Here is a 56,185-nt window from a genome sequence, read left to right on the forward strand (position 1 = left end):
CTGGGAAATCTGTGTCAGCTGCTCAATGGCGCGAAGCTGGTCCTGCAACGCCCGGCGCATGGACTCGGCGGTTTCGCGGGTGGAGTTCGGAAGGCGCGCGGCTTCTTCGCGGATGCGGGCCTGCTCGCGGGCGAGCGTCGCCGCGGCCTCGGCGGCGCGCATACGGGTTTCTTCCGAAGCCGTCGAAAGCCGGGTCGACAGGGTTTCGAATTCGCGCGAAAGCTCGCCTGAAACATTTTGGAAGCGGTTTCTCAGATCGGCCAACGCGCGGTCGCTCTGGGCTTCGGTCTCGTGCTTGACGCGATCAAGTTCGACCATCAGGGCGCGCGAGCGGCTTTCCGCCGTTTCGCGCAACTCATCGGCGATGGCGCGGGCTTTGAGTTCGATATTCGAAAGTGAGCCTTCGAGGTTCGAAGAGTAGCCGGCGAGTGTGCGACCGAACTCGTCGGCCTTGCCGGATAGGCGATCGAGCGTGCTGCTGAGTTCGGCGTGGCGCGACTGCAGCGTCGACTCGATGCGAAGATTTGCGGTGTCGAGAACGTTGGCGGCTTTGAGGATTTGCTCGCCCTGGTTCTCGAAGCGATTGGTGACGCCGTGGATCTGCTGGAACAGGTTGTCGGCGACGTTCTGCAGGACGCCCGATTGCTTCGCCAAGCCGTCGATAGCCTTCATCGTCTGGCGGGTGATGTTCTCGCTGGAGCGGCGCACGGCATTGATGCCGTTCATGACGGAATCGTCGAGGTCGGTTGCCTGCTGCGCGATGGTTTCGCGGAAGGTCTGCGAATGAAGTGCCAGCGCATTGGTGAGAAGCGATGCCTTTTCGCTCACCGCGTGGTCGATCGCTGACGTCGAGCGCATAATCTGGTCATCGAACAGCTCGAGCCGTTTCTGGAAGGCTTCGTCGAGCGAGCGTGTGCGTTCGACAAGCTGAATGTCGAGAGCCTGGGCGCGGTTCGATAACGTCGTATCGAGGGCGCGCGCGTATTCCTCGAAGACGGTTTGCAGGTTCTCGGTGCGATTGCCGAGAGTGGTGTCGAGCGTCTGCATGTAGCCGTCGAAGGTCAAGCGCATCTGCTCGGTGCGGGCGCCGAGCGCTGAAGAAAAAGCGGTCGTGTAGTCTTCGAGGACGGATTGAAGCTGGAGCGTGCGGGAACCAACTGCGTTTTCGAAGCGGCCGGTCGCGGTTGCGAGGGAGCCTTCGAGGTTGGCGAGGTTTTCTCCGGCGTTCGAGATGATGCCGCGCAGCGTCAGCTGCTGCTGCGAGAGCTTTTCGATCAAGGTCGGAATTTCAGTGCCGAGCGTCTTGAGCGTTTCGGTGACGTTCGTCGAGGTGTCGAGCAGAGCGTGGCGCTCACCGCCCAACTCGTTGATCAGTTCGCGGATGCGGCGCTCGTTGTGTTCATAGGACCGTTCGAGTTCGGCGACGTGATTGTGAACGAGAGCTTCGAGTTCGCCGGCGCGGCCGAGTGCGCGGGAGACGGCGTCGTTCATGAAGGACACTTGGCGCCGAACAGCCTGACCGAGGCTGGCAATAGATTGTTCGGCAGTGCGGTCGGGTTCAGCAAGCCGGATCGCGACTTCGCTCATGGTCGCTGATTTGAGCGCCAGCGAGGCGATGTGCCAACTGAGCAGAGCAAGCAGCCAGATGATCGCGATCGGGGCGACGATGGCGGTGATGGTGTAGAACGTCGTCGGATGCAGCAGCAGGGCCGATAGCGATTGGCCGGCCTGCCAATCCGGTGCCAGCGTCAGTGCGCCGACGATCAATCCGACGACGGCCCATACGGCACTCCCGATGGCGGCGTAGCGGAAGACCTTGTTGGAGGGCTTCTGCTCGAGGGCGTAGATCAGGCCGCCGATGCTTGGAACATCGTCGTTGGCTGCGATTTTGCCGCGAACCGGACCGGCGGGACGACGGCGGGCCACGCGACGAACGGGAGGCTCGGGAGCGTCCTCGGCTGCCGTTTCCTTTTCCGAAGGCGGGGAGGGAAGGGACGGCTGGCTTTTGTCAATTCCAAGGAGCGGCGGCGGAAGAGTGGGAGAGACGGTCAGAACCGGTTCTTTCAGTTCAGGGTCTTTGTCGGTTGCCTTGCGCAGGCCTTCGGGAGCGCTACCGAGAGTAGGCTCGACCGGCGGTGTCCTGCCCGCAATGGCCATGAGTTTCGCAATTTGGTCTTGCGACATTGCGCGATGTCCCCCACCCCAATCCGGTACGCTGCACAAGCCCGTGCGCTTCAGGCCACCGGAACTCCCATTCGCACCCTATAAGAGATTTAATTGCCCGCAAAATGGAAAGACACGAGAAAGCATAAGAAATGTCTATGCATCTTAGGGGGTTAGCGAGTTGGGATCGGTAATGCGGCCGGATTGCGGCGGCAGACGTCCTTTCGCCCGACTGCGGCCTCGCGCCATGGGTTAAGTAGCTGTTTAGGCAGTGTCGTGAAATAGTCGGACGCGGTTTACCCATAGTTATTGAGGATTTGGGATTATCTATCCCCCGGAAGCTGCTGTCGCGGCCGGGAAGTGCCTGCTGGGCAGGCGAAGGATTCAGGTGCACATCGATGGATGTTCCGCAGGTTCGGTCATTCGATCTCCATAGGCCGGATAAGCGACAGGACGCCGGAGATCTCCCCGTCGACCTGGCTCATCTGGACCGCTACACACTTGGCGATAAAGCGCTCGAAGCCGAGGTTTTGGGGCTTTATCTTGGGCAGCTTTCGGAAACGATCGCCGCGCTGCGATCGGCGGTGACCGCTCGGGATTGGAAGATCGCGGCGCATACGCTTAAGGGATCGAGCCGAGCCGTTGGCGCCTGGCGGATTGCCACGCTTGCCGAAAATGCGGAAGGGCTTGCCTCCGGGGGTGGCACCACCGCGCGCTCAGAGGCGATCTCGAAGCTCGAAGCTGCCGCCTCCGAAGCCAGCGCTTTTGTTGAGAAAACAGCCATCAGGGCGTAGCCGCCGCAGTTCACTTTTGGGCCTCCCTGACGCACCGCGGCCGTTCGGCTTGAAATACCGGCGGCCTGCCTCTAAGTGTGCGCGCTAACCTACGATCCCCAGCCGTCTGAGGCCGTTCGAAATCGGCCTTTCCAAGCCGCAAGGATACTCGCGCAACCATGACGAAAATCACGTTCATCCAGCCCGACGGCGAAAGTCAGACGGTGGAAGCGGAAAACGGGCTTACAGTCATGGAGGCAGCCAAGCTCAACGATATCGCCGGTATCGAGGCGGAATGCGGTGGCGCGTGTGCGTGTGCGACCTGCCATGTGTACGTCGACGAAGCCTGGCGCGATAAAGTCGGCAAGGCGAGCGACATGGAAGAAGACATGCTGGACTTCGCGTTCGACGTTCGCGACGGCAGCAGGCTTTCATGCCAGATCAAGATTTCCGACGCGATCGATGGCCTGGTCGTGCGAGTTCCGGCCAAGCAATTCTGAAACCGAAGCATCAGCGGGCGATCGCCATGACCGATACGAATTCCATCGCATCCGGCAGTCCGGAGGCCAGCGGTCCGATCGAGACAGACGCTGTGATCATCGGGGCGGGGCCGTGCGGGCTTTTCGCCGTGTTTGAATTGGGCCTTCTCGATATCAAGGCGCACGTCATCGACATTCTCGACCGGCCGGGCGGCCAGTGTGCGGAGCTCTATCCGGAGAAGCCGATCTATGACGTACCTGCCCTTCCTATCGTTACGGGGCAGGAACTGACAGAACGCTTGATGGAGCAGATCAAGCCGTTCAGCCCGGTGTTCCATTTCAGCGAGCGGATCGACAGCCTGACGAAGCGGGACGACGGGCGCTTTCATCTCGTGACCGACGCCGGGACGGAATTCATCGCCAAGGTTGTGGTCGTCGCGGCCGGTGGCGGATCCTTCACGCCGAAGCGGCCGCCGCTCAACGGCATCGAAGATTATGAAGGCAAGTCCGTCTTCTATTCCGTGCGAAAAATTGAATCGATGCGCGGCAAGGATATTGTCATCGTCGGCGGCGGCGACAGTGCGCTCGATTGGACGCTGAACCTCGCACCGGTCGCGAAGAGTTTGACACTCATTCATCGTCGCGACGAATTCCGCGCGGCGCCGCATTCTGTCGACAAGATGCGCAAGATGGTCGAGGAAGCGACTGTTCGTCTGCTGATCGGACAGGTGGCCGGTCTCGAAGGCGCGAACGGGCAATTGTCGGCGCTGGACGTCAAGACTGCCTCGGGAACGGAGAAGATCGCCTGCACGGCGATGCTGCCGTTCTTCGGCTTGACGATGAAGCTTGGTCCGGTCGCCGATTGGGGCCTCAATCTCCATGAGAACTTGATCGTGGTCGATACCGAGCGCTTCGAAACGAGCGAGCACGGGATTTTTGCGATTGGCGACATCAATACTTATCCCGGTAAGCTGAAGCTTATTCTTTCGGGCTTCCATGAAGCGGCGCTGATGGCCCAAGCGGCCCACAAAATCGTGTATCCCGATAAGAAGCTGATGTTCCAATACACGACGTCATCCTCGAGCCTGCAGAAGAAGCTCGGCGTCAAATAGGACGATGCTGCCCAGTCATATGTGGGCTATTTCGAGAAATCCGAGAGCAAGAAGAACCACGGCTCCGGCCGCGACGACGAGCTTGCCGCGCCGCGTCTCGGCTGCGGCTCCGAGCACCAAAGTCGTGAGCAACGTCGTGGCTGATATAAGGTTGATCGGTACGAGAGCCGCCGGGCCGATCGAACCGCGTGCGTCAGGAAAGTGAAGTCCGATCCAGATGCTGACCGCAACTGCGAGCGTCAATGCTCCGGTTAGCCTTGGCCAAAAGCCGGTGTTCGGTCTTTGAATGCCTGCCAGAGACGACGCGAGGAGGGGAGCCAACAAGAGAATGAGGCCAAGGGTGCTCTTGATCGCGATTTCCGCCCAGAGAATCCGCTCCACGCGATTGCTCCGAAAACGCCGTTAGGAAGCGAGCCGCAGAGAGATGATCGCTAATTAGCCATCATCTCTTTCATTTTGGCGCCGCCCTCACCATTTCCGGAATTATTGCTGCCCCAGCCGCTGAAAAGGCCGCCGCTGTCCTCAGGAGATTCGGAAGGCGGGGGTGTGTAATCGCCAGCGAGGTTGCGATTGAGCGCTTCCTTGATCCGCGCCGTCCTTTCGGGCAAGCAATATTGCTCTTCCTTTTCCTTCTCGGATATGGCGGTCGTCACGCCCGCGAACGCCGTGTCGTAGACCTGAGAAAGCTTATCGCCGAGCGCCGGAGCGTGGGCGGTCTCAGAGGCAAGGTATTGGCTCTTGAGCTTTGCGGGATCGAAATTGTAGCCGCACTTGACCGCGCGGGCCGACGTTGCCGCGACGCCCATTGCGCGTGCGACAGGATCATTTGGATCCCTGTTTTCCTTCGAGGTGTCGGAACCGCCGAGCAGCGATCCCGTGGTCGGGAGTTTCGGCAATGTGGCGCCGCAGCCGCCAACGATAAGGCTCGCAACCGCGATCAGGATGACTTTGACGTTTTTCATTGGGAATGCCCCCACCCCCGCTTTTCCATTTCAATGGCGCAGTCGCGGCCCCCGGTCAATGGTTCGGCGGCCATTTCCACGGGCTTGAGCAATTTGAGATGCAACCTTGCGCGCAATGGTAGCGATGAGTGGGGCCGAAGAAGGGCTTAGCGCATCAGCTCGCGCATGCCGGCATCGAGACCGTCCAGCGTCAACGGGTACATGCGGTCCTCGAGCAAATTGCGGACGATGCCGATCGACGGGGTCCAGTCCCAGTGTCGCTGATCGACCGGATTAAGCCAAATGGCGTGCTTATAGATTCCGGTCACGCGCTTGAGCCAAATGGCGCCCGGTTCTTCGTTCATGTGTTCGACCGAGCCGCCTGCTACGGTAAGTTCATAGGGGCTCATCGAAGCGTCGCCGATGAATATGACCTTGTAGTCCGCCGGATAGGTGTGAAGGACCTGCCAGGTGTCGATCTTGTCGGTGTAGCGGCGGGCGTTATCCTTCCAGACGCCTTCGTAAAGGCAGTTGTGGAAATAGTAATATTCGAGGTGCTTGAACTCGGAGCGCGCCGCCGAGAACAGCTCTTCGACTTCCTTGACGTGATCGTCCATAGAGCCGCCAATGTCGAAGAACATGAGCAGCTTTACGGTGTTGTGCCGTTCGGCGCGCATGCGAACATCGAGATAGCCCTTTTCGGCGGTGCCGCGGATCGTGCCGTCGAGGTCGAGTTCGGATGCGGCCCCGGTTCGTGCGAACTGGCGCAATCGGCGCAGGGCAACCTTGATCGTACGGGTGCCGATTTCTGCAGTGCCGGCGAGGTCCTTGAATTCGCGCTTGTCCCACACTTTGATCGCGCGGCGATGCCGGCTTTCCTGCTGTCCGATACGGATGCCCGCCGGATTATATCCGTAGGCGCCGAACGGTGAGGTTCCTCCCGTCCCGATCCATTTGTTGCCGCCCTGGTGGCGCTCTTTCTGCTCGGCAAGGCGCTTCTTCAGCTCTTCTATGATCTTGTCCCAGCCGCCGAGTTCTTCGATCCGTTTCTTGTCTTCGTCGGATAGATGCAAGGTGCTGATGCGACGGAGCCATTCTTCGGGAATCTCGGCTTCGACGGCATCGGAGAGGCTTTCGATCCCCTTGAAGACATGGGCGAAGATCTGATCGAAGCGATCGAGGTTGCGCTCGTCTTTCACCAGCGTTGAGCGTGCGAGGTAGTAGAAGTCTTCGACCCGGCCACCGGCGAGACCGGCGCGCACGGCATCAAGCAGCGTCAGGTACTCTTTCAGCGTGACAGGCAGCTTGGCCGACCGCAGCTCGGTGAAGAATGTCTCGAACATGTCGTGAAATTAGGAATTTCCGGTCGCCAGAGCAATGCGTCGGACTGCGTCGCAAACGCAAAGAAGCCGCCCAGAGGGCGGCTTCTCGCATTTCCAAACAGTCGGCCGGAGATCAGAAGTTGATCAGGGCGCCGAAGGTCAACTCCTGGAAGGAGTTGGTCGGGAGCTTGCCGAAGTCGATGTCCGTGGCGCTTGCATCGATGTGACGATACTTGAGCCAGAGAGACATTGCAGCTGCGTCGATTTCCTGGACAGCGCCGAGACCCCACATGTTGATCGCGGTCGTACCGATGAAGCTGCCGTCGAACGAGCCACCGCTATCCACGTCAACGAGCGCATTGTTTTCAGCGTGCTCATACTCGCCGTAGAGAATTGTGTGACCGAGCGGAACCCAACGCTGACGAATACCACCCTTGATGTAGTAGGTTTCGTTGGCGCCAGTGTTCGGCGTTAGATCATCATTCAGGTCCAGATGGCCGTAGGCGCCATAGATGAACAAGCCGGTCGGGACGTGCTCAGCGTACAAACCAACCTGGAGATATTCGCTGCCTGCCGGCTGCACCATGTTGACGGAGTTCGTATTGAAATCCGAGCTTTGGCTATAGGCAACTTCACCGGCGACTTTGAAATCACCCCAATCACCAGCGTAGCGAGCGGCGATATCCCAGAAGTCGTCTTCACCCCACGAAGCCGATACCGAGAAGCCACCGAAGGTCGGCGAGTTGTAGCGAACGCTGTTGGTCGGAAGACCGTTGCAGTCACCCCAGACGCATCCGCCGGCGCCGCCCCACGTCAGGCCAGTAAGCTCGCCTGTAGACCGGTTGCGAATGTTGAAGGCGTTGACGTCGAACGACACCCAGTTGGCGGGAACGAGCGAGCCCGAACCGTCAACCAAGATGGCCGCGTTATCCGAAGCCTGCGATTGCTTACCGATCGACACCTTGCCGAGCTGGTCGCTCTTGATGAACCAGAACGACTGCAGGACGCCTACGCCGTTTGCATGGCCCGTCAGGACCGAGGGACCATCCGGCGTGTCCTGATTTATCGTCAAGCTGTCGGAACCGACGGCTTCAAGATGAAGAACATAACCAGCGGTCCAACCCGGCAGGATCGTCGCCTGGCCCGTGAACTTCACGTGGCTGGCGAGCGTCGAACCAAGGTCGTTGACGTAGACGTTGGATTCGCCACCGTCGTCCCACCAGGTGACCTGTTGGCCAACCCAGCCCGACACGGTGAGAGAAACCTTGCGGTTGCCCTTGCGTGCCGTCGTTGCTTCCAATTCTGCGATGCGTTCCTCTAGGTCCGCGCAGCAGTTGCCTCCGAGGTCCGCTGCAGAGGCGCTCGTGGCGAACCCGCCAGCGAGGACGCCTGCAGCGACCAGAGCGCCTACCCTCAATTTCCTCATTCTACCTTCTCCCGTCTTCATCACTTCTAGTAGTGGACGCGGTACTTGGCGTTCGCCGTATTGTCGGCCGCATAAAAAGCGTTCCACGGCGGAACACCTTCCGAGTGACTTCGCCGCTTGGGGGGAAAGTCCGTGATTCGTGCGTTAGCAACAATTGCGGCGCCTAAATTTCCCGCGACGAATCCGGCGATGTGGCGCACGCGCAACTAGCTGCATAGTTGGGCAGGTGCCTAAAAACTTAGCCAACTATCTGGTTTTCAATGCTTTATTTGAATGCTGCCCAGTGATGCAGGGGACTTGAGTTTTCCACGCATCAGGGTGGGGATAGTCTGTGTACACAAACAAAAAGGCCGCCCGGATGGGGCGGCCTTCTCTTTTTGATCCACGAAAGTCGGATCAGAAGTTGATCAGAGCACCGAAGGTCAACTCTTGGAAGCGGTCTGCGTCGAAACCTGCAACAGCGGCGCTGGCGTCGAGATTGCGGTATTTGAGCCAGATTGACATCGCAGCCGTGTCGATTTCCTGGACAGCACCGACACCCCACATGTTGATCGACGTACCATCGGCAACTCCGAGAGTGCCCGCACCATCATCAACAATGGTGGTCGGCAGGTTGTTCTCGGCGTGCTCATACTCGCCGTAGAGAACCGTGTGACCGAGCGGAACCCAACGTTGACGAATACCGCCCTTGACGTAGTAGGTTTGGTTGGAGTCTACCCCAGCGACGTTATCATCAAGATGGCCGTAGGCGCCGTAGGCGAACAAGCCAGTCGGGACGTGCTCAACATACAAGCCGACTTGGAGATACTGGCTGCCCGCGGGCTGCACCATGTTGACGGAGTTCGTATTGAAATCCGAGCTTTCGCTATAGGCAACTGCGCCAGCGACTTTGAAGTCACCCCATTCACCAGCGTAGCGAGCGGCGATATCCCAGAAGTCGTCTTCACCCCACGAAGCCGATACCGAGAAGCCACCGAACGATGGCGAGTTGTAGCGAACGTTGTTGGTCGGAAGACCGTTGCAGTCACCCCAGACGCATCCGCCGGCGCCGCCCCACGTCAGGTCCGTGAGGTTTCCAGTCGTCTTGTTGCGAACGTTAAAGGCGTTGACGTCGAACGACACCCAGTTGGCGGGAACGAGCGAGCCCGAGCCGTCAACCAAGATGGCCGTGTTATCCGAAGCCTGCGATTGCTTGCCGACCGACACCTTGCCGAGCTGGTCGCTCTTGATGAACCAGAACGACTGCAGTGTGCCGACGCCGTTTGCCTTGCCCGTCAGGACCGAGGGACCATCCGGCGTGTCCTGATTCATCGTCAAGCTGTCGGAACCGACGGCTTCAAGATGAAGAACATAACCAGCGGTCCAACCCGGCATGATCGTCGCCTGACCCGTGAACTTCACGTGGCTGGCGAGCGTCGAACCAAGGTCGTTGACGTAGACGTTGGATTCGCCACCGTCGTCCCACCAGGTGACCTGTTGGCCAACCCAGCCCGACACGGTGAGAGAAACCTTGCGGTTGCCCTTGCGTGCCGTCGTTGCTTCCAATTCTGCGATGCGCTCCTCGAGGTCTGCGCAGCAGTTCCCCCCGAGGTCAGCTGCCGATGCACTGCCGGTTGACAGGCTGCCCGCAATCAGGCCTGCCGCCGCCAGGGCACTCAGACTGTACTTGTTCATAGAACTACTCCCGTCTGCTTCGACTTGAGGAATGACAGGCAGAACACAACCGTCCGGCCCAACACTCTTCTTTTCTTTGGTGCTATTTACCCGTCCTCAAACCCGTCTTTGCGGCCAACGGGCTTCCCCCCGAATCACCGCTCAGGATTATGTTTTAAGCAGATCTGATTCGGTCGGGGAATAGTGGACAGGTGTCCGGCTGTGGAATTGCCGGGATTTGTGACGTAAAAGTCACGAGCGTTGATGGTGCCACACGGCGAACACATCGCCACCCAAATTTGGTCGAAGTGGCCTTCAGGCTGGACGCCGCGGCGTCGAATTCCGTCGTGGCGATGTCTTCTTTGGGATGAGAGCCGTCCCGTCATCTGCATAAGGCTCGGCGCGCTAATATCAAAGAGGATAATGAAAATCGCCGTCGCAATTTTTGTCGGACTTTGGGCTCGAAGGCTGGATAAGCTGCGCGCAGCACGTTGGGAGTAGAGATCGCGCCGACGGCAATTTCAGCCACCAATTGTCGTTTGCGCGCGAGGTTTTTCGACTGATCAGAGTCGAAACCGATGAGGTCCCTGGACGCCGTCTTTGCCCGCGAACGTGGGGCTCCGGTTGCTCCGATCGGGTATTGACGCTCGAAGACTCAAGGCAGTCGTTGGCGTAAATTCATGGGGGAGGAGGCGGCGATCGGTATAGACCGTTGCAAAAAAGCCGACCGGGAGGAAACTGGATCGAGGATCTGCTTGCCGTCCCTCTGGAGGGGTGACCGACGCCTCGCTCTTTATAATTCGTTGACGAGAAAGTCACACGGTCCGGTCATGCGCGTGGAAAATCTGCCACAATCATTCGATAGCAGATTTGGGTTATTCGCGAACGCGCTGATGAAATAGCGCGCGGGTTGAGCATGCGTGCCGCAAGGGTTGGCTGAAATCGGAAATGACAGGAAAAATTGTCGATCGCCGGGAACTGCTTGAGAAGGCGGTCGGGGGAACTTTTGCCATCGGCCTCGCCAAATTGGCGTTGGCAGCAACAGCCGCGCGCGCTGACGGGGCGTCTCCGGCGCCACAGCAAGGCCAACAGGGAACGTCGTTTGCCGCGACCACAGTAAAAACCGAGGCCAAACGGCTTTCGGATCAGCCGTTCGTCAAGCCGACGATGGATCTGCCACCACCGTTCAATAAACTGTCGTACAGCCAGTACCGCGATATTCGGTTTCGTCCGGAGAAAGCGATCTGGAAGGGCGATCATCTCGATTTCCAGATTCAGCCGTTCGCGATGGGATGGCTCTATGACGTTCCCGTCGATTTGTGGATTGTCGAGAGCGGCAAGGCGACCAGGCTGGTCGCCGATAGCAAGCTCTTCTCGTTCGGGCCGTTGATCGGCCCAGGGCCGGAGGCGGCGCCGTTCGGATTTTCCGGTTTTCGAATCCACGGGCCGATCAATCGCGCCGACGCATTCGACGAATATACTGTCTTCCAAGGAGCGAGCTATTTCCGTGCGGTCGGTCGAACCGAGGCTTACGGCGCCTCGGCCCGGGGGCTTGCCCTCAACACCGCGCAGCCCGGAGGAGAAGAATTCCCGTTCTTTCGCAGCTTTTGGATCGAGCGGCCTAAGCCGATCGCAACCGAACTCGTCGTTCACGCGTTGCTCGACAGTCAATCGACGACCGGAGCCTACCGTTTTTCGATCTCGCCCGGCGAGACGACCATCATGGATGTTGAAGCAACCTTGTATCCCCGCGTCGCCCTCAGCCACGTCGGTATCGGACCGTTGACCAGCATGTTCCTGCACGGGCAATCGAGCCAGCGCCGTGTCGAGGACATCCGGCCCGCCGTCCACGATAGCGAAGGGCTCGCCATGATTACTGGCAACGGCGAGCGGCTGTGGCGTCCGCTGAATAATCCGAAGACGCTTCAGCTCAGTGCATTCATGGATCAGGACCCGAAGGGCTTTGGTCTTTGGCAGAGGGACCGCGACTTCCACAACTACGAAGATCTCGAAAGCCATTTCGAGCGGCGGCCGTCTGTCTGGATCGAGCCCGAAAGTCCGTGGGGGGAAGGTTTCGTCGAACTCGTGGAAATTCCCATCGAGGACGAGATTCACGATAATATCGCTGCCTATTGGAAGCCTTCGAAGGGGCTCGCTGCCGGTGGCCCGCACGTCTTTAACTACAAAATCTTTTGGGGCGACGACGTTCCGGTGTCCTGGTCCGGGGCCCGCGTCGTCAAGACGCGGGTGGGAAACGGCAAAAAGACAGGCATCATCGTGTTCGTCATCGATTTGGCGGGACCGTCCGTCAAGGATGCGAAGGATTTGCCGACGGTCGATTTGTCGGCGAGTGCTGGTCAGATTTCCAACATCAATGTCCAACGTAATAACGAAATCTCCGGAGTCCGAGTCTCCTTCAATTTGGCTACGGGTGACAATGAACTCATCGAACTTCGTTGCGTTCTGAAAGCAGGCGATCAACCCGTCTCTGAGACTTGGCTCTATCGATGGACAAAGCCGTAAACGAGAATTTCGTTGGCGAGATGCCGGAAGTCGCATCGTATTCAAAAGCGTCCCCCGATGCCGGTCCGTGGTGGCATCTGCCGCCGTCGGCGCCGCTCGATATGCCGACGCAGGATTTTGCGGCGCCAGTTCGTGCGGTTCGCGAAATAAAGCGGCGCGGCTATTGGGTTCCGCGGACCGCCATCTTTGCCGGTGCGGCGGTTCTGACTGGGGCGTTCGCGAACGAGCTTTTCAGCATCCTGTCGTTCGTGGTCATCACGCCAGTCCAGTTTCTCTTTCTTATCCTGTCGACGATTGCGTTCGGTTGGATCGCAATCGGCAGCTTGAGCGCTGCTCTTGGATTTTTGCCGCTGTTCGTCGGTGAGCAGCCCGATACGATCGAGCCGCCGCCTCCCACATCGCCCCTGGCGGAGCGGACGGCGCTTTTGTTTCCCGTCTACCACGAAGATCCGGCTCGCATTGCCGGTGCCATCGAAGCCATGGTTCGCGAGCTCTCGGCGCTCGATCGAAACACGTCCTTCGACGTGTTCGTGCTTTCCGATACGCGCGGAGACGAGGCCGGCATCAGCGAAGCTGCGGTCTATCGCGCGCTCGCGATGCAATTGGAATCTCAGACCCCGATCTATTATCGCCGGCGGCTGAAGAATACCGCGCGCAAGGCCGGCAATATCGCCGACTGGGTCCAGAGGTTCGGGGGGACATACCAGTCATTCATTATTCTCGACGGGGACAGCGTCATGTCGGGCGGGACGCTGGTCTCGCTGGCGGCAGCGATGGAGGACGATCCTAAAGCCGGCCTGATCCAGACGGTGCCGCGTCTGGTCGGCGGCGAAACGCTCCTTCAGCGCTTGCAGCAGTTCGCTTGCAATACCTATGGACCGGCTGTCGCCGCCGGCCTCGCGTTTTGGCATCGTGATCAGGGCAACTACTGGGGTCACAACGCCATCATTCGGACGGCGGCTTTTGCCTCGGCGGCGGGACTGCCGGACCTTCCCGGACGTAAGCCGTTCGGCGGCCATATCATGAGCCACGATTTTGTCGAGGCCGTCCTTTTGCAGCGGGCGGGCTATGGCGTGCACATGATGCCGTCGCTGGAAGGTTCCTATGAAGGCATGCCGCCTAACATCATCGACGTGGTGGCCCGCGACCGGCGCTGGGCGCAAGGCAATCTTCAGCACCTGGCGATCGTCTCACAGCCGGGACTGACGCCGATGGGGCGTCTGCACCTCGGCATGGGCGCTGCTTCGTATCTCATTTCCGGGGTCTGGGCACTGTCGCTGATCGTCGGTATCGTGCTGGCATTGCAGGGCCAGCAGATGATCCCGAGCTATTTCCGCGACGACAAGACGTTGTTTCCGATCTGGCCGACGATCGACCCCGGCGCTGCTTTGCGGCTGTTCATGGGTACGATGGTCGTGGTTCTGCTGCCGAAAGCGCTGGGTTTGCTGCTGGCGTGGAAGCAAATGCGCAAAGAGCATAATTTCTTTGGCGCCTTCCGGGTGACGATCGGCGTCCTGATCGAGACGGTCTACTCGATGTTGATCGCGCCGATCTTCATGGTGACGCAGACGATCGGGGCGGCTGAAATTCTTGCCGGACGGGACTCGGGCTGGAAGCCGCAGAAGCGCAACGACGGCGCCATCACGTTCGACGATGCGATGTGGTTCGCGCGCTGGCAGACGGCGATCGGCGGCATCGCGGGTGCCATCGCGTGGACGGTCTCGCCGGCGCTTCTGGCTTGGATGTCACCGGTGATCCTCGGGTTGGTGCTCGCCGGGCCCGTGAGCTGGCTGACGTCGCGACGGGCGGGGCCGATCGAGCGGTGGGCGTTGGCGACGAACGAGGATCGCAGGCCGCCTCCCGTGCTCGTCGATGCCGGCCATCGGGCGCGCGATTGGGAACGGAAAATCGCGACGCCGGGCGAAGTCACGCCCCTGCCGGATGCGCAGGCGGCTTGATCGCCGGCGCCGCTCAACGTCTTTCAGCCTTCGGCTTGTTTGTCGGCGCCGCGCAGCGAGCGGATCAGCTCGTTGAAGATTTCACGAACGCGGAGAGGTTCGGCATCAAGGTACGGCAGCGGGCGGATGACTTCGACCGCCACCACTCCCAATCGGGAGGTGAGTGCGCCGTTGAAAGCGCCTTCGCCCAGGCGGCGCGAAAGCCTGCGCAGAACGTCCTGACCGACAAACTGCCCCAAAAGATCGTCCGTCATTGCGATGCCCCCGGTCGCGACGATGTGGCCGACGACATTTCGCGCCAAACGCAGAGCGCCGAGAAGGCCCGGCCTTCCGCCATAGAGCGCAGCGATGGCGCGAAACATGCGGATGTTCTCGACCAGAACGAATCCCATCGCGATCCACATGATCGGAGACAGAGCCGTGACCGTCGCGACGCGCTTTGCGGATGCGAGGATGACCTTTCGGGCTTCGCGGTCGATGGGGTGAAGAAGCTCGCGATCCGAAAGCCTCAGAAGCTCGCCCTTTTCGAGGACGTCGCCGGAGTGGTCTTTGACGCGCGCCAAGCCCCAGGCGAGATCTGGGCGGCCGCGATAGTGCGCGAGCAAAGCGGAAACGGCTTTGCGTTCGGAGGCGGCATCGGGGTTGGCGATCGTTGCCCTGACGAGTGATCTCAGCCGGGCGAGGCGGGCGAGGCGTCGGAAACCGAGGAGTTCGCGCAGGACGATCCCGAGAAGCGCCAAGCCGATGACGACCATCAGGCCGAACGCGACCCAACCGACCCAGTCCTGTCGTTCGAGGGCGACCGAAACGAAGCGCGTGAACCACAGACCGGCCGCGATTGAAGCGAGCGCCGCCATTGCCGAAAATAGAATTCCGCCGAACCGGAAACCGCGATTGATGTCTGCGACAGTCAATCTTCGCGCGGCAGCCTCTTGGCGCCGAGTGGTCACGGCGCCGCCGGCCGGAATGTCATCGGTCGTGAAGTCGACGTCTTCGGTAATGTCGTCCGCCTTGAAGACGCGGGGCTTTCGCGGCGGAACTGCGTCGTCCTCGATGCTCATGTGAGATAGTCCGAGATCAGGAAATCAAGGGCGCGATCCAATCTGATATGCGGAAATGCGGCCGGTTTGCCATCGGGAAGAGTATCCGCCAGCTTCGGCGGCGCGAAACGGACGAGTTCCAGGGAGGCGGATTTGGCGTGACGGGCCGCATTCAATGCGGCGGTGGGGTCGACGGGAAGGTCGCCCGGAAAGATCGCTGCTTCGGTCGCGCCGTCGAAGGTCACGTCGCCGATCCGTTCACCCTTGATGGGCGTGCCACGCAAGCACGGGAGGCTTTCTCGGCCCTGCCGTGCCGTTGCCTCTCGCGTCGCTCGCAACGCTGACAGCGCCAGGGCGTGGACACCAGCGCCTTCAGTCTGAGCACGCTTGACAGCCTCCTGTAGGATTTCCCGCAGGATCGCTTCGAGACGGTCGTGGCTCGACGCCGGAAGGTGATCGGCCTTGGTCGCCGCGAACAATACGCGGTCGATGCGGCGACCAAGAAACATCGAGAGCCAGGAGTTGGCGCCGGGACGAAAGGCGCGCAGAATTTCCGTCATGGCGCGTTCGAGATCGCCGACGGCTTCGGCGCCGCGGTGCAGGGCCGTCAACACATCGACGAGAACGATCTGGCGGTCGAGACGGGCAAAATGATCGTTGAAGAACGGTTTGACGACGAGGGTCTTATAGCTCTCGAAGCGGCGCGCCATCATGGCAGCCAGTGAACCGCGAGGCAGACGTTCATCCGATGTCAGCGGCATCGGGAAAAACGTCAGCAGCGGCGAACCATCGAGTTCACCCGGGAGGAGGAAGCGGCCGGGGGCAAGCGTCGATTGGGCGCCGCTATCGCGCATCGCGCGCAAATAGGCGGTAAAGAGCCTGGCGCCGGTAATGGCGATCTGCTCATCCTCGGCTGCGGCTGGATCGGTGCCGGCGAGAAAATCAAGAAACGGCTTGGCGAATTCGGCGCGGGATTGGGAGTTCGCGAGCGCAAGGGCGGTCGCCGAGAAAGTGCGATAGTCCTGCTCGAGCATCGGCAGATCGATAAGCCATTCGCCGGGATAATCGACGATATCGACGTGCAACTTGGAATATCCCGCCAAACGCTTCAATGCATAGGCCGAGCGATATTCAATCGTGACGCGCAGTTCCGAGATCCGTTTCGTACTCTCGGGCCAGATCGGCGGCGTCGAGAGCAGATCGGCGAGGTGAGCCTCGTAGTCGAAACGCGGGACGCTGTCGTCGGGCTGCGGTTCGAGATAGGCACGCACGATCCGATGTTCGGCATCGGCGGCAAAAAACGGCAGGCGGCCGCCGCTGACGAGGTTTCTGACGAGCGCGGTGATGAAGACCGTTTTACCCGCGCGGGAGAGGCCGGTCACACCGAGCCGGATCGAAGGCGTCAGGTAATCGGAGAGACGCGCCTGGGCATCTTTCAGAAGATGAGAATAGGATGTGTCAGCCAAGTGAGCTCGTGCGAGACGCCAAGAAAAAGGGGCCGAAGCCCCCTTTAAGTGGCGTAACTTATCGACCGCGACAAGACGTTTCGCACGTCTCGATTGCGCCAGGTCAATTTCCGCGGCTCAGCCGTAGAAAATGACGGCGACGCCCGCGGTCAGGACAGCGACAGCCATCAACAGGATGGCGCCTGATCGAAAAAATTCGGACACCGGCCTCTTCTCCTTTGCCAGTCCATAGTGAGCGTCGGCAGGAGAATAGGCTCAATGGGTTGAATAACCCCTGACGCGCGAGTTCACGCGACGTTCATGGTCCGACCGCGGATGGCGCGACGTCTCAGGCGTCGTGGGCTTTGCGGACCTCGAAGACTTCCATGATCCGGCAGCCGCGATGGGGGCCATCGACGACGAAAGTCCATTTACCTTCGGTGAAGGTGTCGCACATTTTGACGCCCTTCACGAGAATCCAGTGGCCTTCCTTGCCCTTATGGATCGCCAGAATGTAGTAGGCCCAGGCGCTGCGCGGCTTCTGCATCCACGTCCAGAGCGTCGGCCGCTCTTTCCTGGCGCGGTGCATGTGGCTTTCCTTCAGCTCCATGCGATAGCCGAAATAGGCGAGTGCGGCTTCGACCTCGTCGGCGTATGTGCCGCGGACAACGGGTTTTCGATGCGCCGGCAACTCACGGCCTTCGCGGATCACATCCTCGATTTTTGAAATACCGTAGCCGGTAATTGCCGAGAGCACGTAGGGTCCGCAAAAGGCCACGCGACCGGTATCATTCTTTGCGGCGGCGAGGCTCGAGGCCGGCCGTCCGGTCGAAAAGGGATCGGTCATGGGGAAAATGCCCTATACAATCAACGACGGGATGCTCGACCCATACGGTTAAGCAAAGATTAACGGCAGGAGCCTGAGGCCAGTCATGGCAGATCGCGTCAACGTTTCGTTCTTTCAGGAACTGATGGCTGCCGTCGCCGAGCAGGGACGTGCCCTGCTTCCAAAAGCACTATTCCGGGACGAGGGCGGGGAGTCGATCGAGGTCCTGTCGCGGGCGCTGATGTCGGGGCGGGGCGAAGCTTCCGGCGTCGCGATCGCGCGACAGCTTCTCAATCAGTTCAAAAAGGCGGGGAGCGACGAACGGCTAGCGTTCTATCGTTTTCTAGCGGACGATCTGCAACCTGATGCGGGAGCCGTGGCCGAGGCAGCGCGGAATTATCTCGATCAGCCGTCGGACAAGACGCTCGCACGCCTCCAGAAAGCTTCCTACAGCCCGCGCCTTGAATTTTTCAGGCGGCTCAATCTTGCCGCCGGAGCTACGGCCGAGATCGTCGCGCTGCGCGCCGATCTGCTGCGGCATATCAAGTCGGACGAGGCGCTGGCGGCGGTCGACCGCGATCTCGAGCGGCTGCTGTCATCGTGGTTCAACCGCGGCTTCCTCGTTCTGCGGCGGATCGATTGGCAGACGCCGGCCGCGATCTTGGAAAAGATCATCCAATACGAAGCGGTGCATGAAATTCGCGGCTGGGATGATCTGCGCCGCCGGCTTGACCCGAAGGATCGGCGCTGTTTCGCGTTTTTCCATCCGGCGCTTGTCGATGAGCCGCTGATTTTCGTCGAGGTCGCGCTGATGCGCGAGATGCCGGATGCGATCTCGACGGTGCTCGACAGCCGGAGCGCAGATGAGCAGGCGCCGCCGACGACCGCGGTTTTCTATTCGATCTCGAACTGTCAGGAAGGGCTGAAAGGCGTCTCGTTCGGTAACTTCCTTCTGAAACAGGTGGTCGAGGATCTGGCTCGGGATGTCGCGTCGCTGAGAACCTTCGTGACGCTGTCGCCAGCGCCGAGTTTCGCGCGCTGGGTTGATCGCGCGCTGGCGAGCGGCAGCGAAGTGCCGGTGAGTGCGGACGACCGCAAGGCGCTTGCCCGTCTCAGGGACCCGCGTTGGGTCGAGGATGCTCAGAAGGATGCGCCCGGCACCGACGAGCTTCAATCGGCGTTGATGGGTCTTGCGGCCTACTATTATCTGATGGCGCGTTCCAGTGACGAGCGGCCCGTCGATCAGGTGGCGCGGTTTCATCTCGGCAATGGAGCGCGGCTCGAACGCCTCAACTGGCTCGGCGACACATCGGAAAAGGGGCTCAGGGAAGCACACGGACTGATGGTCAATTACCGCTATGATCTCGGCGAGATCGAGCGCAATCATGAAGCTTACGCCGACGAAGGGACGGTCGCTGCCTCGCGCGCCGTGCGCGGGCTTTTGCGGCCGCTTCCGAAAGCGAAAGGCCTAGCGGTGGTGCCGGATCTTCTTGCGCTGCCGGGCGCTTCGAAGACGAAGCGCACACGCAATGGCGAACCGCAGTCGTAGTCCAGCGCCATATCGGCGCCGAGGGCCCGAAAGATGCCCTTGTAAAGGCCATTTGCCCGTGCAGTATGTGCCGCAGATGGAACCCGGCTGCGCTGGAATTCAGGCGCCGGGCCACAATATTCATTCGCCACGTTGAACGATGATGAAGGTCCGCGATGCGCTACGATCAAAATGACCGCGAAAGCAGCAATGTCGAGGACCGTCGCGGGCAGGACGGCGGCGGAGGCGGTTTCCAATTCCCCGGCGGCAACGGAATTCAGATTCCTATCGGGCGCGGCGGGTTCAGCATTACGACTTTGCTGATCATCGGCGCGGTGATGCTGTTCTTCGGGATCAATCCGCTGGATGTCCTGTTGGGACCGAACAGCCAAATTCAAATGCCGCAGCTGCCGCAGGCGGATCGGCCCGATCGCTCGCCCTCGAATGAAATTCCAGGGTTGCCGGGATCGCCGCAAACGCAGGCGGCAGGTAACGACGATGCCGAGAAGGCATTCATCGGCAAGGTGCTTGCGGATACCGAAGACGTGTGGACCAGCGTGTTCAAGAGCTTTGGCAAAAGCTATCCCGATCCGACGCTCGTCATCTATTCGGGCGCAACGCGAACACAGTGCGGTGTCGGCCAGACAGCGATGGGGCCGTTCTATTGCCCGCTCGATCAGAAGGTCTACATCGACCTTGGTTTCTATGATGAGCTGAAGCGACGGTTCAACGTCGCCGGTGATTTCGCGCAAGCGTATGTCGTTGCGCACGAAGTCGGCCATCACGTGCAGAACCAGCTCGGTATCCTCGAGAAGGTGCAGCAGCTGAAAGAGCGCGCGGGCGATGAGGCGACGGCCAACCAAATTCAAGTCAGAACCGAACTGCAGGCCGATTGCCTTGCCGGTGTTTGGGCAAACCTCAACGATCAGATGAAAAAGCGGTTGCAGCCGGGCGACGTCGAGGAGGCCCTGAATGCGGCGTCTCAAATCGGTGACGACATGATCCAGAAGAAGATGACGGGCCGCATCGTGCCCGACGCCTTCACGCACGGCACCGCGGCACAACGTGTCCACTGGTTCAAGGCGGGGCTGGAGTCAGGCCGCATGGATGCTTGCGATACGTTCAACACGGCCAATCCCTGAGATTGAAAACAAAAGCGGACGGGAAGTGCTGTCCCGTCCGCAAGGTTCTCGAACATTCGGCGCGATTGCCGGGGTGTTCTAAAGATCGGCGCCGCGATATTCGCTGACTTTGCAGGTGATGGATTGCGCGGCCAGTTCCTTGCACAGCTTCCGGGCTTCGGCCTTTGATTTCACGGGACCTGCGATCAGCCCGAAACTTGGACTAGTCGCTGTTCCGAGATCGGCATAACGCGCCTTCAAGTGGCTCAGCTGCTGGGAGTGGATTTGAGACAGCGCACCCCAGGTAACGCGCAGGCCGTCGATCGAGGGATCGGTGGCGAGTTGGAGACCGAAAATCTTCGGCGCGGGTTTGACGACGGCTGGGCCGAACGAGATCGGCTTATCGACGCTACCGGTCTCGATCGGGGCACCGGGAGCGGGCGATGCGTTGATAATCTTGGCGGGAGCCGGGCCTGCGTCCGTCCCGTCCATAGGAGCGCCGTCAGAGCCGGCGGGCGCCGCTTGCGGCTCGGCGGAGGCTGTCGTCGTGGTCGTCGGCCCCTGCGCCAGACGGACTTTATCGTCAAGAGCGGTGAGCTGAGAGCTCAGCTGTTGGGTCTGCGTGGCCTGATCCGTCACCTGGCCATGAATGGACGACACTTCGGACTGAAGTTGCGTCAGTGACATCTTCAAGGTCTCGACGTTGGCCGCAACCTCGAGAACCTTCGCGTCGCTGGCGTGCTGGTGCCCGCCAGACAGGTCCGGAAGCATTGCCGGGGCGAAGAAGGCGACCCCGAGGTAGCCGAGGCCCACGGCGCCCAGGACCGCCCAGATCGCTGTTTGGGAGGAGGCGTTGGTTTTCCTGCGCATCGGCCGATCGGCTGCGGGCTTGCTCATGATGTCGGTCGTCCTAATGACTTTCGGGCTTTCCGGAGGCCGGATCAGTCCCGAATCGTTTTTCCTGTGTGGCTGAGGTTGGGTCGGACGTGCGTTTGCCGCAATGGTGAGGACGGCAGGCGCGACGCGAAGCTGTGGACGGAGGCCGAGATGCAGCAAATGCGCTATCTGCCGGTAACTCCTGAGCAAAGGCGCGGGAACATATGACGGTGCGACTTTGTGTTTCCGAATGGGAAATTCAACGCCCGATGCAGGACTTGCGGCGGGTAGAGCGCTGGCGCTATGGCAAGGCGAGGCCGCCGGCTTGACGCTTCGTCCGCGCACAAGCACACGGCTTTCCGTCGCAATGGTAACGCAAGGTCATTCATGAGTTCCCGGCCCTGTCTTTTTGTGGTGCTTGCCGCAGGCAAGGGCACGCGAATGAAATCGTCGCTGCCGAAGGTTCTGCATAAGATCGCCGGACAGTCGATGATCGCACACCTGCTGACCACGGCGTCGGAGGTCGGCGGCGACATCGCGGTGGTGGTCGCGCCCGACGGCGACGCGGTCGCCGCGGAAGCAACGCGGATCGTTCCGGATGCGAAAATCTTTGTGCAGGCGAGCCAGCGAGGAACAGCGGATGCGGTTCTAGCCGCAAAACCGGCGCTCGAGCAGCATGGCGGCGCTGACGTCGTCGTACTTTTCGCCGATACACCGCTTGTCAGGCCGGAAGTGTTGGCCAGGCTCAGGGCGGCGCTGGACGCCGGGTCTCGCATTGCCGTTCTCGGTTTTAATCCGAAAGACCCTACCGGCTACGGACGTCTTCTTCGCAGCGGCGATGGTGCCCTCATCGGTATTCGCGAGGAAAAGGACGCGACCGCAGCCGAGAAAAAAATCGGTTTATGCAACTCAGGAGTCATGGCGTTCCGGGTGCCGGACTTGACGGGTCTGCTGTCGCGCATCGGCGATGCTAATGCGAAGGGCGAATACTATCTCACCGATTCAGTAGCGGTCGGCGGGGAGATGGGCGTTCGCGCAACCGTCGTCGAATGCCGGGCAGACGACGTTCTTGGCATCAATACCCGAGAGCAGCTCGCCGAAGCGGAAGCGATCTGGCAGGCGCGAGCGCGATCCGAAATGATGCGCAACGGCGTGACGATGATCGCGCCCGAGACGGTTTGGCTCAGCTTCGATACGCAGATCGCGTCCGACGTCACGATCGAGCCGAACGTTATTTTCGGACCGGGTGTGACGGTCGAGGAAGGGGCGCAGATTCTCGGGTTCTGCCACGTCGAACGCTCGATAATCGGCAAGGGCGTGCGTCTTGGTCCGTTCGCGCGACTGCGGCCGGGCGCGCGGCTTGGCGAAAACGCCCACATCGGAAATTTCGTCGAGGTCAAAAACACGACGGTCGGTGTCGGCGCCAAAGCCAATCACTTGTCGTATCTGGGCGATGGGGATGTGGGAGCCGGCGCCAACATCGGCGCGGGGACGATCTTCTGCAATTATGACGGATTCAACAAAGAGAAGACGGAAATCGGCGAGGGAGCCTTCGTCGGTTCGAACACGTCGCTGGTCGCGCCTGTCAAAGTCGGCAAGGATGCCTACATCGGATCCGGCAGTGTCATCACCAAGGACGTCAGTCCCGGTGCCCTGGCCCTCTCGCGAAGCGCTCAGGAGGAACGGCCGGGTTGGGCGGACAAGTTCCGGATCATGATGACCAGGCGCAAAGCGGCGCAGAAAAACAAAAGTTAACCAATCGCCCGATTGGTGTGCGAATTGCATGCGTTCTTCTGAAATATTCTTTGATTTGAGAAGATCCTTAACCACCGCCATCGTCGGATGGGGGAAGCGCATTAGGGGGAGCCGGTCCAATGTGTGGGATCGTCGGAATTCTCGGAAAAACGGCGGTTTCGACCAATCTGGTCGACGCGCTGCGACGGCTCGAATATCGCGGCTATGATTCGGCCGGGGTGGCGACGGTCGAGGGCGCGGGCATCGAGCGCCGACGGGCCGAGGGCAAACTTCGCAATCTTGAAAAGCGGCTCAACGTAGAACCGCTCGCGGGCCGGACCGGCATCGGCCATACGCGCTGGGCGACGCACGGTCGTCCGACGGAGCGGAACGCGCATCCGCACATGACGGCGAAGGTTTCTGTCGTCCACAACGGCATCATCGAGAATTTCCGTGAGCTTCGCACCAGTCTCGAAGCCAAGGGACATAAATTCGAGACCGATACCGACACCGAGGCGGTCGTCCATCTCATTACCGATGAACTCGATCACGGGGCGAAGCCGGTCGAAGCGGTCCGCGATGCGCTGCAGCATCTGCAGGGGGCCTTCGCGCTCGGCATCATTTTCGCGGGCGAAGACGACCTGATGATCGCAGCACGCAAGGGTTCCCCGCTTGCGATCGGGCACGGGTCCGGCGAAATGTATCTGGGATCGGATGCCATCGCGCTTGCGCCTTTCACGGACGCCATCACTTATCTCGAGGAAGGCGACTGGGCGGTGCTGCATCGCTCGGGCGCCGAGATCTTCAATCTCGACGGTGTCCGGGTTGAAAGACCGCTCGTCAAAGCCGTTGCGAGTTCGCTGTTGATCGACAAGGGCAATTATCGCCACTTCATGGCGAAGGAAATTCATGAGCAGCCGGAGGTGATTTCGCACACGCTCGCGAATTACCTCGACATGGCGCAGGCGCGCGTGCGTTTCCCGGATCTCGGTGTCGATCTGACCAAAATCAGCCGCGTGACGATCTCGGCCTGCGGAACGGCCTATTATGCGGGGCTTGTCGCGAAATACTGGATCGAGAGGTTCGCGCGCGTGCCGGTCGATATCGATGTCGCCTCGGAGATGCGCTATCGCGAAGCGCCTCTGCCGGAAAACGGGCTCGCCGTCTTCGTTTCGCAATCGGGCGAAACGGCCGATACGCTCGCGACGCTGCGCTACGCCAAGGCCAACGGGCAGCGCATCGCTTCTATCGTCAACGTCCGGACGTCCACGATTGCCCGTGAATCGCACACCGTGCTGCCGACACTCGCGGGGCCCGAGATCGGCGTGGCATCGACCAAGGCATTCACCTGCCAGCTTTCGGTGCTCGCGTGCCTTGCCATTGCGATCGCCCGGGCCCGCGGTACGATCAGCGTCGAAGAGGAGACGGCGCTCGTCAAATCGCTGATGGAGGTGCCGCGCCACATCGCCACCATCCTGCGCAGCGAAGAGCCCTTCATCGCAGTCGCGCACGAGTTGGCGAAAGCACGCGATGTGCTGTACCTCGGCCGGGGCTCAAGCTTCCCCATCGCGCTCGAGGGAGCGCTGAAACTCAAGGAAATTTCCTACATCCATGCCGAGGGTTATGCTGCCGGCGAGCTAAAGCATGGTCCGATCGCTCTCATCGACGAGACCGTGCCCGTCGTCGTGGTGGCACCGGAAGACGAGCTGTTCGAGAAGACCGTTTCGAACCTTCAGGAAGTGGCGGCGCGGGGCGGCCAAGTGCTCCTCATCTCTGACGGCGATGGGGAAAAAGCCGGTTGTAAGCTCGCTGCCCACATCCAAATGCCGAAGGTCGATCGCTTTGTGGCACCAATGATCTATGCTGTGCCAACTCAACTCATCGCCTACCAGACGGCGGTGTTGATGGGCACAGATGTCGATCAGCCGAGAAATCTGGCGAAATCGGTGACTGTAGAGTAAGCAAAGCAAGCAGAGCCGGGATCAACCGGTGTTGGGGGTCCTCAATTCGCCTCGTTTGGCTGTTGCTTTGAGGGGGCAAGCCAGTCGAGAAGGGACCAGTGGGGAAGGTACGGGGAGACATGACGTCATTCCATGTGCTCGCGCGCCGGATGGCGCTTGCCGCAACCGTGGTGTGCGTTTTTGCTGGCGCGCTTTCAACTTGGCCGTCGGTGAGTGAAGCTCGAAAGGCGAAAGCTGCCGCTCAGCCGGCCGGCCCATCGGCACAGGGGCCGCAGGCTGGGAATCCCGATGCCAAGGCCGCCGAAAAAGAGGCGGCGCAAAAAGCCTATGATGCCGGTCTCAAGGCTTTTGCCGCTGGCAAATATCAATCCTCGATCGAACAATTGTCGACTGCGGTGAAGTCGGGCACGCTCGCCCCGCCCGCAATGGCAAAAGCGCTTTTGACGCGCGGCCTTGCATACAAAAAAACCAACCAGCCGGGGCAAGCGATTTCCGATCTCACCAGTGCGATCTGGTTGAAAAACGGTCTCTCGCCCAGCGATCAGAAATCGGCGATCGCGGAACGGTCCGAGGCTTATCGGATGGCCGGTCTATCGGATACCGGCAGTACGCCGGACCAGCGGGCGATCGGCGCGAAAGCACCGGCGGCAACGGCTGAAGCCGGTGCTTCGACGAAAACGGCTTCAGGTCCTGACGCGGGTTCGGCCGGGCTTTCGGCGGCTGCGATTGCAGAGGCGGCTGGCGCTCAGAAAGCGGCCGCAGGAGCGGATAAAACAGCGACAATTACGCAGACAGCCGTCAACGGTGAAACGACGCTGCAGTCGGCGGCTTCGCCGGCAGTCGCCAGCCAAGAGACGAAACCCGCCGCGTCATCATCCGGAATCGGAAGCATTTTCGGCTGGGGCCAATCATCTACCCCGGAACCGGCGCCTGCCGCACCGAGCTCGGGTTCGTCATTCAGCCAAACTGTAACGGCCATTCCCGGCAATGTTTCCGGCTTCTTCTCAAACATGTTCAGCGGCGGATCGTCGACGCCGGCTCCGGATGCCGGTGCACCGGCTGCTACTGTAACGACGGCTTCGACGGCCGCTGCGCCGGAAACGTCGAGCTGGAGCAGTGCCACGACCGTTGCAAGCCGCTCCGAGCGGGAATCGTTCAAGGCGCAGAAGGCTTCTTATGCTCCGGAAGTGCAACAGAAGTCCGCGGTCCTGACGAAGGGCAAGTTCAAGATTTACATTGCCGCACTTCGGTCGAAAGCCGAGGCCGAGGCTCTGGCGCAAAAGCTCGTCGCAGAGCACGGTGCGGAGCTTGGAAATCATGCTCCCGTGGTCGATTCCGCCGTTATCGGCAGCATGGGCACGTTCTATCGTGTTCGGATCGGCGGATATGCTTCCGATGCCGAGCCGCGTAGTCTCTGCAACAAACTTAGAAGCAGTGGCCTTGACTGTCTGGTCGTGACAAACTGAGGCCAGCCCGTCTCCGTCGGGCGTGTGCTCGAGTAGGAGAGTATGGTTCCTCCACCGGTTGATCCAGAATTCGATCCCCGGCGCGGCCCGAACGTTGGCCCGTCCAATGCGCAATTAACCGCGGGTCTGAAGCGACTAGCGAGCGACAGCGGAAAGACCGGCTGGCGTCTCGGTTCGCGTTTCCGCAATGCCTTTCTGACAGGCTTGGTGATCGTCGGTCCGGTGACGATCACGCTCTGGATCATGTGGGGTGTCATCCATTGGATCGACGCCTGGATCAAGCCGCTGCTTCCGATCACGTTCAACCCCGATACGTATCTGCCGTTCCCGGTTCCGGGCCTCGGGCTCGTAATTGCGGTGTTGGGGCTGACGCTGATCGGGGCGCTGGCCGCCAACCTGCTCGGACGGACGCTCGTTTCGTCGGGCGAACTGATGATGTCGCGAACCCCGATCGTGCGGAACGTCTATGGGGCGCTGAAGCAGATTTTTGAAAGCGTGATCTCGACGACAGGATCGAACCAGAGCTTTCAGAAAGTCGGGATGATCGAATTCCCCTCGAAGGAGATCTGGAGCCTGGTGTTCGTGACCGGCGAGACGACGGGCGAGATCAAGGATGTGAAGCCCGGCGGCGAGGGTGATCTGCTGACGGTTTTCATGCCGACCGGCATCGTGCCGCCGACCGGATTCATCTGCTTCGTGCCGCGCAGCAACGTGGTGTTTCTCAATATGACCGTCGAAGAGGCGGCAAAGATCATTCTTTCGGGCGGCATCGTGATGCCGGATACAGAGCAGGAAAAGCTGAAGCGGCTGGCGGAAGCGGCGCAGAAAAAGTCCCGCCTTCGGCTCGGCGACAAACCTCCGGCTTAAAAGTTCAGATTCTAAGCCGCACGGAAAAGCCGCACGGCTTCGTCGCACTCGAAAAGATAAAGCAGCGTGCGCAGCGCCTGCCCGCGCGGTGAGACGAGATTGGGGTCTTTCTCCAGCATCAGCACGGCGTCGTCGCGTGCGGCTTCGAGCAGAACATCCAAACCGGGAACCTCGGCGATGCGAAAGCCAGGGGCTCCACTCTGACGGGCGCCGAGAATTTCTCCGCCGCCGCGCAATTCCAGATCCTTTTCTGCGATTTTGAAGCCGTCCTCGGTCTCTTCCATCATTTTTAGGCGTTGTTCGGCGGTTTCGCCCAACGGCGCTTTGTAGAGCAGCATGCAGAAGGATTCACGCGAGCCGCGACCGACGCGGCCGCGAAGCTGGTGCAGCTGCGCGAGGCCGAAGCGCTCGGTGTGCTCGATCACCATGATGTTGGCATTCGGCACGTTGACGCCGACCTCGATGACGGTCGTCGCGACCAGGATCTTGAGCTTGTTGGCAGCGAACGCGGCCATCGTCTCGTCTTTCTCCTTGCCGGCCATGCCGCCATGGAGCAAGCCGACAACGTCGCCAAAGAGCTGACGCAGGTAGGCGAAGCGTTCCTCGGCGGCGGCGAGGTCGGTGACTTCCGAGCTTTCGATCAGCGGACAGACCCAATAGACCTGCGCACCTTCGGCGAGTTGGACGCGGAGCCGGTCAATCAAGCGTTCGAGCATTTCGAGCGGCAGCATCTTGGTCACGATGGGCTTTCGGCCCGCGGGTTTCTCCGTGAGCTTCGAAACATCGAGATCGCCGTAGTGGGTCATCAGCAGCGTGCGCGGGATGGGCGTCGCGGTCATGACCAAAACGTTCGTATCGCCGTTCGAGCCCTTGGCCTGCAGCGCCATGCGCTGATGCACGCCGAAGCGGTGCTGCTCGTCGATGACGGCGACGGCCAGGTCCTTGAACACGACATCGGATTGGAACAGCGCGTGAGTGCCCACAAGGATGTCGATTTCGCCCGATGCGAGGCGGGAAATGACGGCGTCGCGCGTTTTGCCTTTCTCGCGGCCGGTGAGGAGGGCGAGGCGCAATCCCGCCGCCTCTGCCAGCGGCGCGATCGTATCGATATGCTGGCGCGCGAGCACTTCGGTCGGCGCCATCAAGGCGGCCTGAGCACCCTCTTCGGCGGCGATCGCCATGGTCATCAGCGCGACCACCGTTTTGCCGGAGCCGACGTCGCCCTGCAGCAGACGTAGCATCCGGTGCGGCGCGGCGAGGTCGGCGGAGATTTCTTCAAGCGCGTTCTTTTGCGATCCGGTCAGCGAGAACGGCAGCGCCGCTGCGATCTTGGCGCGGATCTCTCCGTTTCCTGAGAGACGACGGCCGCGTTCGGTCTTGAGATTGCGGCGGACGAGCGCGAACGCAAGCTGGCCGGCGAGAAGCTCGTCGAATGCGAGGCGCTGCCAAGGTGCGGCTCCCATCGAAACGTCCTGCGCATCGACGGGTTGATGGATGCGGTTCGCGGCCTCCTTGAATGGCGGCCACGAACGCGCTTTCAGCCACTGTGGCTCCTGCCATTCCGGGAATTCGGGGATGCGGTCGAGGGCCTGCCGCGCGGCCTTCAATGCGACCTTGCCCGAGAGCCCGGCGGTCAACGGATAGACGGGTTCGAGCAGCGGCATCTCGCTTCGCGCTTCCGGCGACACGATATAATCTGGATGCGCCATCTGCAGATTGTCGCCGTAGCGCTCGATGCGGCCCGAGACGAAACGGATCTCGCCGACGGGCAATTGCTTTTCGATGAACTTGTGCTCGGCATGGAAAAACACCAGGTCGATGCGCGCGGTGTCGTCTTCGCACGTCACCTTATAGGGGACCTTGGTGTTTCCGCGCGGTGACGGCTTGTGCTTCAGGACCCTCAGTTCCAGCGTGACGATGGTTCCGGGTATGGCTTCGGCCAGCCGGGGCTGGCTGCGGCGGTCGATGACACCCGTCGGCATGTGCCAGAGCACGTCGATAACGCGCGGTTCGGAGATGCCGGGTGGCAGCGACAGGCATTTCTTCAGCAGCTGGATCAGCCGCGGACCGATGCCGGTAAGAGTTTGCGCCGATGCAAAAAGTGGGTTCAAAAGGGCGGGGCGCATCGTCGGAACGGCTCGCGGTTGCTCAGTTTCGCGGCCGCTACCCAAGGTCGCGGCAATAAGCATCGCCGGTCGCGCTAGGCGGGGCGAGCGGCGGGCGCTATAGGAGCCCTTCGCGAATGGCGCACCGTGGCGGCCCACCGGCACACAGTCAAGCGGCCAGGGCGGCTTATACCATTGCCATGCAATCCGGACTTCAAATGACCGAGGATCTCGAAACGCGCAGGCGGCGTGCGTCCTACCGCGCTCACCACCGGGGCACGAAGGAAATGGACGTGCTGGTCGGGCGTTATGCAGATGCCCGTCTGGCGGGGTATTCGGATGACGAAATGGGCCGCTTCGAGCGCTTTCTGACCGTTCCCGATCCGGCGCTGCAACAGTGGATCTTCTCGGGCGAAGGTTTCGCCGGCATCGAGTTCGAAGATCTTGTGAATGACATTCGCGCCTTTCATGGCCTTGAGCCCAAGGCGAGCTAAGACGATTTGATGACGACGCAAGTTCGAAATTCACGCTCCATCTTCTCAGGCGTTCCGGAAGGCTTCGACGGCCGTGTGATCGCCGACATCACCAAGGCGGCGCGGGCGGCCGATCAGCCGGGCCTTCATCTGCATGTCGTGCGCGACGACCGGCGGCTTGATGAGCTTCAAGCGGCTGTCGAATTCTTCGCGCCCGACGTTTCGATCGTGCCGTTTCCGTCGTGGGATACGGTGCCGTACGACCGGACGAGCCCGAACCCGGAGATCGTCGCGAAGCGGATCACGGCGCTCGGCAAGCTGGCGGTTGGTGGGCGGAAAAAGCCGACGCTGGTGCTGACGACGGTCAATGCCATTTTGCAGCGCTTGCCGCCGCGGAGCTTCATTCGCGGTGCGGTCAAGACGATAGCGCCCGGTCAGCGGCTCGATCCGGCCGATCTCATCAAGAGGCTCGAGTCTTACGGCTACGACCGTTCGAGCACGGTGATGGAGCCCGGCGAATACGCGCAGCGCGGTGGTATCCTCGATCTCTATCCGCCGGGGCGCAGCGTGCCGCTTCGACTCGACTTCTTCGGAGACCAGCTGGAGACGATCAAGGCATTCGATGCCGAGACGCAGCGTTCGCTGAAGGCGGTGCCGAAGTTCTCGCTGATGCCGGTGAGCGAGGTGGCGTTCGGGGACGCGGCGACGGCGTTGTTCCGCACGCGTTACGTGGCGCTGTTCGGGGGCAATACCGGCGACGATCCGCTTTACGAAGCAGTGAGCAGCGGTCGCCGCTATGTCGGCCAGGAACATTGGTTGCCGCTGTTCCATCCGAGCCTCGAGACGTTGTTCGATTACCTGCCGGGTGTCGGCATCAGCTTCGATCATCTGTCGGACGAAGCGATCCAGCGGCGGTTCGAGCAGATTCGCGAGCATTACGAAGCGCGCGTGGATTCTCTCGAAGGGCAGCGCTTCGGCGCGCCGCCGTACAAGCCGGTGCCGCCGGATCAGATGTTCCTCGACGGCAAGGACTGGAAGGCGGCGTTGGAGGCGCGGGCCGTTTCGCGTCTGACGCCGTTCGACGATCCTGGCACGACGAACGTCTATCAGATGCACGGCCGCCGCGGGCGGACGTTCGCGGCCGAGCGCGCCAATCCGGATGCGAATGTCTTCGATGCGGCCGTCGGCCATATCCGGCGCATTCAGGGCGACAATCGCCGCGTGATCCTGGCGTGCTGGACGCCGGGTGCGCGCGAGCGGCTGATCACTTTGCTCGAAGATCACGGACTGAAAGATACCGTGAAGGTCGAGAGTTTCGCCGATGTGCAGGCGATGCGTCCGAACGAGACGGCATTCGCCGTGTTCGGTATCGAGGAAGGTTTTGAGACGCCGGATTTCGCCGTCATCGCCGAACAAGACATTCTCGGCGATCGGCTCGTGCGCCAGCGCCGCCGCGCGAAAAAGGCGGCTGACGTTCTGACCGAAGCGACGAGCTTGTCGGTCGGCGATCTCGTCGTGCATAGCGATCACGGCATCGGCCGCTTTGCGGGCCTGCAGACGATCACGGCGCTCGGCGCGCCGCATGACTGCCTGGAGCTGCACTACGCGGGCGGCGACAAGCTGTTTCTGCCGGTCGAGAACATCGAGCTTCTGTCACGCTACGGTTCCTCAGACGAGGGCGACACACAACTCGACCGCCTCGGCGGTGTCGGCTGGCAGACGCGCAAGGCCAAGCTCAAAAAGCGGCTGCGCGAGATCGCCAATGAGTTGATCAAGATCGCAGCGCTGCGGGCAATGCGCGAGGCGCCGGTGCTCATTCCGCCCACCGGCGCGTATGACGAATTCGTCGCGCGCTTTCCTTATGAAGAGACGGAGGATCAGGCGGCGAGCATCGAAGCAGTGCTCGGCGATCTGGCTTCGGGCAAGCCGATGGACCGGCTCGTTTGCGGAGACGTGGGCTTCGGCAAGACGGAAGTCGCCATTCGCGCCGCCTTCGTCGCGGCGATGAACGGTCTGCAGGTTGCGGTGGTGGTGCCGACGACGCTGCTCGCGCGGCAGCATTTCCGGACGTTCAGTCAGCGCTTCCAGGGGTTGCCGGTTACGATCGCGCAGGCATCACGCATGGTCGGCACGAAGGAGCTTGCCGAAGTAAAGGCCGGATTGAAATCCGGCAATGTCGATATCGTCGTCGGTACGCATGCGCTGCTGGGGAAATCGATCGAGTTCGCGCGGCTCGGGCTGCTCATCATCGACGAAGAGCAGCACTTCGGCGTCAATCACAAAGAGCGCCTGAAAAAAATGCGCGAGGATGTGCATGTGCTGACGCTGTCGGCGACGCCGATCCCGCGCACGCTGCAACTGGCGCTGACGGGCGTGCGCGAGCTTTCGCTGATCACGACGCCACCGGTCGATCGTCTGGCGGTCAGGACGTTCATATCGCCGTTCGACCCAGTGATTTTGAAGGAGGCACTGCGGCGCGAACGCTTCCGTGGCGGCCAGACCTATTACGTCGCGCCGCGCATTTCCGATCTCGACGACATTGCGGAGTTCCTGCGCGAAGCGGTGCCGGATCTCGCGTTCGCGCGCGCCACCGGGCAAATGTCGCCGACCGACCTCGAAGACGTGATGACGGCGTTCTACGAGGGCAAGTACGACATTCTGCTGTCGACTGCGATCGTCGAATCCGGGCTCGATGTGCCGAATGCGAACACGCTGATCGTGCATCGCGCCGATATGTTCGGACTGGCGCAACTTTATCAGCTTCGCGGTCGTGTCGGACGATCGAAGACGCGTGCTTACGCCTACATCACGACGCCGCCGGGGCAGAAACTGACCGAGGGCGCCGAAAAGCGGCTGAAAGTTCTGCAGTCGCTCGATACGCTCGGCGCCGGTTTCTCGCTGGCGTCGCACGATCTCGATATTCGCGGCGCCGGCAATCTGCTTGGCGAAGAGCAGTCGGGTCATATTCGCGAGGTCGGCTTCGAGCTTTATCAGTCGATGCTTGAAGAGGCTGTCGCGGCGATGAAGGGCGGCGATCTGGAAGCAGACGACAAGTGGAGTCCGGAGATCCAGCTTGGCACGTCGATCATGATTCCGGAGACGTACGTTTCAGACTTGCAATTGCGGCTTGGGCTTTACCGGCGATTGTCGAGCCTGGAAAAACGCTCAGAGATCGATGCGTTCGCGGCGGAGCTGGTCGATCGCTTCGGTCCGCTGCCACCGGAGGTCGAGCATCTGCTCGATGTGATGGAGATCAAGGGGCTTTGCCGCGCGGCCGGTATCGCCAAGGTCGATGCCGGTCCGAAGGGAGCGGTCATCACACTCTACAAGGGCAAGTTCGCGAATCCCGAGGGGCTCATCGCGTTCGTACAGAATTCGCGCGGGCTTTTGAAAGTGCAGCCTGATCAGCGGCTGGTCTATCGCTCCGACTGGGATCTGCCGGAGCTGCGTCTCAAGGGCGTGCGCGCGCTGGTGCAGCAGTTCGCCGACCTTGCCGCAAAAACGAAAAAGGCTGCTTAGCCTGTGCGGATTTTTCCTCCTCGTCATGCCGGCGTAGGCCGGCACCCAGACGACGATCCGCATCCGTTATTCAGAGGCCGACTGGATCCCGGCCTTCGCCGGGATGACGGTTATTTGGAATGGACGAGCGCCGTCAAAGCCTTCCTTTGCACCTTACCGTTGGGGGTGCGCGGGAGTTTGTCGATGAAGACGATCTCTTTCGGCACCTTGTAAGCGGCGAGGCGTTCTGCGGCGAAGGCTCTGATCGCGGCGGCGTCGCGCGGCATCTGATCGTTGCCGACGATAAATGCGCCGATGATCGACACATCGCTGCGGATGCGAATTTCTGAGCAGGCGACTTCCGCAACGCCGGGAAAGGCCGCGAGCGCGGCTTCGATTTCGAGGGGCGAGACGCGGTAGCCGCCGGCGTTCATCAACTCGTTGGCGCGGCCAAGATGCGTGACGTAGCCGTCGCTATCGATCGCGCCGAGGTCGCCACCGACGAACCAATCGCCGCGCAGCACTTCGGTTTCTTCATCGGGCCGGTTCCAGTAGCCGAGCATCAAGCCGGGATCGGAGCGGTGGACGGCGATCAGGCCTTCTTCGCCGCTGGGCAACGGAGCGTCGCTGCCTTCGGCGGGTAGGATTGCGACGCGGCGTCCGGCCTGCGGTTTTCCGACGGTGCCGGGCCGGTACGGTACGGACGGACCAGTCGAAATGTAGGTCGAGATTTCGCTCATGCCGAGGGCTTCATAGAGCGGGAGGCCGGTGGCGGCCATCCATTCCTCGATCAATCCGGGCGGCGGGGTTTCTCCCGCCATCAAGCCGTGACGGAGATTTCCAAGCGAGCCCGGTTCGGGGCGGGCGTATTTCATGATCTGGCGATAGACGCCAGGCACCGCTGCGAAGAGCGTTGCGCCGGTGTGTGCGATAAGTGCGGGCCAAAGTTCCGGCGACTTGTCGCCGGTGCAGACGATGGCGGTCGCGCCGTTCGCCCACGGGTCGGTCAGGCCGACGCCGAGCGTGAAGGTCCAGTTGAAAGCGCCGGCGTGCAGCATGCGATCGTCGGGCGTGATGCCGTACCAGCCTTGATACATCGGTTTGCGTCCGAGCGCGGAGCGATGCGCGTGGAGGACGCCTTTGGGTTTCGACGTCGTGCCGGATGTGTAGATGAGAAATGCCGGGTCGTTTTCTATTGTTGGTGCGTAGCTCGCACGGGCGGGTCCGCGCATGAAGGACGCAATGTCATCGGATGTCAGCACGAGCGTGCCAGCTGAGACGATGTCCGGCGCGAGTTGTGCCGAAGTCGCGATGGCCGCGGCGCCGCTGTCGGCAAGCAGCATTTTCAGTTCGGTCGCCGTCAATTGGTCGGAGAGTGGAAGGGCGATGAAGCCGGCCGCCATCGCGGCGAAAAACAGTAACGCCGACTGGCTGGAGTTTCCAAGCCTGATGGCAATGCGATCACCGCGTTTCAGACCGCGCGCCGACAATCCGGCGGCCAGCCGCAATATGGCGTCTTCGATTTCGGCGAAGGTCCAGCTTTCGGTCGGACGGTCGGGCGAATGCGTATCGTGGACGAGCAGTGCGATCTTGCCGGGCGTGCGGCGCGCGACGCGGCCGATGGCGTAATCCGCGATGTTGAAGGACGTCTCTTCGGCCGCCGTCATTTCGTTTCCGTCCACCAGGTATCGACGGAATAGCCGAACAGCGGCGTCTTCTCCGGGTGCTTCAGGCGAGCCCAATACGGCACCCATTGGCGCGGCGTGTAGAACAGCGGCACGACGTAGTCGCCAGAAAGAAGAACCCGATCGAGCGCATGCACTGACGAAATGAAATCGACCTCGGTGTTGGCGGCGAGCATCGCCTCGATCATCGCGTCTGCGGCGGGATTTTTTACGCCGGCGTAGTTGAACGAGCCTTTGGCGTCGGCGGTCTTCTCGGACCAGCGGAACAGCTGCTCGTTGCCGGGCGACAGCGACGAGGCCCACGTGTTCTGGATCATATCGAAATCGAATTCGGTCAGCCGCGCCTGATACTGCGCGCTGTCGACGAGACGGACGCGCGCAACGATGCCGAGGGGAGCCAAGCTTCGGGCGTAGCTCAGCAGCAGCGCTTCCTGGGCATTGCTGTTGGCGAGAATTTCAAAAGAAAGAGGCTGGCCGGTCGCGCCGTTGACCATGCGGCCGTTCTTCAGAACCATGCCCGCCTCCTTGAGAAGCGCGAAGGCCGCTTTCTGGTTCGGGCGATCCTGGCCGCTGCCGTCGGAGGTCGGGAAGCGATAGGTGCCGGCCATGATTTCGGGCCGGACCGCATCAGGGAACGGCGCAAGAAGGTTCTTTTCGTAGGCGTCGGCGGGATGACCGGTCGACGCCAGATACGAACGTTCGAAATAGCTTTCGGTGCGTTTGAAAAGACCATTGTAGAGCGTTCGGTTGCACCATTCGAAGTCAAACAGGGTCATCAGGGCCCGGCGCACGCGTGGATCGGAAAAGATCGGGCGGCGGGTGTTGAATACGAGTGCCGTCATGCCTGCGGGCAAGCCGATGTCGAATTCGGCCTTGATGATACGCCCGTCGTGAACGGCGGGGATATCATATCCGCTGGCCCAGCGCCCGGGATCCTCTTCAAGGCGCAGATCGATGTTGCCGGCCTTGAATGCCTCGAACATGGTCGAGGCGTCGCGATAGTAGTCGAAGCGGATGTCGTCGAAGTTGAAGCGCCCGCGATTGACGGGCAAGTCTTTGCCCCAATAGTCGGGATCGCGCCGGTAGCTGATGGCGCGGCCGGCGTCGATTTTCGAGACCGTATAGGGACCGGAGCCGACGAGAGGCGTCATCGATGCAGAGGCGAATTCGTCCGCTGTCGTTGCGTGAGCTGCAAAGACCGGCATGACGCCGAGGATCAGCGGCAGCTCGCGGTCGTTCGCATCCTCGAAGGTGAAGCGGATGCCGCGGTCGCCGACCTTTTCGGCTTTCGTCACCTTGGCGAAATAGGTTCGGTGGTTCGGCCGGCCTTTGTCTTTCAGCAATTGAAACGAGTTGATGACGTCTTCGGGCGTCACCGGCGTGCGGTCGGAAAAGCGGGCGGCCGGATTGAGATTGAATGTTACCGATTTGCGGTCGTCGGCAATGTCGATCGTCTCGGCGAGCAGACCGTAAAGGGTGAACGGTTCATCGAGGCTGCGGGCCATCAGCCCTTCGATGACGAATTCACGGATGCCGGACGCGGGCGTGCCGCCGACGATCAGCGGATTGACGTTTTCATAGGATCCGAGCACGCCGAGCGTCAGCTTTCCGCCTTTGGGGGCGTCGGGATTGACGTAGGGAAATGCCGTGAAATCGTCATTGAAGAGAGGTTTGCCGTGAAGCGCCACGGCGCGCACGGGTGCTGCCTCAGCGGCGGCGCCGAAAGCGATCAACAGCGCGGCGACGAGCGAAAACTTCCCGAATGACAGCACCGGCATCTAAAATTTTGTCCATCTTCTTGGTATCGCGGGCAAATCTCGGTGGTTGAGACGCTCGCTCGATAACCGCCGGGTTTGTTCTAATGGCGGCTTCCCACGCCTGTCCAGCTTGTCGCAGTTGCTGCGCGGCCACGTTGGCTTAGGGTGCGGCGAAGCCCCCAATTGGTGCTTCAACCGGCCACGGGATTGCCGCATTCGGAGCCTTAGTCGGCTCCTGAACGGCAGAGGAGAATGCCGTGTCTGCGCGGGCTTGGTTTCAAGCACTTGGCGCGGCGATTTTGAGGGGACGAGCTGGTCAGGCCGGCTCAAAACAAGCGAGGATTTTTACGTTGATGGCAAACGCAGTATTGCGCGCGGGCGGCAGGGTGCTCGCATCAGCCGTTTCGATTGCGGTGGTTCTGGGCGGCGCTTCCGCAGTGGCACAGGCCGCAGACGCCAAAAAAGCTCCGGCTGCTGCCGCACCCGCTGCCAAGACCGCTGCGGCCACCAAGCCCCAGAGCGCCTGGGTCAAGCTTTGCGAAAAAGCGCCGGTCGTGACCAAAGGACCGGACGGCAAGGATGTGAAATCGGAGAAGTCGCTCTGCCTTACGCATCATGAGCGTCTCGACGGCAACACCGGCATGGTTCTGGTTTCGGCGGCGATCCGCACGGTCGAGGGTTCGCCGAAGAAATCGCTGATGGTCATGGTGCCGCTCGGCATGGCGATCCCGCCGGGCGTTCGCGCCGCCGTCTACTCGAAAGAGCAGTGGGCAGCCGCCGCGAAGGGCGAGAAAATCGACGAGACGAAGCTGAAGCCGATCGAACTGAAGTACGCGCTCTGCCATCCGGCCGGATGTACGGCCGAGACGGAAGCGACGCCTGAAATCCTCGATCAGATGTCGAAGGGTGGAGGCATCATGGTTCTCGCCATGAACGCAGCGGCGCAGCCGATCGGGTTCCCGGTGCCTCTCGATGGCTACAACGAAGCTGCCGCCGGTCCTCCGGTCGACAACAAAAAGTATGCCGAGGCACGCAGCCAGCTGATGGCGCAGATCCGTCAGCGTCAGCAGCAGATGGCCGAAAAGTGGAAAGAGAACGAGATGAAGAATCTGCCGCTCGATGGCCCTGGCGCGCCGCCCGTTCAGCAGGCTCCGACCACCACGAGCTCGACCAAGAAAAACTGATCGGCGCGGGTTTCCGCCGCCTGATATTGGACCGTCCCGACATCCGTCGGGGCGGTCTTTTATTATCCGGCTTTTCGTTGCGGTCGGGCCGGCCGGGTACGTAGAGGCTAGTTGGTGGACTCGGGGCGCAGCCGATAACCGCCGTTGCCGTCGGCGATGAAGTGATCTTCGATATCGGGATGGCGGAGCGGCAGATTGGTGTCGTCGAGAAGCAGGTTCTGCTCGGACACATAGGCGAGATAGGTCGTCTCGGCGTTCTCGGCGAAGAGGTGATAGTAGGGCTGGTTTTTCCCGGGGCGCACTTCCTCCGGAATGGACAGCCACCATTCCTCGGTGTTGGCGAATTCGGGATCGATATCGAAGATCAGGCCGCGGAACGGATAGAGCCGATGGCGGACGACCTGACCGATCGAGAATTTTGCGTGTTTGATGTCACTCATGGCGTGAATGTGTGACGGCTGGGGTCAGCGCGCAAGTGCGCCAACGCGCTAGAGGTCGCCATAAAGTGCGGCGCGTTCGGCGTCCTTCGAGGCCACGATCTTGGCCAGGTCGACGATGACTTTCGCCTGCTTCCATGTGGCGTCGTCCTGCATCTTGCCATCGAGCATGACGGCGCCGGTGCCGTCCGGCATGGCGTCGAGGATGCGCTTGGCGAATTTCACTTCCGCCGGATCGGGAGAGAAAACGCGTTTTGCAATCTCGATCTGGGTCGGGTGCAGCGACCAGGCGCCGAGGCAGCCCTGGAGGAACGCATTCCTGAACTGGGCTTCGCAGGCGGCGAGGTCGGAGAAATCGCCGAAGGGGCCGTAGAAGGGCTTCAAGCCGTAAGCGAGGCAGGCATCGACCATCTTGCCGACGGTATAGTGCCAGAGGTCCTGCTGGTAGAAAGGCCGGGACGCGGAGGGGTTGTCCTTCTGCGCATCGGCCAGGACGCCGTAATCGGGGTGGCCGCCGCCGACGCGGGTGGTCTTCATGCCGCGCGAGGCAGCGAGATCGGCGGGGCCGAGGCTCATGCCGTGCATGCGCGGAGACGCCGCCGCGATGGCTTCGACGTTATTGACGCCTTCAGCCGTTTCGAGAATGGCGTGGATCAGGATCGGCTTCTTGACGCCGTGCTTGGCTTCGAGCTGCGCCAGCAATTGGTCGAGGTAGTGGATGTCCCACGGGCCTTCGACCTTCGGCAGCATGATGACGTCGAGCTTGTTGCCGACGCTGGAGACGATTTCGGTCACGTCGTCGAGCACCCAGGGTGAGTTCAGGCAGTTGATGCGGGTCCAGACACCGGTCGCGCCGAGATCGTTGTCGCGCACCATCTGGATGAAGCCCTTGCGGGCGTTTTCCTTCTGGTCGAGGGGCACGGCGTCCTCGAGGTTGCCAAGCACGACGTCGACCTGCGCGGCCAGCTCTTTGATCTTCGAGCGGATTTTTTCGTTATGCGGCGGCACGAAATGGATCATGCGCTCAAGCTTGACGGGCAGCGCGCGGTAAGGTTCGGGGGCACCGATGGCGAGGGGCGAGAAAAACTTGGCGGGCGTACGCGTCGAAGCCATCGGCAGCTATCCTGTTCAGGAATAAAGGGGAACTGCCGTATTCTTCATAGGAGACAAGCGGCTCTGTCAACCGGCGCCTTGAGCGCGTATTGGCGCTCTCGGCGTGGCCCCAGCTGAATTCAATCCCTGTCGGGGGCGCCGAGGGGAAAAAACGATCGAAATTGTCGAGCCTCGTCGACCGCGCGGGCGAATGACGGACGGGCAAGCAGGCGCGCGCGGTATTCGCGCAGCAGCGGGTAGGAAGGAGAGATCGGATGGGTCCAATCCGAATAGAACAGTGACGGGGCGGCGGCGCAGTCGGCCAGACTGAAATCTGATCCGGCGGCCCAGTCGCGGCCGGGGAGCGTTCGTTCCATCCACGCGTATGCCCGTTCCAGCCGCTCGCCGGCCAATCGCCTGCCTTCTTCGGGGTTCACGGGTAGGCGGTTCAGCGCACAGTTCACGGCAAACTGCACCGGGTCCATGATGTAAAGATCGAAAAAACGATCGAGAAATCGGATATCCAGCGCCGTCATCGGGTTCTCGGGCATCAAGCGCGTGGGGCCGGGATGCGCGAGTTGCAGATATTCGATGATGATGGTGGCTTCGACGAAACTGCGCTCGCCATCCATCAGCAGGGGAAACCTGGCCAGAGGCCAAAGCCGCAGCCACGCGCTGGTGTGCTCTGGCGTATCGGGTCCGATGTTGCGGAATTCGAACGGCGTCCTGTTCTCATAGAGCGCGATCAAAACCTTCTGCGTGTAAGACGAGAAGGGATGGCCGTAGAGTGCGAGCGACACTGGACTCTCCGAACAACAGAGTGGCTTGGCGAACGAAGCCGCTTATAGCATTCGTGACGCGGTGTCTGCTCCAGGTTCTGCACATGGGCTTGCGCCCGTGCGTTCATCGCCGCGTGCGGTGGCACCGGCGGATGAAAAGCGGAGACGGAGCGCGCCGGCACCTGGTGCCGTTCTCGTTCCGAAGAATGAAACAGCGCCTTAGCGCGCTCCGTCGCTGGGGTTCTGATCGACCGGTCCGGCATGGGAGGTGCCTTAACCCTCCGGCGGTTGGTGCCGCATGCACTATGATCACCGGACGGTTCGCTCCGCTCGTGCCTCGGGCCGTTACCCCCTTGAGCACAAAGCGTCGACCAGCCGCTCACCCCCAATCTCCGAACGGTCTCGAGATTGTCCGTTGTTCGTCGAGGCGAGGTGAGACGAGTATGCGGGAGGTTTTGCGAGCGGGGATAAGTTCTCAAGCAGATGTGATGACCCTGACGACATCAGCACCGGATTTGAAACACCGACGTCTTCGCCGGCGTAGTGCGATGTTGGAACAGGGAGCCAGCACATGCACATTGAGATCTATGAGGGCGACAGAGATGCATTGCTGCCGCTGTTTCGTCTCGCAGATGAATTTGAAAGCCAGATCGAAAGCTATTATGGGCTCGGAACAGTGCTCGTCGCGTACGACGGCGCGCTGATCGCCGGTTTAGCGCTTGTCTTCGATGACGACGGAGTTGTGGAACTCGTGAGCCTCGCAGTTCTCGCCGAGCGGCAGCGGCAAGGGTTCGGCAGCCGCCTGATCGAAGCGGCAGTCGGCCATTGCCGCGCGATCAAGATCGATCGGCTGATTGTCGGCACGGGCGCATGGGAAGCCGACAACATCATCTTCTACCTCAATCGAGGCTTCCGGATCTTCAACGTCAACCAGGATTTCTTCTCGCCCGAAAAAGGCTATGCCGAGGGACGCCGCGATCAGGTGCAGTTGGAAATCACCGGAATCGGGTCAAGGCCGCACGAGCTACAACTTGAAATCGCCGGAGATTGAGCCGACAAAGACCGCGAACATGAGGTTTAGGCTCGCGCGGAATGATCGACGTTACCAACCAGCCGCCGCCGCTTGAGAATTACGATCTGTTCGAGAGTGACGCGATCCTGAGAGAGGCGGTCGGACGCGAAGGTGCGGGATGGGCGGCGCCTGAGCTCAAGCGTCTCGGGAGGCAGCTCGGGTCGGCGGAGATGATCGCGGCGGGAGCGGACGCCAATCGCCACACGCCGGTGCTCAAAGCCTTCGATCGCTACGGACGGCGGATCGACGAGGTCGAGTTTCACCCGAGCTGGCACAAACTTTTGGGACTGGCTCTGCAATCGGGGTTGCACTCGGCGCCGTGGGCCGAGCCGAAGCAAGGCGCGCACGTCGCACGCGCCGCCGGTGGCTACATGCTGGCGCAGATCGAGAGCGGCGTCTATTGCCCGGTTTCGATGACATATGCGTCGGTCGCCACGCTGAAGCACGCACCCGCGATTGCCGCCGAATGGCTGCCGCGGATTTACTCGCGGAACTACGATCCGAGTTTCCGCCCCGCCGAGCAGAAATCGGCGGCGCTGATCGGCATGGCCATGACGGAAAATCAAGGCGGGTCGGACTTACGTGCCAACGTCACGCGCGCCGAGCCTTATCGAAATGCGGGCGGGCGGCACTTCTATAAGCTCAACGGCCACAAGTGGTTCATGTCGGCGCCGATGTGCGACGCGTTTCTTGTCCTGGCGCAAACGTCGGCGGGGCCGACGTGCTTTCTCGTTCCGCGCTGGACGCCGGAGGGCGAGCGCAACGCCATTCATATCCGGCGTTTGAAGGACAAGCTCGGCAATCGCTCGAATGCGTCGAGTGAAGTCGAGTTCGAGGGGACGCACGGCGAGCTTCTGGGCGAAGAAGGGCGCGGCATTCCGACGATCATCGAGATGGGCAACTATACACGGCTCGACTGCGCGATCGGGTCGTCGGGTCTGATGCGGCAAGGGCTGGCGCAGGCGATCCATCATGCCCAACATCGCCGGGCGTTTCAGCGGTTCCTGGTCGATCAAGCGCTGATGGCGAACGTGCTTGCCGATCTCGCAATCGAAAGCGAGGCGGCGACCGTGCTTACGATGCGGCTCGCTCGCGCTTATGACGAAGACGACGAAGTTGCGCTGGCGTTCCGGCGGATCGTGACGCCGGCGGCGAAATTCTGGATCTGCAAGCGGGCGCCTGCTTTCGCGGCCGAAGCGATGGAGGTGCTGGGCGGCAACGGCTATGTCGAGGAGTTCAATCTCGCGCGCATCTATCGCGAGGTTCCGGTCAATTCGATCTGGGAAGGTTCGGGCAACATCATGTGCCTCGACGTGCTGCGGGCGCTGGCTCGGTCGCCGTCGGCGATGGACATGCTGGCGGCGGAATGGCGCGAGGCGGCGAAAGAGAACCGGCGGCTCGGCGCGTTCGTCGCGAAACTTCAAGATGGCGCGGCGCGGCCCGACGAGGCGCAAGCGCGGATTTTCGTTCGCAATCTCGTGCTGGCATTGCAGGCGGCGCTTTTGATCCGCAACGCGCCGAACGATGTTTCAGATGCGTTCTGCGCGGCACGGCTCGGCGACGACATCGGCGGTGCGTTCGGGCTGCTGCCGCCCGGCACGGCGACGCGAAGCATTATCGAACGCGCCGCGCCGTCAGAGAATTGAGCGCCGTGTTTTAGCTCGCTTTGGGATCGGGTGTGGTGGCCGTGTTGGCGGGCGTCGACGGATTTGCCGCCGGACCTGCCGTGTTCGCGAGTTCGGGGAGCACCTTGGCCAAAGCCGCGAGAATGTCATCGACGGGAATGCCGAGCGAACGCGCGATCTGCTGGACATGCTCGTCGCCCAAGGCCGTCTTGATCTGGTCGGGTGTGATCGGAAGGTTGTTCTTGTTTTTATCGAACCACGATTGCACCTGATCGCCGAAACCCGCGCCTTGAAGCTTTGCAAGAATGGTCTGCAATCCCTCGGTGCCGAGCACGCCCTTGATGAGATCGGGCAAAGCGCCTTGTTCGGCCTGGCCGACGATGTTGCCGACAACTCCCTTCAGTGCGTCGCTCCAGGTCATGGTCTGCCCTTTCTGTTTCGAAAATCGGTTGCAGTATGAGAGGTGATCGTCAGCCATTCCGGTGCGCGCGATGTGATCTTCTCCGCGCGCCGTTCCAACGGCAGCTCCAGCCATACTAGGCTTATGAGACAGACGGGTAAACAGCGTTTAGGCTGAACAGCTTATCGATAAAAAGCATAGGAGCTTTTCGCGGCCGCCCGATTCACGCTATCGCCACATGATGATCAAAGTTCGTGGTTACCTCGCAATGATGATCTCGAAATCTCAATATGTTGCGGCGTTTTCCCGAGGGCTGCGACTTGCGCTTCTCAGCACCGCTGCGCTGTGGTCCATACCCTCCGCCGTTCGGGCCGAGGACTGCGTCGACGTGCAATCGACGTCGCCGGTCCCCGATTTTCAGCCGTGCGAAATGCTCGAACCGGACCTCGATCCGGCCGACTTGAATTCGATCATTCTGGAGAGTTCGGCCTCAAAGCCGAAGAAGGCGGCGACCGCATCGGACGCGATACCGTGGATTGCGACCAATCCGCAGGATGTCCCGGCGGCGTTCTCGACCAGCGATACCGGCGTTTCCGTCAAGACCAGTCTCGGGACGCTGCGCGACTACAATGCCCGCAGCGCTTCGCCCGTCGTCGAGCAGCCGGCGTTCGGACCGGCGCCGAAGACCGACTTTACGATGCCGCAGGCGCCGGTTGCGCCGAAGACGCCGCTCGATGTGTGGACCAGCATCGACGTCAACGGTTATGACGGCTCGCGCGATCAGTCGACGCGAACGGGAGTTGGCGCCGATTACAAGTTCAACAAGATGACGACGCTCGGTGTTTCGATCGAGCGCGGCGATTCACGGTCGGCGACAGTTACCGCCGTCGAGGAAGATCAGAAAGCTTCGGCTTATGTCACGCTGCAGGCGACGCCGTTGCTGAGCCTCGATGCACGGACCGAGTGGCAAGCGGGAAACGAGGCGTTCGCTGAAAGTTCAGGCGCGGCGGAAAAAGGCGCCTTCATTCTGGCGCCGAAGATCAACAAGTCGTTCAAGATGGACGACGGCACGACATTGTCGCCGTTTGTCACGTATCAGCGCGAGTTCGACGTTTCGGCGTCGCGCAAGGATAGCGTCGATACAAGCTTAGACGCGACGCAGTCGGCAGGTGCGGGCGTGACCTACACCAAGCCCGACGCTTACTCGCTCAGTGTTTCGGCCGACGTCGACAACTTCGGCGCTACCGAACAGAGTTCAGAGTCTGAGCAGCAAATTCCAGCTGAGCGTACCGCTCGGCAAGTGAGCTAATTCAGAGCGGCGCCTTGAAGACGAAGAAGGCGCCCAGCGCGATGAGCGCAAAGCCGACGGCGTGATTGATCGTCAGCGCCTCGCCGAGATAGGTGGCGGAGAAGACCGCGAACACCGTCAGCGTAATGACTTCCTGCATGGTCTTGAGTTCCGCAGGCGAGTAGACGGCGATGCCGTAGCGGTTGGCGGGAACGGCCAAGCAGTATTCGAAGAATGCGATGCCCCAGCTCACGATCACGACGAGCCACAGCGGCTTGTCGGTAAACTTGAGATGACCGTACCAGGCGAAAGTCATGAAGATGTTCGACATCGTCAGAAGGACGATGGGCAGAAGCGACTGAGGGATCATCGAGGGGCCTGTTGCAGCGTGTTGGCTAATGCGCGTCGAGGGTAACGGTTCCCTGAGGCAATTCTCGACTACGCCGGATCAAAGAAAAACGGAACCGCAAAAGACATCGGCGCGTTTCTGCTTCGGTCGCGGTTCCTGACGCCGCTGCGAAGGCCGTTAAGCGGCATTTGAAACGCGTCAGACGCCCGACCACGGATCAAAACGATTTTTGAATTCAACCGACGTGGAGGAGAAGAAATGACCCGCGATATCATCCTCTGGCTGGCAGGCGTTCCGCTTGTAGTCATCATCGGACTGCATCTTTTCGGAGTGCTGCACTAGCCGTCATGCCGGTTCCCAATGGGCGTGCCCGGGACGCCGTTGCGGGAGGCCGACTTGCGGTAATCAGAGCTTTCTTGGCCAGGAAGACCTGCCATGCGTTTCGAGGCTTGACTGTATAATTGGGTCGGGCATTCTCGATGTTGCCGCGAAACGGAGGCACCGGACGAAGTCCGGTAGATTGTGGAGGTGTCGGCCGGACGACATCGCAAACAATCGAGGTCGTCATGCATTCCGGCATCGTGTCGGGTGGCGCATACCCGCTTTCATCCAAGGCCCATTCATCAAGGCCCGTTTCTCCCTCACCTGATTGTCTTTCTTCTGAGCAGACCTATTCGGGAACGCATACGTTTCTGAGGGCGCCGCGCGTCAAGCAGGCGAAGTCCGGCGACTTTGCCGTTCTCGGCGTTCCGCTTGATATCGCGACCTCAAATAGGCCGGGCGCACGGTTGGGGCCGGACGCCGTCAGATGTGCGTCCGCGCAACTCGCCGAACTCAAAGCCTATCCGGGCGGTTTCGACCCCCTGAATTTCGTCGACGTGGTCGACCTGGGAGATGCGTGGCTCGATTACGGCTTTCCACAGACCATTCCCGCAATGATCGAGGAAGCAGCCTCGGATGTGGTTGCGACAGGCGCTTTTCTTTGCTCGCTCGGAGGCGATCATTTCATCAGCTATCCATTGCTCAAGGCGCACGCCAAGACGCATGGCCAGATGGCGCTCATACATTTCGATGCGCACACCGATACGTGGACTCCGCGCGTCGGCCGGGATGGCAGCGTCGAACTCAATCATGGGACGATGTTCGCGCAGGCGATTGATGACGGGTTGATCGATCCTGCCCGGTCGAGCCAGATCGGCATCCGGACGTGGGTCGATGATGCCAAGGGCATGAACATTTTCGACAACATGGTCGTTGCCGAGAAGGGCGCGGCTGCGATCGCTGCCATGGTCAAGGAACTTGCCGGCGATATGCCGTGCTATCTCACTGTCGATGTTGATTGCCTCGATCCGGCGTTCGCGCCGGGAACCGGCACGCCGGTGATGGCGGGTCTGACGCCGCGCGAGCTCTTGGCAATGCTGCGGAAGCTCGATGAACTCAACATCGTCGGATGCGACGTCGTCGAAGTCGCGCCGGCCTACGACCAGGGCGGCATCACGGCGCTCGCTGCGGCAACGGTCGTGTATGAGCAAGTCTGCCGACTGGCGCGGCGGAACGGTGCAGTTCCTGCGAGCTATCCAGCACCGAGGATCGGCGCGCGCGCCTTTCGTTAACGTCGGCCTCGTCGGCCGGGACAGGGCGCCGCAGATCGGTTTCCTCGGGAACAGCGGGAGGTTGTGGTCTGCGGCTATCTCTCTTGGCAACGAGAGCCCACGACGGCGCTCTCTTTCGAAAAAAGAGATGGAGATCGCAGATGGACTTCAGGAACACCGGGATCCGCGCAGCTTCGCGTAGCGCAATCTTCTCGATCGTGACGGTGGCGGCGTTCGTGCCGATGGCAAGCAACGCGTTCGCCATCAGCCTCAAGGTGCAGCTTGCCTGCGCCACGGATTATTACGCCCATTGCAGCGCTTACAGCCCGTTTGGCCCGCAGGTCCGCTCATGCATGCGAGCGGTCGGCAACAGCCTGTCGAAGCGTTGCGTCGATGCGCTCGTTGCGGCAGGCGAAGTCTCGGCCGGCGAAGTGGCGCGGCGTCGCGGACTGTCAGAGACGGCGGCGCGATAAGTCTTGGAGTTTCGAAGCATCGACCTCGCGCAACTGGTGGGCGGCAGCACCAGCGCGCGGAGAGCGGCAACGAAAAGTTAACCATCCCGGTCGAATTATTAAGGACCATTCATTCGTATGCCGGGAAGTCATGACGTTCGTTGTCGTCTCGCGTGATCAGGCGCCCGAAGCGCCAGTCATCCCCGCGTTACTCGCTTCACTTCAAAATCGAAATCGCAAGCTCGTCAGTGTTCCGCTCGATGAGCTGCGGCCGACACAGGTGACCGTCGGCATGCGTGCGGTCGCTGCCAAGCAGGAAAAAGTCGAGCGGCGGGCGCGAAGCCATCGCAAGCTGCGGCGGTATCTCGAGGACAGGCCGATCCCGGCAGTGCGCGGCCCGAACGACGATCTCTTCATCATCGATCATCATCATTTGAGCCTGGCGCTGCTCAAGAGCGACGTCGAGGAAGCTTTCGTGACCGTGGTCGGGGATTTCTCGCACTTGGGGCGCAAGCGGTTTCTGGAGAAAATGACGCGGCTCGGTTTGCTGCACACCTACGACAGCCATGGCCGGCCGGTGCCAGCAACCAAACTTCCCGAGCGTCTGGACGAGCTTCGGTCGGATCCGTTCCGGGATCTCGCGTGGTCGGTGCGCGAGGCCGGCGGCTTTGAGAAAATCGGAAAGCCCTATGCCGAGTTCCGCTGGGCGGACTTCTTCAGGACGCGGATTTCGCGATCGACGGTGCGGCGTGATTTTGATTATGCGCACGACCGGGCGATGTGGCTTGCCCGGTCACGCGAGGCAGCAAGGCTGCCCGGATACATCAGCCGGTAGGCTGATGGGCTCCGATCAGTGGCGCGGGGCGTTGAACCTGAAATCGAACTCGTCATTGATGTTCTGCGTGGCTTGGCGCCAATCGGCTCCGGAGTTCATGCCGTTTGGAGTTCTCGTATTCAACCTGCGCGGGTTGGCCATGATGATCGATGGTCGCGACATCGGGTGACGGGCCGCGAACGGGAAGGGCGCAAAGCCGTACGGCCAATTCCTGAAGTTCGCCGAGGATAGCTTCGCGACGGAGCTCGTGCTGAACGGCGACGTTGCGAACGTCGCGCAAGAGCTGCTCGTCGACACGACGAAGGGCATCCGACAGCGTGCGGACGAACTCCGCCTCGGTACGCGCATTCTCCGCAAGGCGGGTCATCATTTCTTCGACGTTTTTGGAAAGGTCCGTCATTGCGTTCTCCTTGCGGGGTTAGGGCGCCTACGTAGACCAAACCTCTTGATTCGCATGTCTAAAAAATGTTGCGGATATGCTCAGTGCTTGCCTTGCCGGTGGATGAGTTGACGAAGAGCACATGCATGGGCGCAAGATTTCGCCGCCAGCGGACAAACAAAATCGGCGCTGCGCAGATCAATGCGCAACGCCGATTTCACCGGCAAGTTCAAGCGAGAGGAGAGACTGCTTCAGAAGCGATTGCGCTCCGGTCAGGAATTGCACTTTCGGCGCGCAAGCTCCTACGGCGGAAAGACTCGCCGCGAATCTCCGACTTTCTTACGAACGTGTGAGCGTCAGACCGGCAACACCGGCAGAAAGATTGAGGCCGGTCTGGCCCTGGACGCTGACGGGCTGCAGCACGATGGATTGATTGGAACCGCCGACGAGGGCGTTGGCTGTTGCGCCGATGCCGACCGATGCTCCAGCCGTGACTCCGCCGTAGGAGCCTTCGAGGGCATTGCCCGGCATGTCGGTCGTCGAGCCGAGGACGGTCCAAACCAAGGTGCTCGCGCCGGTGAAGCCGATGTCGAGGCCGACCTGGGTGATAGTCGCCTGATAATGATAGGTGCGGCCACTGACGGCTGTCTGGAACTCGCAGCGCATGTTTTCTTTCGAGCCGAAGATCAGTCCGACGCCGCCGTGTCCGTGGCAGGTCAGCGTACCGACGGCGATCTTCGGCGTATCGGCTTCTACCGATGGAACGGCGGCGATGGCCGATGCGAGCAATGCCGCGCTTGCCGTCAGTGCGCGCGAACGGATGAGTGGACGCTTCATGTTTGTCTCTCCTGACATCACGCGCTCACGCGGCCACCATTGGTCACGGAACGCCGTAAAAGAATCCCGGATATTCTCGTGGATTTGCCCGAATGCTGAAATTCCCTGCCAGCTTCCTAGAACGGCGCACCACCGAGGGCAACAGATGCTGGAAAGTGATCGGGACACCAATGACGTTTATCAATGCGACCGTCGAGGTGGAGGGAATTGATCTTTTCGGCGATGGCAACGGGCGGGGGCCTGTCCGCTCATTGATCGGCAAAGTCGTCCTTGAGTTCCTTGGTGCGTTGCAATGTCAGGGTTGTCATGCATCCGAGTACCGCGGAGGTTGTAATGGTGCCGCCGGCTGAAACCTGAGGCACAACGCCCTTGCATTGAGCTTCGCGGTAAGCGACCCACGCGCGCTGCGCAGCTCTCAATGCTTCTTCGAAGCTGCCGGCATCGTACGGTTTTTCCATATTGCGGGCGCGCGTGGATTTTATCGCCATCTGATACGTATCGTTCAGTGCCTTGTCGGCGGTCTGATACTCCTTGTCGGCGCAGAAATTCAGCTCGACGGTTGTCATGGCTTTTCCGCAATCGATGGTTTGGGCTGCGGCAGGGCAGGTGAACCCGAGCGATATCGTCCCGGTGATCAGGAGAAGGGCAGGGGATTTGACGACTTGGGGCATCTGGCGACCTCCGAGTTGGCGCGGATCGAGCGATGAGATTTGTTAGTTGAGCAGTCTCAGGATCGGAAGAGCGCGCGACGCAAAATCCGGAAGCGTGGCGAATGAAATGTTTTGTACGCAATTGCCTTCTTTTATCGACGCGACCACTTAATCGAAGATGGTCCGTGATTTCGGATTGAAGCATGCCAACCACTGCGTACAGCTATCGAGACGATACTGCCGTTCCGGCTTTCGCCGATGAGCGGCCGATCGTGATTTTCGACGGTGAGTGTGTGCTCTGCTCCGGCGGCGTGCAATGGATGCTCGATCGCGATCCGGCCGGTGCCACCCGGTTCGCCGTCATTCAGGATCCGTGGGCGCGCGCCCTTTACCGGCATTATGGTCTCGATGCAGATGCGTTCGACACCTTCATGGTGCTGAAAGACGGTTTACCCTACACGCGTTGGGCGGGCGTTCTGGCTGCTGCGCGGCTGTTGCCGCAGCCGTGGCGGGCGCTGGGTTTCGTCGGCCGGCTGGTGCCGGATTTCCTCGGCGACCGGATCTATGATTGGGTTCAACGAAACAGGCTCAGGTGGTTCGGCACGCGCGAAACATGCCGGCGGCCGAAGCCCGAAGAAATGCCGCGCTTTGTCATTGGACCTTGAGACGCGCGGCTCGCGTATCTGCAGACACGATTGGCAATGGAGGCCGAAATGAGCTGGCTGACGGACAACGATCCCATTCCCGGCGATCGGCAATCGTGTGACGCGGTCGAACAGGTGATCGTGCCGCGGGCGCGCGACCTCGGTGGCTTCGAGGTGCGTCGTGCGTTGCCGTCGGCGCGGCGGCAGATGGTCGGGCCGTTTATTTTCTTCGATCAGATGGGGCCGGCGCAGTTCATCGCGGGGAGGGGGATCGACGTTCGGCCGCATCCCCACATCGGGCTTGCGACCGTCACGTATCTGTTCGATGGCGAGATCACGCACCGCGACAGTCTCGGTTCGGCACTCGCCATTCGTCCAGGCGAAGTCAACCTGATGACGGCGGGTCGCGGCATCGTGCATTCGGAGCGGACCGGGCCGGAAGCGCGAGCGGCGGGACAAAGCCTGTTCGGCATTCAGTCGTGGATGGCGCTGCCGAAATCGCATGAAGAGACGGTGCCGAGCTTCGTGCATCTCAATATCGATCAGCTGCCGCGACTTGAGGGCGACGGCAAGCGCGTGCGCATCATCATGGGCAGTCTTTACGGCGAAGCGTCGCCGGCGGCGTTTCCGCACGATTGCTTTTATGCTGAGGCGGTGCTGGCGCCCGGAGCCGTGCTGCCGCTCGATCCTGACTATGATGAGCGCGCCGTTTATATCGCGTCGGGCCGGATCGATATTGCGGGCCAGTCGTTCGAGGCTGGGCAGCTTCTCGTATTCAAGCCGGGCGACCGGATCTCGATCCTGGCGGAATCGAATGCCCGGCTGATGCTGCTAGGTGGTGAGCCGATGGATGGCCCCCGCCACATCTGGTGGAACTTCGTGTCGAGTTCGCAAGAGCGCATCGAGGCCGCGAAGAACGAATGGCGCGAGCGCCGCTTCGATATCGTTCCGGGCGATGAACAGGAGTTCATCCCGCTGCCGGAAGATCGCTGATGTGTTGAGTTGGTGAACGCGCGGTACATCTGAGGTTCAGCGAAAAGCCCCGAATTGGTTTTTTCCCGGTCGCAATGCGAGCACGGGGGGCGCCGATATTCCATGTCGAGTTGATGATCCGTGGTGGGTGCGGACACATCGCTTGCTGTCTCTCATCCGCATTGGGTGGGCGGCGCGAGGCAGCGGCGAGCTCATGACGCGACTTAACTTGGGAGACCAAAATGAGAAACTTGTTCCTGGCCGCTGCGCTTGCACTTGGCATCGGTTTCATCGCCTCCGACGCACAGGCAGCTACGGTGAGCGGCAACATCGCTGCAGTTCAAACGGCGGCGCAAAGCGGCAATGGTTTGGTTGAAAAGACCCATTACCGACGCGGCTATTACTATCGCCACGGCTACTACGGTTATCGTCCGTATTGGCACCGCGGCTATTATCGCCGCCATCACTGGCGTCCGCGTCCGTTCGGGTATCGCACCTATTACCGGCCGCGTTATTACGGCTATTACCGATAAGGCCGGCCGAAGGTTTAGTTAGCGGATGACGTTCAGGGGGACGGGCTTCAGCCTCGTCCCCTGTAGGGCGCGACGCCCTGGTCGGGCAGCCAGATGTCCTTCGGCGCCGTTCCCGTCTGCCAGAAGACGTCGATCGGGATACCGCCGCGGGGATACCAGTAACCGCCGATGCGCAGATACTTCGGCTTGATCAGCGCGGCGATGCGCTTGCCGATCGCCACGGTGCAGTCCTCGTGGAATGCACCATGGTTGCGGAATGAAGCGAGATAGAGTTTCAGCGATTTGCTTTCGAGCAGCCACTTTCCCGGCACGTAGTCGATGACGAGGTGCGCGAAGTCGGGCTGCCCCGTCACCGGGCAGAGCGACGTGAACTCGGGGGCCGTGAAGCGCGCAACGTAATCGGTATCGGCGTGTGGATTGGGAACGCGGTCGAGTTCGGCTTTCTCCGGGCTTTCGGGAATGCCGACCTGTTTTCCGAGCTGCGTGACATCCGGCTTCGATGCCATGACGCGCTACTCCGCTGCGAGGCGCACGTCGGGCGCGGGGCCGCGATAGATGCAGCCTTCATTGCAGCTGTCGCGATGAACCTCGACCTGGGTGAGGCCCGGAACGCGGTTGGCGAGGCGGTTCCAGATCCACATCGCGATGCGTTCGAGGGTCGGAGCCGACAGGCCATCAATCTCGTTCAACATGCGATGGTCGAGCGCGTCTTCGGTGTCGCTCAGCGCGGCGGCGAGTTCGTCGAAATGAAAGATGTAGCCCGTGGTCGGGCTCGGCTCGCCTTCAACGACAATGCGCGCGCGGAAGGAGTGGCCGTGCACGCGCGAATTCGGCGAGCCCAGCGGTGCCGACGGCAGAAAATGCGCCGCCTCGAACCGGAATTCCTTATAGATCTGCATGGCGCTCACATAGGGGATTTCCCCCTTTCGCGCTACCCCCGGTAGAACCGGAAATCCGCGCCAAACCGGCGCGGAACGCAAGATCGTTAAGGGATTCCGAGGATCTTGTGAGTTTGCACGGAAAGGCGCCACGCCGGATTGGCCTTGCAATAGGCGATCGCGGCGGCGGTGTTGGCGCGCTGCTCGGGGCCGTCCATCGGCTGCAGGAAGCGCTGCTCGAACGGCATATCCAGATAGCTTGCCGGATCGACACCCGACTGAGGGAAGACAAGCTTCAGCTCATGACCGCGGCGCTGCTGCAGGTCGGCTCCGGCTTTTGGTGAAACGCAGATCCAGTCGATGGTATCGAGGACGGGGAGGGTGCCGTTGGTTTCGATGGCGATGCGGAAGCCTTGGCCGTGCAGCGCGTCGACCAACTCCTGATCGACCTGGAGCATGGGCTCGCCGCCTGTCAGCACGACGAATTTCGGGGCGTCGGTCTCGGGTTCGGCGGCGGCCCGGCAGCTGCGCGCCAAAGCTTCGGCGGTATCGAAACGTCCGCCGCGGGGGCCGTCGGTGCCGACGAAATCGGTATCGCAGAACTGGCACGTCGCCTTGGCGCGATCCTGTTCGCGGCCACTCCAGAGATTGCAGCCGGCGAACCGGCAAAACACCGCAGGCGTTCCGGCATTCGCGCCCTCGCCCTGGAGCGTATAAAAGATTTCCTTGACGGCATACATGCCGCGATACCTACGGCGCCGGGGGCGCCAGTCAAGTGCGACTTATCTTAGTGTCATGGGGGCAATGGTGACCGGGAAGCGCAACTACCGCTATTTCGACCTGGTGATGGTCGCGTTCGTTGTCGTTCTGATCTGTTCGAACCTGATCGGCCCGGCCAAGGCTGCGACGTTGACGCTGCCGGTCATCGGGCCGGTGACGTTCGGGGCGGGTGTGCTGTTCTTCCCGATCTCCTACATCTTCGGCGATGTGCTGACGGAAGTGTACGGTTACGCGCAGGCGCGGCGGGTGATCTGGACAGGTTTCGCGGCTTTGATGTTCGCGGCGGTCATGGCGGCCGTCGTGGTCGCGCTGCCGCCGGCTCCGGGCTGGCCAAACCAGCACATCTACGAGGTCGCGTTCGGCAATACGTGGCGGATCGCCGGGGCGTCGATGATCGCCTATTTCTGCGGCGAGTTCGTCAACTCGTATGTGCTGGCGAAGATGAAGGTGCGGAGCGAGGGCCGCAATATGAGCTGGCGGTTCGTGGCTTCGACGGTCGCGGGCGAAGCGGTCGATTCTTCGATCTTCTATCCGCTGGCGTTTCTCAATTCCGGCATCATGCCGAACGAGCTGGTTCTGACGCTGATGATTTCGCAGTTCGTGGTGAAGACGCTGGTCGAGATCGTGTTCCTGCCCGTCACGGTCCGAGTGGTCGGGGCGCTGAAACGGGCCGAGCACGAGGATTATTTCGATCGCGATACGGACTTCAATCCGTTCAAGCTGGACGCATAAGGGAAGCGAGAACATTGGCGGAAGCAGCGGACCAAATGCCGGAGAAGCACGCCATCATCGATATAGCAACGATGGCGTCGATGAGCGGGCTGGAATATCTGCAGGCGATGATGCGCGGCGAACTGCCGGGCATGCCAATCGCCAAAACGCTGGGATTCGATGTCGTCGAAGTCGAGGAGGGTCGCACGGTGTTCGCGTCCATTCCGCGTGTCGATCACTACAACGCGATAGGAACCGTCCACGCGGGATATACCGCGACGCTGCTCGATTCCTGCATGGCCTGCGCAGTGCTCTCGACGCTGCCCAAGGGCACCGGATTCACGACGATGGAATTCAAGGTCTCGCTGCTTCGGCCGATGACCAAGGATACCGGCCTCGTGCGTGCGGAGGGCACGATGCTGAGCCGCGGCCGGCGTGGCGCGACGGCGGAGGGTCGTTTGACTGACGGCCGCGGCAAGCTCATCGCTCACGCGACGACGACGTGCCTGGTTTTCAGTTTTTAAGGCACAGGCTTACAAAATGCCGTCATCCCGGCGAATGCCGGGATCCAGCCACGTCGAAGCATCTCTCTTGTGGATGGTTGTCTGGGTGCCGACCTTCGTCGGCATGACGAAGCCCAGATTGATGTCACGCCGTTGCAACGCGTAAGATTTCAGCCGTCTGAAAGAGCGTTACGAATGGCTTGAAGCTCGGCATCGGGCGAGGGGAAATCTTCATAGGAATGGCCGGAGCCGCGATACCAGTAGCGGCTGTTGAACGTGTCGCCCTCGATCTTATGCAATATGGCGTGAAGCCAGCGATGGACAGGATCGCGTTCGTCGGTTTGGGCGATGGCGTGGGCGCCGTCCCAATCGCCCGAGATCGCGAGATCGACGGCCTCGATCAGGTCCGCGCGCGCCATTCGTGCCAACCTTTTGCGCGCAACTCGCAGGCCGGGCAAATGCCGCAGCCGTAACCCCAGTCGTGGCGATTGGTGCGGTCGCCCATGTAGCATGTGTGCGTATCTTCGATGATGATCTTGACGAGTTCGTCGCCGCCAAGCTTATCGGCCATCTCCCACGTGCCGGCCTTATCGATGAACATCAGTGGCGTCTCGATGACGATAGGTTCGGCGAGGCCGAGCGAGATCGCTTGCGCCAGGGTCTGGATCGTTTCGTTGCGGCAGTCGGGGTAGCCGGAGAAGTCAGTCTCGCACATTCCGCCGACGAGCGTCGTTATTCCGCGACGGTAGGCGAGGGCGGCGGCGTAGGTCAGAAACAGCAGATTGCGTCCGGGCACGAACGTGGTCGGCAAGCCGGTTGCGGCAAACGTGATCTCGGTCTCGCGTGTCAACGCGGTGTCACTGATGCTCTGTAGGGCGGGAAGATCGAGCACCGTATCGGGCCCGAGCCTTTTGCCGTTATCGCCCAGCGCCGTCATTTTTTCGCGCACGATCTGGCGCTGCGCCAACTCGACGGCGTGGCGCTGGCCGTATTTGAAGCCGATGGTTTCGACGCGACGATAATGCGCGAGTGCCCAGGCGAGGCAGACGGTCGAATCCTGGCCGCCGGAAAACAGGACGAGTGCAGCTGTTTCAGACACCGTCAGAGACTCTTGCCGTCGACGAGCGTGGGTTTCAGGGACGCGGCATCGACGCCATCAAGGCAGCGGACGTTGACCGCATACATCTTCGCGCCATTCGGCGCCGTTCCATACGAATAGGAAGCGATGCCGCAGGTCGGGCAGAAGAGGTGATGGATGTGCTTTTTGTTGAACTGATATTCGGTCTGTTCGTCTCCGCCCGACACGAGACGAAACGCACTTTCCGGTATGAAGCCCATGATCGTGCCGCGCTTCTGGCAGTACGAACAATTGCAGATTTTGAGACCTTCGAGCGCCATCTCGACTTCGAAACGGACCCGGCCGCAATGGCAACCTCCGGTCCACGACTTCGTTTCCATCAT

Annotated in this window: 53 protein-coding genes (1 of these 53 running past the window's edge); 25 read left to right on the forward strand and 28 right to left on the reverse strand. The window is 61.1% G+C overall.

From position 1 onward, the window contains the following. Positions 1 to 2,184, reverse strand: the 5' portion of a protein-coding gene (locus QM780_RS04775) for a hypothetical protein (protein ID WP_415069343.1). It extends 579 nt beyond the left edge of the window; 2,184 of the gene's 2,763 nt are visible here — the first part of the coding sequence; its start codon is at positions 2,182 to 2,184; its stop codon lies beyond the left edge, outside the window. Between the two features lie 377 nt (positions 2,185 to 2,561). Between QM780_RS04775 and QM780_RS04780 the strand changes: the two genes are divergently transcribed. The 3 genes from QM780_RS04780 (at position 2,562) to QM780_RS04790 (ending at position 4,527) form a co-directional block, all read left to right on the forward strand. After that, the gene (locus QM780_RS04780; protein WP_415069344.1) at positions 2,562 to 2,957 is read left to right on the forward strand and encodes an Hpt domain-containing protein; all 396 of its coding nucleotides are present in this window, start codon (positions 2,562 to 2,564) and stop codon (positions 2,955 to 2,957) included. A gap of 158 nt (positions 2,958 to 3,115) precedes the next feature. Beyond that, positions 3,116 to 3,436 (forward strand): 2Fe-2S iron-sulfur cluster-binding protein, encoded by a 321-nt coding sequence (locus tag QM780_RS04785; RefSeq protein WP_415069345.1) that lies wholly within the window; start codon positions 3,116 to 3,118, stop codon positions 3,434 to 3,436. Positions 3,437 to 3,462: 26 nt separating this feature from the next. Next, entirely contained in the window at positions 3,463 to 4,527 is a 1,065-nt protein-coding gene (locus tag QM780_RS04790; protein WP_415069346.1) for an NAD(P)/FAD-dependent oxidoreductase, read from the forward strand. A 15-nt stretch (positions 4,528 to 4,542) separates the two neighbouring features. Here QM780_RS04790 and QM780_RS04795 read toward each other — a convergent pair whose 3' ends face one another. The 5 genes from QM780_RS04795 to QM780_RS04815 all read right to left on the reverse strand — a co-directional run bounded on the left by QM780_RS04795 (position 4,543) and on the right by QM780_RS04815 (position 9,890). Further along, positions 4,543 to 4,908: an ABC transporter permease gene (locus tag QM780_RS04795; protein ID WP_415069347.1), complete on the reverse strand. Its 366-nt coding sequence runs from the start codon at positions 4,906 to 4,908 to the stop codon at positions 4,543 to 4,545. A 50-nt stretch (positions 4,909 to 4,958) separates the two neighbouring features. Further along, complete coding sequence (locus QM780_RS04800) at positions 4,959 to 5,489, reverse strand: hypothetical protein (protein ID WP_415069348.1); 531 nt, start codon at positions 5,487 to 5,489, stop codon at positions 4,959 to 4,961. A gap of 146 nt (positions 5,490 to 5,635) precedes the next feature. Beyond that, positions 5,636 to 6,811, reverse strand: a complete 1,176-nt coding sequence (locus QM780_RS04805; RefSeq protein ID WP_415069349.1) for a vWA domain-containing protein — start codon at positions 6,809 to 6,811, stop codon at positions 5,636 to 5,638. A gap of 112 nt (positions 6,812 to 6,923) precedes the next feature. Next, positions 6,924 to 8,216: a porin gene (locus tag QM780_RS04810; RefSeq protein WP_415069350.1), complete on the reverse strand. Its 1,293-nt coding sequence runs from the start codon at positions 8,214 to 8,216 to the stop codon at positions 6,924 to 6,926. 396 nt (positions 8,217 to 8,612) lie between these two features. After that, positions 8,613 to 9,890 (reverse strand): porin, encoded by a 1,278-nt coding sequence (locus QM780_RS04815; RefSeq protein WP_415069351.1) that lies wholly within the window; start codon positions 9,888 to 9,890, stop codon positions 8,613 to 8,615. Between the two features lie 927 nt (positions 9,891 to 10,817). Here QM780_RS04815 and QM780_RS04820 point away from each other — a divergent pair. Beyond that, entirely contained in the window at positions 10,818 to 12,392 is a 1,575-nt protein-coding gene (locus QM780_RS04820) for a glucan biosynthesis protein (RefSeq protein ID WP_415069352.1), read from the forward strand. Further along, positions 12,377 to 14,350 (forward strand): glucans biosynthesis glucosyltransferase MdoH, encoded by a 1,974-nt coding sequence (gene mdoH, locus QM780_RS04825; protein WP_415069353.1) that lies wholly within the window; start codon positions 12,377 to 12,379, stop codon positions 14,348 to 14,350. Before QM780_RS04820 ends, mdoH begins: the two co-directional genes overlap by 16 nt. Before the next feature lie 23 nt (positions 14,351 to 14,373). Here mdoH and QM780_RS04830 read toward each other — a convergent pair whose 3' ends face one another. From QM780_RS04830 to QM780_RS04840, 3 genes are all read right to left on the reverse strand, one after another. Continuing rightward, positions 14,374 to 15,411 carry a YcjF family protein gene (locus tag QM780_RS04830; RefSeq protein ID WP_415069354.1) on the reverse strand — a complete coding sequence of 346 codons (1,038 nt, stop codon included), beginning with the start codon at positions 15,409 to 15,411 and terminating at the stop codon, positions 14,374 to 14,376. Further along, positions 15,408 to 16,856, reverse strand: coding sequence for a YcjX family protein (locus QM780_RS04835; protein ID WP_415069355.1), 1,449 nt, complete (start codon positions 16,854 to 16,856; stop codon positions 15,408 to 15,410). Before QM780_RS04835 ends, QM780_RS04830 begins: the two co-directional genes overlap by 4 nt. A 328-nt stretch (positions 16,857 to 17,184) precedes the next feature. Then, positions 17,185 to 17,682: a hypothetical protein gene (locus tag QM780_RS04840; RefSeq protein ID WP_415069356.1), complete on the reverse strand. Its 498-nt coding sequence runs from the start codon at positions 17,680 to 17,682 to the stop codon at positions 17,185 to 17,187. A gap of 85 nt (positions 17,683 to 17,767) precedes the next feature. On the opposite strand from QM780_RS04840, the gene QM780_RS04845 reads away from it, so the two are divergent. Then, entirely contained in the window at positions 17,768 to 19,210 is a 1,443-nt protein-coding gene (locus QM780_RS04845) for a malonyl-CoA decarboxylase (RefSeq protein ID WP_415069357.1), read from the forward strand. Between the two features lie 155 nt (positions 19,211 to 19,365). Continuing rightward, entirely contained in the window at positions 19,366 to 20,331 is a 966-nt protein-coding gene (locus tag QM780_RS04850) for a neutral zinc metallopeptidase (RefSeq protein ID WP_415069358.1), read from the forward strand. A 78-nt stretch (positions 20,332 to 20,409) separates the two neighbouring features. Here QM780_RS04850 and QM780_RS04855 read toward each other — a convergent pair whose 3' ends face one another. Then, a complete protein-coding gene (locus QM780_RS04855; RefSeq protein WP_415069359.1) occupies positions 20,410 to 21,207 on the reverse strand; it encodes an SPOR domain-containing protein in 798 nt (265 codons plus the stop codon). A 366-nt stretch (positions 21,208 to 21,573) separates the two neighbouring features. On the opposite strand from QM780_RS04855, the gene glmU reads away from it, so the two are divergent. The 4 genes from glmU (at position 21,574) to QM780_RS04875 (ending at position 27,214) form a co-directional block, all read left to right on the forward strand. Further along, entirely contained in the window at positions 21,574 to 22,941 is a 1,368-nt protein-coding gene (glmU, locus tag QM780_RS04860) for a bifunctional UDP-N-acetylglucosamine diphosphorylase/glucosamine-1-phosphate N-acetyltransferase GlmU (RefSeq protein WP_415069360.1), read from the forward strand. Between the two features lie 119 nt (positions 22,942 to 23,060). Beyond that, a complete protein-coding gene (gene glmS, locus QM780_RS04865) occupies positions 23,061 to 24,881 on the forward strand; it encodes a glutamine--fructose-6-phosphate transaminase (isomerizing) (protein WP_415069361.1) in 1,821 nt (606 codons plus the stop codon). Positions 24,882 to 24,979: 98 nt separating this feature from the next. Then, positions 24,980 to 26,347 (forward strand): SPOR domain-containing protein, encoded by a 1,368-nt coding sequence (locus tag QM780_RS04870; RefSeq protein ID WP_415069362.1) that lies wholly within the window; start codon positions 24,980 to 24,982, stop codon positions 26,345 to 26,347. Positions 26,348 to 26,389: 42 nt separating this feature from the next. Further along, on the forward strand, positions 26,390 to 27,214 hold the full coding sequence (locus QM780_RS04875; protein WP_415069363.1) for a DUF502 domain-containing protein: 825 nt from the start codon (positions 26,390 to 26,392) through the stop codon (positions 27,212 to 27,214). Between the two features lie 11 nt (positions 27,215 to 27,225). Here QM780_RS04875 and recG read toward each other — a convergent pair whose 3' ends face one another. Then, positions 27,226 to 29,340 carry an ATP-dependent DNA helicase RecG gene (recG, locus tag QM780_RS04880; protein ID WP_415069364.1) on the reverse strand — a complete coding sequence of 705 codons (2,115 nt, stop codon included), beginning with the start codon at positions 29,338 to 29,340 and terminating at the stop codon, positions 27,226 to 27,228. Between the two features lie 116 nt (positions 29,341 to 29,456). Here recG and QM780_RS04885 point away from each other — a divergent pair, with 116 nt between their 5' ends. Further along, the gene (locus tag QM780_RS04885) at positions 29,457 to 29,813 is read left to right on the forward strand and encodes a succinate dehydrogenase assembly factor 2 (protein ID WP_415069365.1); all 357 of its coding nucleotides are present in this window, start codon (positions 29,457 to 29,459) and stop codon (positions 29,811 to 29,813) included. A 9-nt stretch (positions 29,814 to 29,822) separates the two neighbouring features. Then, a complete protein-coding gene (gene mfd / locus QM780_RS04890) occupies positions 29,823 to 33,311 on the forward strand; it encodes a transcription-repair coupling factor (RefSeq protein ID WP_415069366.1) in 3,489 nt (1,162 codons plus the stop codon). 110 nt (positions 33,312 to 33,421) lie between these two features. Here mfd and QM780_RS04895 read toward each other — a convergent pair whose 3' ends face one another. Both QM780_RS04895 and QM780_RS04900 read right to left on the reverse strand, forming a co-directional pair. Continuing rightward, on the reverse strand, positions 33,422 to 34,957 hold the full coding sequence (locus QM780_RS04895) for a class I adenylate-forming enzyme family protein (protein ID WP_415069367.1): 1,536 nt from the start codon (positions 34,955 to 34,957) through the stop codon (positions 33,422 to 33,424). Beyond that, on the reverse strand, positions 34,954 to 36,753 hold the full coding sequence (locus QM780_RS04900) for an extracellular solute-binding protein (protein WP_415069368.1): 1,800 nt from the start codon (positions 36,751 to 36,753) through the stop codon (positions 34,954 to 34,956). The genes QM780_RS04895 and QM780_RS04900 overlap by 4 nt, the downstream gene beginning before the upstream one ends. A 332-nt stretch (positions 36,754 to 37,085) precedes the next feature. Here QM780_RS04900 and QM780_RS04905 point away from each other — a divergent pair, with 332 nt between their 5' ends. Then, a complete protein-coding gene (locus QM780_RS04905; protein WP_415069369.1) occupies positions 37,086 to 37,916 on the forward strand; it encodes an invasion associated locus B family protein in 831 nt (276 codons plus the stop codon). Between the two features lie 107 nt (positions 37,917 to 38,023). Here QM780_RS04905 and hspQ read toward each other — a convergent pair whose 3' ends face one another. The 3 genes from hspQ to QM780_RS04920 form a co-directional block, all read right to left on the reverse strand. After that, positions 38,024 to 38,356: a heat shock protein HspQ gene (hspQ, locus tag QM780_RS04910; protein WP_415069370.1), complete on the reverse strand. Its 333-nt coding sequence runs from the start codon at positions 38,354 to 38,356 to the stop codon at positions 38,024 to 38,026. A gap of 48 nt (positions 38,357 to 38,404) precedes the next feature. Then, positions 38,405 to 39,466, reverse strand: a complete 1,062-nt coding sequence (locus QM780_RS04915; protein WP_415069371.1) for an HpcH/HpaI aldolase/citrate lyase family protein — start codon at positions 39,464 to 39,466, stop codon at positions 38,405 to 38,407. 119 nt (positions 39,467 to 39,585) lie between these two features. Next, positions 39,586 to 40,245 carry a glutathione S-transferase family protein gene (locus QM780_RS04920; RefSeq protein WP_415069372.1) on the reverse strand — a complete coding sequence of 220 codons (660 nt, stop codon included), beginning with the start codon at positions 40,243 to 40,245 and terminating at the stop codon, positions 39,586 to 39,588. Between the two features lie 550 nt (positions 40,246 to 40,795). Between QM780_RS04920 and QM780_RS04925 the strand changes: the two genes are divergently transcribed. Beyond that, positions 40,796 to 41,275 carry a GNAT family N-acetyltransferase gene (locus QM780_RS04925; protein ID WP_415069373.1) on the forward strand — a complete coding sequence of 160 codons (480 nt, stop codon included), beginning with the start codon at positions 40,796 to 40,798 and terminating at the stop codon, positions 41,273 to 41,275. A 41-nt stretch (positions 41,276 to 41,316) separates the two neighbouring features. Next, complete coding sequence (locus tag QM780_RS04930) at positions 41,317 to 42,942, forward strand: isovaleryl-CoA dehydrogenase (RefSeq protein ID WP_415069374.1); 1,626 nt, start codon at positions 41,317 to 41,319, stop codon at positions 42,940 to 42,942. A gap of 10 nt (positions 42,943 to 42,952) precedes the next feature. Here the strand turns inward: QM780_RS04930 and QM780_RS04935 are convergent, their stop codons facing one another. Continuing rightward, positions 42,953 to 43,456 carry a YidB family protein gene (locus tag QM780_RS04935; RefSeq protein WP_415069375.1) on the reverse strand — a complete coding sequence of 168 codons (504 nt, stop codon included), beginning with the start codon at positions 43,454 to 43,456 and terminating at the stop codon, positions 42,953 to 42,955. Between the two features lie 103 nt (positions 43,457 to 43,559). Between QM780_RS04935 and QM780_RS04940 the strand changes: the two genes are divergently transcribed. After that, positions 43,560 to 44,630 (forward strand): hypothetical protein, encoded by a 1,071-nt coding sequence (locus QM780_RS04940; RefSeq protein ID WP_415069376.1) that lies wholly within the window; start codon positions 43,560 to 43,562, stop codon positions 44,628 to 44,630. Position 44,631: 1 nt separating this feature from the next. On the opposite strand, the gene QM780_RS04945 is transcribed toward QM780_RS04940, so the two are convergent. Beyond that, entirely contained in the window at positions 44,632 to 44,979 is a 348-nt protein-coding gene (locus QM780_RS04945; protein WP_415069377.1) for a DMT family protein, read from the reverse strand. Positions 44,980 to 45,524: 545 nt separating this feature from the next. Between QM780_RS04945 and speB the strand changes: the two genes are divergently transcribed. From speB to QM780_RS04960, 3 genes are all read left to right on the forward strand, one after another. Continuing rightward, positions 45,525 to 46,571 (forward strand): agmatinase, encoded by a 1,047-nt coding sequence (gene speB / locus QM780_RS04950; RefSeq protein WP_415069378.1) that lies wholly within the window; start codon positions 45,525 to 45,527, stop codon positions 46,569 to 46,571. A gap of 140 nt (positions 46,572 to 46,711) precedes the next feature. After that, a complete protein-coding gene (locus tag QM780_RS04955) occupies positions 46,712 to 47,023 on the forward strand; it encodes a hypothetical protein (RefSeq protein WP_415069379.1) in 312 nt (103 codons plus the stop codon). A 130-nt stretch (positions 47,024 to 47,153) separates the two neighbouring features. Then, positions 47,154 to 47,837, forward strand: a complete 684-nt coding sequence (locus QM780_RS04960) for a ParB-like protein (protein ID WP_415069380.1) — start codon at positions 47,154 to 47,156, stop codon at positions 47,835 to 47,837. Positions 47,838 to 47,889: 52 nt separating this feature from the next. On the opposite strand, the gene QM780_RS04965 is transcribed toward QM780_RS04960, so the two are convergent. From QM780_RS04965 to QM780_RS04975, 3 genes are all read right to left on the reverse strand, one after another. After that, a complete protein-coding gene (locus tag QM780_RS04965; RefSeq protein WP_415069381.1) occupies positions 47,890 to 48,237 on the reverse strand; it encodes a hypothetical protein in 348 nt (115 codons plus the stop codon). A gap of 318 nt (positions 48,238 to 48,555) precedes the next feature. Further along, the gene (locus tag QM780_RS04970) at positions 48,556 to 49,053 is read right to left on the reverse strand and encodes a DUF992 domain-containing protein (protein ID WP_415069382.1); all 498 of its coding nucleotides are present in this window, start codon (positions 49,051 to 49,053) and stop codon (positions 48,556 to 48,558) included. Between the two features lie 248 nt (positions 49,054 to 49,301). Next, the gene (locus QM780_RS04975; RefSeq protein WP_415069383.1) at positions 49,302 to 49,724 is read right to left on the reverse strand and encodes a lysozyme inhibitor LprI family protein; all 423 of its coding nucleotides are present in this window, start codon (positions 49,722 to 49,724) and stop codon (positions 49,302 to 49,304) included. Between the two features lie 182 nt (positions 49,725 to 49,906). Between QM780_RS04975 and QM780_RS04980 the strand changes: the two genes are divergently transcribed. The 3 genes from QM780_RS04980 to QM780_RS04990 all read left to right on the forward strand — a co-directional run bounded on the left by QM780_RS04980 (position 49,907) and on the right by QM780_RS04990 (position 51,852). Next, positions 49,907 to 50,368 carry a thiol-disulfide oxidoreductase DCC family protein gene (locus QM780_RS04980; RefSeq protein ID WP_415069384.1) on the forward strand — a complete coding sequence of 154 codons (462 nt, stop codon included), beginning with the start codon at positions 49,907 to 49,909 and terminating at the stop codon, positions 50,366 to 50,368. Positions 50,369 to 50,416: 48 nt separating this feature from the next. Then, complete coding sequence (locus QM780_RS04985) at positions 50,417 to 51,340, forward strand: pirin family protein (RefSeq protein ID WP_415069385.1); 924 nt, start codon at positions 50,417 to 50,419, stop codon at positions 51,338 to 51,340. Between the two features lie 221 nt (positions 51,341 to 51,561). Then, positions 51,562 to 51,852: a hypothetical protein gene (locus QM780_RS04990; RefSeq protein WP_415069386.1), complete on the forward strand. Its 291-nt coding sequence runs from the start codon at positions 51,562 to 51,564 to the stop codon at positions 51,850 to 51,852. Positions 51,853 to 51,899: 47 nt separating this feature from the next. Here the strand turns inward: QM780_RS04990 and queF are convergent, their stop codons facing one another. The 3 genes from queF to queE all read right to left on the reverse strand — a co-directional run bounded on the left by queF (position 51,900) and on the right by queE (position 53,470). Further along, positions 51,900 to 52,358, reverse strand: coding sequence for a preQ(1) synthase (queF, locus tag QM780_RS04995; protein WP_415069387.1), 459 nt, complete (start codon positions 52,356 to 52,358; stop codon positions 51,900 to 51,902). Between the two features lie 6 nt (positions 52,359 to 52,364). Further along, on the reverse strand, positions 52,365 to 52,751 hold the full coding sequence (locus QM780_RS05000; protein ID WP_415071970.1) for a 6-pyruvoyl trahydropterin synthase family protein: 387 nt from the start codon (positions 52,749 to 52,751) through the stop codon (positions 52,365 to 52,367). A gap of 86 nt (positions 52,752 to 52,837) precedes the next feature. Continuing rightward, on the reverse strand, positions 52,838 to 53,470 hold the full coding sequence (gene queE, locus QM780_RS05005) for a 7-carboxy-7-deazaguanine synthase (RefSeq protein ID WP_415069388.1): 633 nt from the start codon (positions 53,468 to 53,470) through the stop codon (positions 52,838 to 52,840). Positions 53,471 to 53,534: 64 nt separating this feature from the next. On the opposite strand from queE, the gene QM780_RS05010 reads away from it, so the two are divergent. Both QM780_RS05010 and QM780_RS05015 read left to right on the forward strand, forming a co-directional pair. Then, on the forward strand, positions 53,535 to 54,242 hold the full coding sequence (locus tag QM780_RS05010; protein WP_415069389.1) for a queuosine precursor transporter: 708 nt from the start codon (positions 53,535 to 53,537) through the stop codon (positions 54,240 to 54,242). Positions 54,243 to 54,277: 35 nt separating this feature from the next. After that, complete coding sequence (locus QM780_RS05015; protein ID WP_415071971.1) at positions 54,278 to 54,745, forward strand: PaaI family thioesterase; 468 nt, start codon at positions 54,278 to 54,280, stop codon at positions 54,743 to 54,745. Positions 54,746 to 54,754: 9 nt separating this feature from the next. Here QM780_RS05015 and QM780_RS05020 read toward each other — a convergent pair whose 3' ends face one another. The 4 genes from QM780_RS05020 to QM780_RS05035 are packed head-to-tail and all read right to left on the reverse strand — an operon-like array spanning position 54,755 to position 56,185. After that, positions 54,755 to 54,883 (reverse strand): hypothetical protein, encoded by a 129-nt coding sequence (locus tag QM780_RS05020; RefSeq protein ID WP_415069390.1) that lies wholly within the window; start codon positions 54,881 to 54,883, stop codon positions 54,755 to 54,757. A gap of 11 nt (positions 54,884 to 54,894) precedes the next feature. After that, the gene (locus tag QM780_RS05025; protein WP_415069391.1) at positions 54,895 to 55,143 is read right to left on the reverse strand and encodes a hypothetical protein; all 249 of its coding nucleotides are present in this window, start codon (positions 55,141 to 55,143) and stop codon (positions 54,895 to 54,897) included. Next, entirely contained in the window at positions 55,125 to 55,823 is a 699-nt protein-coding gene (gene queC, locus QM780_RS05030) for a 7-cyano-7-deazaguanine synthase QueC (protein ID WP_415069392.1), read from the reverse strand. Before queC ends, QM780_RS05025 begins: the two co-directional genes overlap by 19 nt. A 2-nt stretch (positions 55,824 to 55,825) precedes the next feature. Next, positions 55,826 to 56,185 carry a GFA family protein gene (locus QM780_RS05035; protein WP_415069393.1) on the reverse strand — a complete coding sequence of 120 codons (360 nt, stop codon included), beginning with the start codon at positions 56,183 to 56,185 and terminating at the stop codon, positions 55,826 to 55,828.

Origin of the sequence: Hyphomicrobium sp. (assembly GCF_047600905.1) — a bacterium.
Classification (GTDB): domain Bacteria; phylum Pseudomonadota; class Alphaproteobacteria; order Rhizobiales; family Hyphomicrobiaceae; genus Hyphomicrobium_B.

Excerpts from the sequence above, each read along its gene's own strand:
- queE (WP_415069388.1), bottom strand. The coding sequence starts at position 53,470 with ATGTATGCCGTCAAGGAAATCTTTTATACGCTCCAGGGCGAGGGCGCG.
- QM780_RS04805 (WP_415069349.1), bottom strand. The coding sequence starts at position 6,811 with ATGTTCGAGACATTCTTCACCGAGCTGCGGTCGGCCAAGCTGCCTGTC.
- QM780_RS05015 (WP_415071971.1), top strand. The coding sequence starts at position 54,278 with ATGCCGGAGAAGCACGCCATCATCGATATAGCAACGATGGCGTCGATG.
- recG (WP_415069364.1), bottom strand. The coding sequence starts at position 29,340 with ATGCGCCCCGCCCTTTTGAACCCACTTTTTGCATCGGCGCAAACTCTT.
- QM780_RS04955 (WP_415069379.1), top strand. The coding sequence starts at position 46,712 with ATGGACTTCAGGAACACCGGGATCCGCGCAGCTTCGCGTAGCGCAATC.
- QM780_RS04800 (WP_415069348.1), bottom strand. The coding sequence starts at position 5,489 with ATGAAAAACGTCAAAGTCATCCTGATCGCGGTTGCGAGCCTTATCGTT.
- QM780_RS04940 (WP_415069376.1), top strand. The coding sequence starts at position 43,560 with ATGATGATCAAAGTTCGTGGTTACCTCGCAATGATGATCTCGAAATCT.
- QM780_RS04815 (WP_415069351.1), bottom strand. The coding sequence starts at position 9,890 with ATGAACAAGTACAGTCTGAGTGCCCTGGCGGCGGCAGGCCTGATTGCG.
- QM780_RS04845 (WP_415069357.1), top strand. The coding sequence starts at position 17,768 with ATGGCAGATCGCGTCAACGTTTCGTTCTTTCAGGAACTGATGGCTGCC.
- QM780_RS04850 (WP_415069358.1), top strand. The coding sequence starts at position 19,366 with ATGCGCTACGATCAAAATGACCGCGAAAGCAGCAATGTCGAGGACCGT.
- hspQ (WP_415069370.1), bottom strand. The coding sequence starts at position 38,356 with ATGAGTGACATCAAACACGCAAAATTCTCGATCGGTCAGGTCGTCCGC.
- QM780_RS04900 (WP_415069368.1), bottom strand. The coding sequence starts at position 36,753 with ATGCCGGTGCTGTCATTCGGGAAGTTTTCGCTCGTCGCCGCGCTGTTG.
- QM780_RS04925 (WP_415069373.1), top strand. The coding sequence starts at position 40,796 with ATGCACATTGAGATCTATGAGGGCGACAGAGATGCATTGCTGCCGCTG.
- QM780_RS04855 (WP_415069359.1), bottom strand. The coding sequence starts at position 21,207 with ATGAGCAAGCCCGCAGCCGATCGGCCGATGCGCAGGAAAACCAACGCC.
- QM780_RS04785 (WP_415069345.1), top strand. The coding sequence starts at position 3,116 with ATGACGAAAATCACGTTCATCCAGCCCGACGGCGAAAGTCAGACGGTG.
- QM780_RS04975 (WP_415069383.1), bottom strand. The coding sequence starts at position 49,724 with ATGCCCCAAGTCGTCAAATCCCCTGCCCTTCTCCTGATCACCGGGACG.
- QM780_RS04945 (WP_415069377.1), bottom strand. The coding sequence starts at position 44,979 with ATGATCCCTCAGTCGCTTCTGCCCATCGTCCTTCTGACGATGTCGAAC.
- QM780_RS04990 (WP_415069386.1), top strand. The coding sequence starts at position 51,562 with ATGAGAAACTTGTTCCTGGCCGCTGCGCTTGCACTTGGCATCGGTTTC.
- queF (WP_415069387.1), bottom strand. The coding sequence starts at position 52,358 with ATGGCATCGAAGCCGGATGTCACGCAGCTCGGAAAACAGGTCGGCATT.
- QM780_RS04985 (WP_415069385.1), top strand. The coding sequence starts at position 50,417 with ATGAGCTGGCTGACGGACAACGATCCCATTCCCGGCGATCGGCAATCG.
- QM780_RS04915 (WP_415069371.1), bottom strand. The coding sequence starts at position 39,466 with ATGGCTTCGACGCGTACGCCCGCCAAGTTTTTCTCGCCCCTCGCCATC.
- QM780_RS04885 (WP_415069365.1), top strand. The coding sequence starts at position 29,457 with ATGGCGCACCGTGGCGGCCCACCGGCACACAGTCAAGCGGCCAGGGCG.
- QM780_RS04895 (WP_415069367.1), bottom strand. The coding sequence starts at position 34,957 with ATGACGGCGGCCGAAGAGACGTCCTTCAACATCGCGGATTACGCCATC.
- mdoH (WP_415069353.1), top strand. The coding sequence starts at position 12,377 with ATGGACAAAGCCGTAAACGAGAATTTCGTTGGCGAGATGCCGGAAGTC.
- QM780_RS04830 (WP_415069354.1), bottom strand. The coding sequence starts at position 15,411 with ATGAGCATCGAGGACGACGCAGTTCCGCCGCGAAAGCCCCGCGTCTTC.
- glmS (WP_415069361.1), top strand. The coding sequence starts at position 23,061 with ATGTGTGGGATCGTCGGAATTCTCGGAAAAACGGCGGTTTCGACCAAT.
- QM780_RS04840 (WP_415069356.1), bottom strand. The coding sequence starts at position 17,682 with ATGACCGATCCCTTTTCGACCGGACGGCCGGCCTCGAGCCTCGCCGCC.
- speB (WP_415069378.1), top strand. The coding sequence starts at position 45,525 with ATGCATTCCGGCATCGTGTCGGGTGGCGCATACCCGCTTTCATCCAAG.
- QM780_RS04820 (WP_415069352.1), top strand. The coding sequence starts at position 10,818 with ATGACAGGAAAAATTGTCGATCGCCGGGAACTGCTTGAGAAGGCGGTC.
- mfd (WP_415069366.1), top strand. The coding sequence starts at position 29,823 with ATGACGACGCAAGTTCGAAATTCACGCTCCATCTTCTCAGGCGTTCCG.
- QM780_RS04790 (WP_415069346.1), top strand. The coding sequence starts at position 3,463 with ATGACCGATACGAATTCCATCGCATCCGGCAGTCCGGAGGCCAGCGGT.
- QM780_RS04810 (WP_415069350.1), bottom strand. The coding sequence starts at position 8,216 with ATGAGGAAATTGAGGGTAGGCGCTCTGGTCGCTGCAGGCGTCCTCGCT.
- glmU (WP_415069360.1), top strand. The coding sequence starts at position 21,574 with ATGAGTTCCCGGCCCTGTCTTTTTGTGGTGCTTGCCGCAGGCAAGGGC.
- QM780_RS04935 (WP_415069375.1), bottom strand. The coding sequence starts at position 43,456 with ATGGCTGGAGCTGCCGTTGGAACGGCGCGCGGAGAAGATCACATCGCG.
- QM780_RS05035 (WP_415069393.1), bottom strand. The coding sequence starts at position 56,185 with ATGATGGAAACGAAGTCGTGGACCGGAGGTTGCCATTGCGGCCGGGTC.
- QM780_RS05010 (WP_415069389.1), top strand. The coding sequence starts at position 53,535 with ATGGTGACCGGGAAGCGCAACTACCGCTATTTCGACCTGGTGATGGTC.
- QM780_RS04970 (WP_415069382.1), bottom strand. The coding sequence starts at position 49,053 with ATGAAGCGTCCACTCATCCGTTCGCGCGCACTGACGGCAAGCGCGGCA.
- QM780_RS04875 (WP_415069363.1), top strand. The coding sequence starts at position 26,390 with ATGGTTCCTCCACCGGTTGATCCAGAATTCGATCCCCGGCGCGGCCCG.
- QM780_RS04930 (WP_415069374.1), top strand. The coding sequence starts at position 41,317 with ATGATCGACGTTACCAACCAGCCGCCGCCGCTTGAGAATTACGATCTG.
- QM780_RS05000 (WP_415071970.1), bottom strand. The coding sequence starts at position 52,751 with ATGCAGATCTATAAGGAATTCCGGTTCGAGGCGGCGCATTTTCTGCCG.
- QM780_RS04980 (WP_415069384.1), top strand. The coding sequence starts at position 49,907 with ATGCCAACCACTGCGTACAGCTATCGAGACGATACTGCCGTTCCGGCT.
- QM780_RS04780 (WP_415069344.1), top strand. The coding sequence starts at position 2,562 with ATGGATGTTCCGCAGGTTCGGTCATTCGATCTCCATAGGCCGGATAAG.
- QM780_RS04965 (WP_415069381.1), bottom strand. The coding sequence starts at position 48,237 with ATGACGGACCTTTCCAAAAACGTCGAAGAAATGATGACCCGCCTTGCG.
- QM780_RS04960 (WP_415069380.1), top strand. The coding sequence starts at position 47,154 with ATGACGTTCGTTGTCGTCTCGCGTGATCAGGCGCCCGAAGCGCCAGTC.
- QM780_RS05025 (WP_415069391.1), bottom strand. The coding sequence starts at position 55,143 with ATGGCGCGCGCGGACCTGATCGAGGCCGTCGATCTCGCGATCTCGGGC.
- QM780_RS04905 (WP_415069369.1), top strand. The coding sequence starts at position 37,086 with ATGGCAAACGCAGTATTGCGCGCGGGCGGCAGGGTGCTCGCATCAGCC.